Genomic DNA, 57,671 nt, shown 5'->3' with positions numbered 1-57,671 from the left:
CCGCAAAGACTCTCAGATCCCAATCATCGTGGTCAGTGCCAAAACCGCCGATATGGACAAGATCAAGGGCTTGATCACCGGTGCCGACGACTATGTGGCCAAGCCTTTCAATCCCTTGGAAGTCATGGCCCGAGTCAAGTCGCTGCTGCGCCGCAGTGCCGGCCAAGTGACCAATGAGGCGCCCGAAACGTTATCGGTGGGCCCGTTGAACATCAATAAAGATTCCCACGAAGTAACTACCCTGACCGGGAAGACCATTCAATTAACTGCTTTGGAATTCGGTATTCTCTACTTATTAGCCAGTCATCCGAACCGGGTCTTTTCAGCCGATGAGATTTTCGAACGCGTCTGGCAGCAAGAATCCATCGTCAGTGCGAAGACCGTGATGGTCCACGTATCCCACTTGCGGGACAAGATCGAAGCGGCGACCGGCGGCGAAAAGGTGATCCAGACGGTTTGGGGTGTCGGGTATAAGGTTGAGGCTTCATGATTCCAAAAAAAGTAAAACTGACCGGCCGTGAAAAAAGCGAGCTGATCATTGAAGGTATCGTTACCGTCGTGCTCCTGATTTTGCTCAACTTTGCCGTGCTGGTCTTGATCACCCAGGTGCTGAACAGTTCACCCCGGGTCCAGGATGGCATTTGGCTGCTGAAAATTGGCCTGAACCAGAACAACACACTGCAACTCTGGAGCTGGCAATGGCTATTCGTCTTTTTGATGGTCATCGTCGATGTAATCGTCGTCTGGTGGCGGCTGATCCGCCGCTATCACCAAATTCAGATGCGTCATGTGATTCGGGAACTGCATTACATTGCCGAGGGACATTTGGGCCACCGAATTCCTTTCTTAGTGAAAACAGACCTGCAAAAGGTGATTGATTCGATCAATGCCCTGGTGGATTCCACGGTGCAATCCATGGATGAGGAGCGGCAGATTGAGAAATCAAAGGATGAGCTGATTTCTAACGTCAGTCATGACATTCGCACCCCCTTGACGTCGATCATCGGTTATCTCGGTCTGATTGAGGACCGTCAATATCATTCCGAAGAAGAGCTGTTGAAGTACAGCCACACGGCCTACGTGAAGTCTAAGCAGATGAAAGTGCTGGTAGACGACTTGTTTGAATACACCAAAGTCCGGCAGACTGGCACTCATTTGAATACGACCGAATTTTCACTGACTAATTTATTGGCGCAGCTAGCCGCCAGTTTTGAGCTGGAGGCAGAGAAGAAGAAAATCAGTATCGATATTGATACCACGCCTAATCCGCTGGTCATGACGGCGGATCCGGAGAAACTGGTGCGCGTGTTCAATAATCTGCTGGTGAATGGGTTGAAATACGGCAAGGGGGCGACCCACATCTGGTTGACGGCGCAACAAGTCGGCAGTGAGGTGATCATCAAGGTGGCTAACGACGGCGCGGAAATTCCCAATGATTCGCTCAGCCACCTCTTCGACCGGTTCTACCGGGTCGAGGAGTCTCGCTCCCAGGAAACCGGCGGCTCGGGGCTGGGCTTAGCCATTGCCCAGAGCATCGTCGCGCTTCACGGCGGCTACATTTATGCCACCTCCGATGCCAAGATGACCAGTTTTGTCATCTATCTCCCGGCCGCGCCCGGTAAGCCCGTTGCCAAACCAGACGCCATTAAGCAAGTGGAACAAGCACGTCATCAGAAAGTGGGAACTCAAGATCATGCAACTGCGTAAGAAGAATTGGGTCAGCCTCATTGTCCTGTGGCTGACCTTACTGTGTTTGGGCGCTGCCGCGCCAATCGCGCAAGCGGCCGCAGCGCCGGTGAATACCAGTACCATCACTATCGGTGCCAAGGCCGGTGTCGCCTTTGATTTGCAGAGCGGCAAAGTGCTGGCGGCTAAAGATGATTTGACCGCTTATCCGCTGGCCTCGCTGACTAAAATTGTCAGTCTGTACGTGATCCGCGACGCCATCAGTCACGGCCGCCTGCAATGGACCGACACGGTCACGCCCAATGCGGCGGAAATCAAACTCAGCCAGGATACGAATTTATCCAACGTGCCCTTAGCCAATCACGCCTATACTGTGCGAGAGCTTTACGATGCTGGCTGGATCTACTCGGCGAACGTGGCGGTGATGCTGCTGGGCAATAAATTGTCCGGTTCGCAAAAGGCTTTTATTAAAGAAATGCAGGACCATCTCGATGCGTTAGGCATTCAAGACGCCACGATTTATACGACCAGCGGGTTGAACAATAGTTTGATTCCGGATAGTCTGCGGGTGCCGGGCACGCCCAGCGATGGCGAAAATAAGATGAGTGCTGCCGATATCGGTCTGGTTGTGCGCCATTTGCTGCAGACGTATCCCGACGTGCTGAAAGATTCTGCGGTGGTGCATAAAAACTTTGCCGTCACCGATACGCAGACTTACGCGATGACCAACTGGAATGCCTTGCTCACTGGCAACTCCTTGGCGCAAAGCGATCTGCCAGTGGATGGGCTGAAGACCGGGACGTCCGATCTGGCCGGCCAGTGTCTTGTTGCCACCATGCCTTGGCAGGGTCGGCGGCTGGTCAGTGTCGTGCTCCATGCGGATGGGGCCGAAACCGATAATGCCAAGCGCTTCACTGCCACTGCAGCATTGCTGCGCGCAGTAAATCAGCAATGGCGGCCGGTGACGTTAACGCCGAACAATACGAAAATTGCCAAACTGTCAGTAACTGACGGCAAACAGGATGCGGTGGCCGTGGGCCTGGCTAAACCAGTCGTGGCGTGGCAGCACAACGGCCAGTTGGCCACCCCGGTTTTGGCCATGGGTAGGAAAGCGGCGACCAGCGCCCCGGTACAAAAGGGTGATCAAGTGGCCAGCACGTCTTTGGCGGATGATAGTTTGGGCTATTTGCCCCGGGTCAACACCCAGCAAGTCAATTTGATTGCTACCCAGAATGTGGGCAAACTCAATATTTTTGAACGGTTCTTCCGCTGGTTAGGAAATTTGTTCTGAAAGCGGCTCGAAATTTGTCACTATGTTTTTCATTTCAAATAGGTTTTTGATATATTGAGCGTCCTCTCCCCGCGGAGCAGGGCGTTTTTTGCTAGGCCTTTCCATTTCACGTCCGCTTTGCGATTTGTTACACTTGAGGAGAAGAGACAGGTTGCAAACACGTGAACCGCTTATTTTATTGGTACGGACCAAAATTGATAAGCCTTTTCCCACACGCTCACGACCTTTTCTCTGTATAATCGTAATTGGGAACATTTATTTCGGGGTAAGGAAGAAGTTTCTCGGGGCCGTAGCGTTCTGTACCATGTTGAGCATGAAGAAAGGATGGGCGGTGTGCAATCAAATCTGTCGCAATTAGAGAAGCGTGCGTATTTATTTAATACTGGCACGTATTACCAAAGCTATGAGGTGTTAGGCTGTCGCCGGGTCACGCCGGGTCAGCCCACCTTCCGCTTTACGGTGTGGGCGCCCCATGCCCAGGGCGTGGCGATCATGGGGGAATTCACAAATTGGGAACCGACGCTGAAACTAGCCCGGTTGGCCAATACCGGCTGGTGGGTCGGGGAGACGGATCAATGCAAAATCAATGACTTGTACAAGGTCTCTGTCACCCAAGCGGATGGTCAAGAGGCGGTAAAAATTGATCCGTACGCCTTAGGCTATGAACATAAGCCCGGGGATGCGGCCATCGTACTGGATCGGCCGGACTTTGAATGGCACGATGCAGCCTGGCTTAAGCAGCGCAAAGCCAAGCGGCCTTACCATGAACCGATCAATATTTACGAAGTCCATTTCGGCTCCTGGCAGCGTCACGATGATGGGTCGTACCTGACGTATCCAGAGCTGGCGGACCGGATGATTCCCTATCTCCACGAATTAGGCTATACCCATGTGGAATTCATGCCGCTCATGGAACATTTGCTGGATGCCTCCTGGGGCTATCAGTTGATGGGGTATTTTGCGCCGACGAGCCGATTCGGCTCGCTGGTTGAATTCTTAACCATGGTGGACAAGTTTCACCAAGCGAATATCGGCGTGATCATGGATTGGGTGCCTGGCCACTTCATCCGCAACATGGATGCCTTAGCCCAGTATGACGGTACGGCCACGTTTGAATACGCTGATCCCAACCGGGCCGACAATGTTCGCTGGGGGACTTGGAACTTTGATTTGGGCAAAGCCCAGGTCCAGAGTTTCCTGATCTCCAGCGCTCAGTATTGGCTGCATGAATGTCATTTGGACGGTATTCGGGTGGACGCGGTCTCCAACATGTTGTATCTGGATTACGATGAGGGCAAAGAAGGGACCGTCAATAAATACGGGAACAATAGCAATTTGGAAGGCTTGGCATTCATTCGCAAGCTGAACACGGTGGTCTTCCAGTATCATCCGGATATCCTGATGATCGCGGAAGAGGCCAGCGCCTTTCCGCAGGTGACCGGACCGGTCAGCGCGGGCGGGTTAGGTTTTAACTACAAGTGGAACATGGGCTGGATGAACGATACCCTCAAGTTCTTTGAAATGGATCCGTTGTATCGGCGGGACCATATGAACCTGTTAACGTTCAGTTTCATGTACATGGACGACGAACAGTTCATTCTGCCGTTTTCCCATGATGAAGTGGTCCACGGGAAGAAATCCCTGATGCATAAGATGCCTGGGGACCGCTATAACCAATTTGCCAATTTGCGCACGATGTTCGTTTGGCTGATGGCCCATCCGGGGAAGAAACTGCTTTTCATGGGCAGCGAATGGGGCCAGTTCCTGGAATGGCGGTTCTGGAGTGCTCTGGAGTGGCGTGATTTGAATGATCCGATGAACAAAGCCATGCAGCACTTCACCGCCCATTTGAATCATTTGTACCTGGATGATCCCGCATTTTGGCAATTGGATCATGATCCGCAGGGGATGCAGATCACCAACGCGGATGATCCGCAAAGCGGGACGATCACGTTCACCCGCCGGAGTGAAACCACGGACGACTTCTTAGTCTTTGTGTTCAATTTGGAGCCGATTCAAAAATCACCGTACCGAGTACCAGTGCCGTTTGCTGGGGAGTACACGGAGTTGCTGAACACGGAAATGAAGGAATTTGGCGGGACTTGGACCCAGCCCCAGAAGAAGCTGATGACCATCGGCCAGCCCTATAAGAGCGAGCCGGATGCGTTGAATGTGATTCTGCCGGCGATGAGTGCGTTGATCTTGAAACCGGTTAACGTTCACCCAGCGGACCAAGCCGCACCACGGAGTAAAGGAATGAAGGGAGAGAAGGAAGTTTAACTTCCGCAATCAATGAGTACAGAAATGCTTGCTATGATTTTAGCTGGCGGCCAGGGGACTCGGTTAGGCAAACTGACCCGGTTCACGGCGAAGCCGGCTGTACCGTTTGGTGGTCGTTACCGGATCATCGACTTTGCGCTGAGCAACTGTTCTAATTCGGGGGTGAACACCGTCGGGGTCGTGACCCAGTATCAACCGCTGGAACTCAATGCCCATATTCAAAACGGCGCCAGCTGGGGACTGGCAGAGAAGAACGCTGGGGTAACGGTATTGCAGCCCTACGCGTCCAGTGAAGGTGAGAAATGGTTCATGGGGACCGCCCATGCCATTTACCAAAACATCGCTTATATTGACCTGTATTCGCCGAAATACGTATTGATTCTATCTGGGGATCACATTTACAAAATGGATTATGAAGCCATGCTGGCTTACCACAAGGCCCAGCATGCGTCTTTGACCGTTGGTGTATTGCCGGTGTCCATGCAGGAAGCCACCCGGTTCGGCATCATGAACACAGATGAGACCAACCGAATCATCCAATTTGAAGAAAAGCCCAAGCATCCTAAGAGCAATCTGGCCAGCATGGGGATTTACATTTTCAATTGGCAGACATTGAAGAAGTATCTGACCGACAGCTACAGCACAGATGGCCGCATGGAAGACTTCGGTAAAGATGTTATTCCGGCTTACTTGAGCCACAATGAGCCGACTTATGCCTATGCGTTCCATGGCTACTGGAAGGATGTCGGCACGATTCAAAGTTTATGGCAGGCCAACATGGAATTCCTGGAACCTGATAATCCGCTGGATATTGATGATCGCAACTGGCGGATCTATTCTCGGAACGACGCGTTACCGCCAATGTTTGTGACCAGCACCGCCAAGGTCCACCGCTCCATGATCGTGGACGGCTGTTACGTGGCCGGGGAAGTGGACCATTCAATTCTTTCGCAAAACGTCAAGATCGGTACCGGCTCAGTCATTCGCGACAGTATGATCATGCCCAATGCTGTGATTGGCAAGAATGTTTTGATCGACCACGCCATTGTCGGCGAACGGGCGATCATCGGTGACGGCGGCCAAGTCGTGGGCACCCCGGATGATATTGCGGTGGTTGGCTTCCAAGAAGTACTTGGCAGAATGGAGGAGGACGACTAATCATGCGTAAACAAGATATGTGTGCCATTATCGATTTGAATGAACCCAGCGAAGCCTTGGCGCCCTTAACGGACGAACGGCCGGTGGGGACCATGCCGTTTGCTGGCCGATATCGGTTGGTCGATTTTCCGTTATCCGCCATCAGCAACGCCGACATTCGCACCGTCGGCATCTTCCTGCCTAAGTCTTCCCGCAGTGTAGAAGATCATGTTCGTTCCGGTCAAGCCTGGGATATGGACACGATCACCGGCGGGGTCTTTACTTTCCCGTATGTGGCCACCCGGGATTATGATGATCCAACCAATATTCACCGCTACTACGACAATTATTTGACCTTCTTGATCAAATCCAAGAGCGAGTATGTCTTTATTACCGGGGCTCGGCATGTGTCGAACATTGATGTGAGTGCCTTGCTCCAGTTCCACCAAGCATCGCCGAACCCGATCACGGCGGTTTACCGCAGTGTTCCGACCGCGACCGCCAATCCGGAACAAGAAGCCTTTGTTTTGGATGCGGACAATGAAGTGGTTGACTTTGCCCCGAGCAAAGACGTCAAGGAACGGGTATCGAATCACACCAAGCCAATTAGTATGCAGATGTATCTAACGCGGACGGACTATTTGATCGAGCTCCTCAGCCGCGTGCAAAATTCCGGCAAGTTCATTCGTCTGCCCCAATTGATTCACCAAGAGATTACCACCGCGCAAGCCAATGCCTTTGAGTACACCGGGTATTGCGCCACGATTCACGACATTCCCAGTTATTTCCAGGCCAACATGGATATGCTGGATGAAGAGAAGTTCCATTCTCTGCTGTTCAGTCAGCGGGCCATTTACACCAAGAACAAGAACGAAGCACCGACTTACTTCGCGCCGGAAGCGGATGTCCTCAGTTCGCTGCTGGGCACCGGCGGCCGGGTCTACGGCAAGCTGCGGGATAGCGTCCTGTTCCGGAATGTGTACGTGGACCACGACGCCCAAGTCCTGCACAGCATCATCATGCAGGGCTCGCGGATCGGCAATGGCGCCGACGTGGAATATGTCATCATGGATAAGGGCTGTGTCGTCGGTCCGGATGTGAAGCTGATCGGTACGCCGGAAGCACCGATCGTCTTGAAGAAAGGTACCACGATCCTTGACCAAAGCGCGGCGGAAGAGGTGCTGCAATCGTGACTCAGAAACGCAATCAGAAGCAAACCAAGAAACAAGCGCAAAAGCAAATCCAGACCCAGACACCAAAGCAAATTCAGACGCCGACGCCGAAGCGTATCCAGCAGCCAGCACCAGCAGTTCCGCCGGAGCAGCCGCGGGAAAAGGTTCTGTTCGCCGCCAGTGAGGGCGCACCGTTCTTTAAGACCGGCGGTTTGGGCGATGTCGCCTATGCGCTGCCCAAGGCACTGGCGAAGCATGGCGTGGATATTCGCGTTGTGCTGCCGTATTACAGTAAGCTGATGCCGGCTGAATATCAGCGCCAGCTCCAATTTTTGGGCAGTATGACGGTGAAGGTCGGTTGGCAAGATAAGTATTGCGGTATTCTGACAATGAAGCTGGGCGATGTCCAGTACTACTTCATTGACAATCTCCAGTATTTCGGCCGGGATGGCCTTTACGGCTATTGGGATGATGCCGAACGGTTCGGCTTCTTTGATTTAGCGGTGCTGCAAATGCTGCAATTCGTTAAGTTCATTCCCAATGTGCTCCACGTCAACGACTGGCAGACGGCGTTCATTCCCGTCCTGCTCCACGACAAATTCAGCTGGATCGAGCCGCTGCGCAATATTCGCACCGTGCTGACGATCCACAATATTGAATTCCAAGGCCAATACGATGCCGTGATTTTGGATTCCGTTTTTGCCATGGGCCGCCAGTACTTCAATGCCATGGGCTTCAACCAGAATGGCGGAGTGAACATGCTCATGGGCGGTATCAACTTTGCCGACCGGGTGAACACAGTATCGCCTAGCTACGCGGAAGAGATCAAGACGCCCGCTTTTGGTCACGGCTTGGATGGGGTGCTGCGCTGGAATGCCTGGAAGTTGTCCGGTATTCTAAACGGGATCGACACGGAGCTGTATGATCCGGAGACCGATCCGCATTTGGCCGCGCATTACTCCGCTAAGGATTTAGCGGGGAAGAAGAAGGACAAAGCGGCTTTGCAAAAGGAAGTCGGCCTGCCGCAAACGAATGAGCCGCTCTTTGTCATGGTATCCAGACTGACCCGGCAAAAGGGGGCCGATCTGCTGGTAGACGTGGTGGATCGCTTCCAGCTGGAGCATAATTGTCAGTTCATCATCCTGGGGACCGGCGATTATGACCTGGAAGAAGCCTTCAAGCGGGTCGCTTACCGCTATCCGGGTGCCTTTTCCGCCCAAATTCGGTTTGACTCCCATCTGGCGCAAACCATGTATGCTGGCGGCGACTTCTTCCTGATGCCATCCGCCACTGAGCCGTCGGGTCTCGCCCAAATGATGGCGATGCGCTATGGGATGATTCCCATTGTCCACGCCACCGGCGGACTGCGCGATTCCGTTCAGCCGTTTAATGAGTTTACCGGGCAAGGCACCGGTTTCTCGTTCAATGATTATCGGGCTGATGTACTGGAAGATATGATGAAGTACGCCTATGATGTTTACGTCAACAAGCCGAAGAGTTATGCTCAGCTGCAGCAGAATGCCATGGCGGAGAACTTCTCTTGGGCGAATGCGTCCCAGGCTTACATTGATCTGTATACGGGTTTGCTGACACAAAAATGACGATGCAACTGCACGCCGACCACCACCAGTGTGGCCGGCGTGCCCTATATTGGGGGGATATTTTTGGCACAATTAACGGTGAATGAATTTAAAGAGCAGTTCAAGAATATGATTCTGCGGCTGTATGCCGAAGACGTCACTGACTCCGACGCCCATCAGCAGTTTACAGCCTTAGCCATTCTATTGCGGGAGCAGTATGCCCCCAATTTGAAGGAGACCCGTCAGCACTATGAAAATGACCGGGTGAAGGAAGCCTATTACTTCGCCATTGAGTTTCTGCCCGGCCGGATGCTGCAAACGACCATGCTCAACTTGGGCCTGACTGACACGATCACGACCGGTCTGATGGATATGGGTTTGGATGTCGAAAAAATCATCGATGCCGAGCCTGATCCCGGGCTGGGTAATGGCGGCTTGGGCCGGCTCGGTTCGGAATTTCTGGATAGTGCGGCGGCCTTGCACATGGCCCTGAACGGAAATGGGATTCGGTATCAATACGGGCTGTTCCGGCAAATGTTCGACAACGGCTTTCAAGTTGAAATGCCGGACGATTGGCTGCGCAATGGCAATTCCTGGGAAGTTCGGCGGGAAAACCGGGCCTGTTTGGTCCGCTTCGGCGGTAATGTTTGGATGGCGCCGGATGCCTTTGGCCGCTTGGTACCCCATTACGAGAACACCACCGATGTGTTAGCAGTGCCTTATGATACCGGTATTGTTGGGTATTTGAACCACACTGTCAATACTTTCCGGCTGTGGAGCGCGGAATTGCCCACAGATCCGAGCAAGACTTACAACTTGCAGCAAAAGGAAGATGTCAACGAAATCACGGAAATCCTATACCCGGATGATTCTAATTATGCTGGGCGTTTGCTGCGGTTGAAGCAAGAGTACTTCCTGGTATCTGCCGGCGTGCAAAGCATTGTCCGTCATTACCGCAAGCACCACCGCAACCTGAACCACATGGATGCCACGGTGGCGATCCATATCAATGACACCCATCCCGCGATGGCCATTCCAGAATTGATGCGGATTCTCATGGACGAAGAATTCATGAGCTGGGACCAAGCCTGGGCTCTGACCACCAAGGTCATGAGTTACACCAACCACACGTTACTGGCCGAGTCTTTGGAGACGTGGCCGGTGGACATGGTTGCCCAGACCGTGCCCCGGATTTACCAGATCATTCAAGAAATCGATCGGCGTTTCCGCGGGTTGCAGATTCCCGTATACGGCGAAGAGCGGGTCAACCGCTGTGCACCGCTGGGTGACGGCGTCGTGCGCATGGCCTATCTGGCCGTGATCGGCAGCCATTCCGTTAACGGCGTAGCCAAGCTGCATACCGAATTACTGGAAAGCAGTGTCTTGAAGGATCTGTACCGGATCTTCCCAGAGAAGTTCAACAACAAGACCAACGGAGTCACCATGCGCCGCTGGATTCAAATTGCCAATCCGCCGCTGACCAAGCTCTTGGATACCGAAGTGAACGGCGACTGGAAGCACCGGCCGCTGGATATTATCGGGGTCCAATCTTTTGCCAAGGATCCGACGTTCTTGAAGAAGCTGCAGGAAGTTAAAGCCAAGAATAAACGTTCTTTGGCCAAGAAGATTCGCGAGAAGCTGGATATTTCCGTCGATCCGGACCATGCTATCTTTGATGTGCAGATCAAACGGCTGCATGCTTACAAACGGCAATTGCTCCATGCACTGTACATCATCGATGAGTATCAGCAGATCAAGGCCGGGCAAAAGCTAGCGGTGCCCCGCGTGCACATTTTTGGCGCTAAGGCGGCCCCGAGCTATTACTATGCCAAGGAGATCATCAAGATGATCAACGAATTGGCCAAAGTGATCAACCACGACCCGGATGTCGGTGATCAGCTGCGGGTAGTCTTTGTCCCTAACTATGGTGTGTCCGAAGCCGAGGAGATCATTCCAGCAGCGGATGTGTCAGAACAGATTTCTTTAGCCGGTAAGGAAGCTTCTGGGACCAGCAACATGAAGCTGATGGCCAATGGGGCAATTACACTGGCCACCATGGATGGGGCCAACATCGAAATTGCGGATGCCGTGGGCCAAGACAATATTGTCATTTTCGGGATGACCGCGACGGAAGTGGCAGCGTACACCAACTACTCTTCCCAGGCCATTTACGATGGGGACAAGCACTTGCAAAAAGTCGTCAACGCCTTGGTTGATGGGACGATCCCCAATATCGATCGAGAAGGCCGCGACATTTATAATTCCCTGTTGCAGTACAACGATGAGTATTATGTCTTGGCCGATTACGAAAGTTATGCTAAGGCTCAGGACAAGATCACCACGCTGTATCAAGATCCGCAGGCTTGGTATCAAATGGCCGCGATCAATATTGCCAAATCAGGCCAGTTCTCGTCTGACTTGACGATCGCCCGGTATGGCGATGACATTTGGCATCTGACGCGGGACCAGTTCGTTAACTGATCATTAGGACCGCAAAAATACGGACAAGCCGTTGCGCTGAAAAGTGCGACCGCCTGTCCGTATTTTTAGTCTTGGGCCAGAACATCGTCTGGCACTGGATAATCGCGTACTTCACCCTTGCGAATCGCTTGTTGCAGACCGCTGAGTTCGTGGTGCACGTGGCGGCGGCCCAACGGTGATGCAAACCAGTTATCGGCCCGCGTATAAGGATCGCTGGTGCCGTGAAAACTATAAGCAATATGCGCTGGAAAATAACTGCGCATCATGTGGTAGAGGCGGTTCATGTGGTACGCGTTGGTGACCAGAATAATGCGGTGCAGCTGGTCTAGCCCAATGGTGTCCGCCAGTAGGGCTTTAGAATACCGGACGTTGGCTAAGGTATATTGGGATTTATTCTCGGTCAAAATAGCGCTGGCGGGAACGCCCATTTCTTCTGCCGCGGATGCGAGTGCCACGGATTCACCTGCCGGCTGATCTTGCCAACGGCGGCCGCCGGAAATCAGCAACCGGGGGGCGCGCCCGGCCTGGTAAAGCGCCACCGCGGTGGGCAGGCGCAGGGTCCGGGCCATCCGGCTGCCGGCCAGCATGATCACATCCCCGGCTGCCCCATCATCGGGGTAGCGGAACAACAGGGCGGTGCATTGCGCTTCAGTCAAATCGGCCTGGTTCAATTCAGAAAAAAGCATCAGTCAGTTCCTTTCAAATGCTTGCTGCCATCCTTCTCGTAGACGCGCTGTTCGTCAATATGCAGCTTATCCACGATGGCCTGCCCCAGATCCACGTGCAGAATTTCTGCTAAGCCCAATAAATAAATTGCGACGTCGGCTATCTCTTCCTGGATATTGGCCTGGTCATGCTTGAGAATGCCCCGGAACAATTCGTTCAGTTCGCCGTGCATCAGCAGCAGTTCAAAATTGGTGTCCGTGACATTGAAATGGTGATTCACTTTATTTTGGTAAACTTCTTTTTGGAGTGTATTAAGGTCTAACTGCATCCTGTTTATCCTTTCTGTTCTGTCGCGTTAGCCAACCGCTGCCATTTGCGGATTTGGGTCCGAAAGGTGCGGAAGGGGGCAACGGTGTTGATGTGGATCCATTTCCACAGCGGCCACTGGGCCGGTGTTGTTGCCCAGTGCCGCTGGGCGGGTTTAAAGAATTCCTGGTCGGAGAGGTTAGCGATCCAGGCGGTGATTGCCGTGACGTTAGCGGTCAAATGGGCCTGCAAAGCGGCCAAGTCCTCGTCCTGATACGCGTCATAGAAATGTTGATATAAACCACCGAGCGCATTCCAGCGATAGCCGGGGGCCGGCATTTGAACGGTCTGCCCGGCCTGTTCCTGCTTTTCCCAGTCCAGCAGCAGGGCCGTCCAACCAATATTGTAAGCCAGCATTTGGCCGGGTGTCCGGTCGACGCCCGCGATTACCCGATCCCGATCAGCAGGCGTCAGCGCCGCAAACTCGGCAATGAATTTTACGTAGGTCGTATCGATAGTCGTGATCAAGGCTTGCTGGTCAGCATAACTTTGCATGGGCGATTTTCTCCTTTATGGGGGTTCTTCCCTTTCAGTATACCGTGCGGCGTTTGCCTTTGGCGACCGTAAGATTTTCTTAACGGCCAAGCTAAGATTGGTAGTTTGCGCCGGGGCGGCTATAATGACTGAGTATCGTTATTGTATAATAAAGAAACACCACTACCAGTTAACGTAAAGGAGCTCATCATGATTTTTTATAATTCATTCAACCGGGACTGCCGCGACGCAGTCGGGGCGATTGTCGCCGGTCAGACCCTGACCTTGCGGATTCAAGTGACCGATCTGCCTGTACAAAATGTGGCGATCGAAATTTTCCCGGATGGGGAGCAAGCGACCAACACTCAGCGGGTCCGCATGCAGCCCCAGGCCGATAATTGGTACGTCGGCAAGGTGACGCCGCCTAGTGCGGGTCTTTATTTCTACCGCTTCATCGTAGACACGGATCCGGGTCAGCAGGCAATCTATTATGCGCCCAAGGATAAAGTATACGGCGGCACCGGTGAGGCTACCCGGGATAGTAATACCAGCTGTTATCAGTTGACGGTGCTCAGCAAAGAAGAAACCTTGCCTGATTGGTATCGCAACGCAATTTTCTACCACATCTTTGTCGACCGCTTTAACAACGGCAACGCTGATGGGCATGTTAACAATCCGAAACCGAACAGTTTTATCTATGGCACCCACAACGACTTGCCCTACTATGTTAAAGATGCTAACGGCCAAATTGTGCGCTGGGATTTCTATGGCGGTAATCTGCTGGGCATCGAACAAAAATTGCCGTACCTGCAAGAGCTGGGCGTCACAGCGCTGTTTCTGAGTCCGATTTTTGCCGCCCGCAGCAATCATCGCTACGATACGGCCGATTATGAAAAGATCGACAGCATGCTGGGCAGTCTGGCCGACTTTGACCACTTCCTCACGGCGGTCCATGCGGCTGGGATGCACGTGATCCTGGACGGGGTCTTCAACCATGTTGGGGCCGACAGTAAATACTTTGATTTGTACCACAGCTTTGAACCGCGGGAAGGGGCGACGGATTCCCCCAGCAGTCCGTATTATGACTGGTTTACGTTCACCCAATACCCCAACAAGTATGATGCCTGGTGGGGGGTGGGCGATTTGCCGACGGTGAATAAAGATTCCGAGAGCTTTCATCACTATATTGCGGATCCGAAAACCGGCGTCGTGTCCTATTGGACGAAACGCGGCGTTGACGGCTGGCGGCTGGATGTGGCTGATGAACTGCGGGACGGCTTCATTGGTCAGATCAGAACCGCGATGGACCAGTATCCCGATCGGGTATTGATTGGCGAAGTATGGGAAGACGCGTCCAACAAAATCGCGTACGGCAACCGCCACCATTATCTGGAGGGCGGGATGCTCCAGGCCGTGATGAACTATCCGCTGCGCAACCAGCTAGTGGCCTTGGTCAATGGCCAAGAATCCGTGGATGATTGGGTGCAGGCGGCTCTGACGCTGCAGGAGCATTATCCCCGCAGTGTTTTCCAGAACAACTTCAACAATATCGGCACCCATGACACGGAGCGGATCCTCACCGCGCTGGGCGGCGATACCAACAAGCTGGCCCTGCTGGTCAACATCTTCTTTGCGACGCCGGGGGTACCGTGTATCTATTACGGGGATGAAGTCGGTGTGACCGGGGGCAAAGACCCGGACAACCGCCGCTTCTTCCCTTGGGGGCAGGGCAATAAGGCCGTGGAAGCGATCTATACCGATGCGCTGCAGCGCCGCCGCACCGATCCGGCGCTGGCCAACGATGCCAGTTTCATCCCCTTCTACGGCTACCGCTGGGGCGGCATCTGGCGCCACATCGTTGACGCCCAGCAGCACAGCCACGACGCTCTGCTCGTCTTCAACCCCAACGAGATCCCCATCCTCGCTGACATCCGCCAGCTCCACACCGACAACCTCACCCTTGACCAAACCGCTTACCTCCAACAGCACATCCAAACCACACCAATTCCCGCCTACGGCTACCAGTGGCTCCCCGCCGATATGGTATAATTAACAGTGACTTTTCTCATCTAATTTTGGTAATGAAAGAGAAACGGAGATTGGGATAACGTCTCATTCCTGGTGTTCCTAGTGCCAATGCGCAGCGATCGGAGGCTGAGGGGGCTCAGTGGTGGAAACCACACGACGGCTTTGCCGTCGATGTGGTTAGGCGACTTGAAGACCGCGGTTTTCGCGGGCTTCAAGCGCCGTCACCACGTTCCAGCCCCCTCAGCCGGAGATTGCGGAGCATGGCACGGCGTACCAGAAACGGCTTTATCCCAGTCTCCGCGGACAGAATAGGGGCTTTATTCGATGGCTTTATCGTTGAACGCATGTATGTTAATTCTAAAAGAACACCACCTGCTCAAAAGCAGCGCCATCCAAGGCGACATGGATACCGTCATGACCAGCGTGTCCTACGACTCTCGGAAGGTCCAGCCCAACGGCTTATTCTTCTGCAAAGGGGAAAACTTCCGCACCATCTATTTGACCATGGCCAAAGACAAAGGGGCCATCACGTACGTGGCCGAACAACCTTACCCGGAAGGCAAAGGCATGAATGCGTTCATTGTGCGCAACGTGCAAAAAGCCATGGCCCTCTTAGCCGCGGCGTATTATAACTATCCCCAGGATGAATTGTTCATCATCGCCTATACCGGCACGAAGGGCAAGACCACGTCCGCGTACTTCACCAAGTCCATTTTGGACGAAATGACCGACCACAAGACGGCCCTGTTCTCCACGATTGACCGAGTCGTTGGACCCAAACCGGATCAGCGCTTCAAATCGGACCTGACCACGCCGGAGTCGCTGGACCTGTTCCACGATATGCGGTCCGCTGTGGATAATGGGATGACCCACTTGGTCATGGAAGTCTCCTCCCAGGCGTATTTGAAATCCCGGGTGTTCGGGCTGACCTATGATGTTGGTTTCTTCCTGAATATCACGCCGGATCACATTGGCCCCAACGAGCACCCCAATTTCGCTAATTATTTGCACTGCAAACTGCAATTGCTGGTCAATTCCCGGGTCTGTGTGATCAATGCCGAGACCGACCACTTCCCCGAAGTGTACGCGGCCGCGACGACCACGACGGATCCCGACAGCATTTTCCTGTTTGCCAACGCCAACTATCAAGAACCGCATAATATCCCGATCGATTTCCGGATGGAAAGCCACGAAGCCGATTTGTTTGAATCCCGCTTCACCTTTACACCGGTGACGCCCAAGGCAATCAGTTTTGGTGTCCACGGGGATTACCAGTTAAAGCTGGTAGGGGATTATAACGAATCCAACGCCACGGCGGCCATTATCGGCTCGCTGCTGGCTGGGGCAGACACCTATGAGACCCAAGAAGGGTTGAAGAATGTCACTATCCCGGGCCGGATGGAATCGGCACTGGCCCCAGGCCACGGCGCCGTCTACGTGGATTATGCCCATAACTACGGCAGCATGCACGCCTTGCTGTCCTTCCTGATTCGTCAGTACAAGCACCCGCGGATCATCGTGGTGCTGGGTGCGCCGGGGGATAAAGGCGTCTCTCGCCGGGCGGACTTTGCCCGGGTCTTGAATCAATATGCCAGCGATGTGTTCTTGACTACCGACGATCCCGGGTTTGAAGATCCGGCGGACATCGCGGCGGAAATCAATCGGGGCATTGACCACGAGCAAGTCCGGGTCACGACTGAACTGGATCGGCCCAAGGCCATCCACGACGCAATTCTGGATTCCAACCCCGGCGACATCGTTGTTGTGGCCGGTAAGGGCGCTGACCCGTACCAGAAGGTGCGCGGCGTCGATACGCCGTACCCCACCGATATGGTGATCGTGCGCCAAGTGATCGATCAACTGCCCGCGGCGAAAGGAGCAGATAAGTAGATGGAAGATTTCTTCACCGTCATTGGCGGGATGGGCACTCCCGCGACCAACAGCTACATTCGGCTGCTTACCGCGCGCACGCCGGCCCACCAGGATCAAGACTACCTGAACTACATCCTTGTCAATCACGCGACGGTCCCGGACCGCACCAGTTATATTCTGGACCACAGTCAGCCCAGTTTTTATCCGGCGCTGCTGGCAGACATCAAGCAGCAGGCGGCCTTGAAGCCTGACTTCATGGTGATCATCTGTAATACCGCCCATTATTTCTACCGCGAACTGGCGGCCGCTGCCGGGGATATTCCGTTGCTGCACATGCCCCACGTGGCAGTGGGCACATTGGCCAAGCGTTTTCCCCAAGCAAAAAAAATCGGGTTGATCGCCACCGCCGGCACGATGGCCGATCACATTTATGAGCGGGAAATCGAAGATGCCGGCTATGATGTCGTGCTCGGCAACGGGCCGGTCCAAGATCAAGTGACCGAATTGATTTACCGGGATATTAAGGAACAAAACAAGGTCGACGCAACGCTTTACCACACCATTCTTCGGGAAATGATCGACGAAAAGGGCTGCGACTTAGTCGTTTTGGGCTGTACCGAGCTGTCCTTGGCTCAAGAAAAAGCCAGCGACCATGAGTATCCGATCATTGATCCGCAAAGTATCATTGTGGATGAGTCTATTCGTTTGGCCACTGCGATTCGGGCCGGTGAGCCGGTGGACTACACCCCGCTGGTTAAAATTAACGATCCGCTGTCCCACTAAGTTTGTTGTCTGTTTTAATTCATGGTATGCTGTCAAAGGAAGGGTCCAATTGGCCAATTGGAGCGACCTTTGGCAGCATTCTTATTTTGGGGTTAAAGGGCCCATTGAAAGAAGGGCAAAAAATTCATGGCAGATTTAGCGTACCATCGGGTCTATTCAGAACTGACCGCACAGATCAAGCACGGCCAATATTCGGATTATCGCTTACCGGATGAACGAACACTGAGCGAGCAATTCGGTGTTTCCCGGTCGACCATCAAGCGGGCCTTGGGCATCTTGGTGAATCGCGGCATCATTTTTCAGAAGCAGGGATCAGGCACCTTCGTCAATCCCCTCTACTTCAAGAGCCGCCCGCTGTTTAACTATACTGGGGATAATATCGGGATCACCGACAGTCTGGTGAAAGACGGTCAGAAACAATCGATTAAGGTTCTGCATTTCCATGTGCAGAAAGCCAAAGATGAAGTGGCGGAGTCGCTTTTCTTACAGCCTAACGAGTTCGTCTACCGAATCGAACGATTGCGGCTGGTGGATGATCAGCCGTTTATGATTGAAATCGGCTATTTGCCGATCCGGCTCGTGCCGGAACTGAACGAAAGCGTGATTCAGTCGTCACTGTACAATTATTTGCAGGAAGAACAGCACCTGATGGTCACCAAGTCTTTTCTGAACATTTCTGCGGAACCGTCCACCGAGGAAGACCAGAAATTATTGCAGCTCAAACCGACCGAACCGGTGGGCCTGATGGAGGGGATTTTCTTCACCGACAGCGGCACGCCCATTGAGTTCTCGCGGATGCGGATCCATTATCGCTATATGCAGTACAATTCGTTTGTGTCACTTTCGTGAGAGAGGGCGCAGGCCGACGGTTAGAAAGAGCCAAGGGACAGTAAACCCGTACTTAGGTTTACTGTCCCTTGGCTCTTCTGCCTTAGCTTCTGTCGGCCGGAGCCCGTTTACGCCAGGGTGCCGGATGGCCAGTCCTTTTAATCGCTTTTTTCTGACTAACGTTCTATACTGACAGGTAACGACACGAATCTATAGGTGCTTTTTAGGAAATGGTACGTACCAAATAACAAATTGGTTGACTTCTTTCGTTTACCCGGTATAATGGGAGATGAATCAAGGCATGATGTGTTGCCCGGGGTCGGTCGCGGATCGGCGTTGAGCACCACCGACTTAATAGGAGGTTTTGTAATGCTGGATCAAAAGACGAGCACCGATCAATATTCAACCCCTGAATATTTCGATCGCTTGAAGAAGTACTGGCAGGCAGCAAACTATATTTCCGTTGGGCAATTATACCTGAAGGATAACCCGTTGCTGAAGCGCCCGCTGAAGGCTGAAGACGTCAAAGTCCACCCCATTGGTCACTGGGGTACGATTTCTGGGCAGAACTTTATCTATGCTCACTTGGATCGGGTCATCAACAAGTACCATCTGAACATGTTTTACATCGAAGGCCCCGGTCATGGTGGTCAAGTGATGGTTTCCAACTCTTACTTGGACGGTAGTTATTCGGATATTTATCCGCATATTACCCAAAATGAAGAGGGCATGAAGCGGCTGTTCAAACAATTCTCCTGGCCGGGTGGTGTGGCATCCCATGCTGCTGCTGAAACACCGGGTTCCATCCACGAAGGTGGGGAACTGGGCTACTCCATTTCTCACGGTACAGGTGCGATTCTGGACAATCCGGATGTGATCGCTGCCGTTGTTGTTGGTGACGGAGAAGCTGAAACGGGCCCGCTGGCTACGTCTTGGTTCTCCAATGTCTTCATCAACCCGGTCAATGATGGTGCCGTATTACCAATCTTGAACTTGAACGGGTTCAAGATTTCTAACCCGACAATTCTGGCCCGTAAGACTGACGAAGAACTGACCAAGTACTTCGAAGGACTCGGCTGGGAACCGATCTTTGTCGAAGGCGACGATCCCGACAAGCTGAATCCGGAAATGGCTAAGGCTATGGATAAGGCGATTGAAAAGATCAAGAGTATCCAAACCGAGGCCCGTAAGAAGCCGGCGTCTGAAGCCAAGCGTCCGGTATGGCCGATGATCGTTGCCCGTATCCCCAAGGGCTGGACTGGTCCCAAGGAATGGGACGGCGAACCGATCGAAGATTCCTTCCGTGCGCACCAGGTGCCGATTCCTGTCGACCAAGGCGACATGCAGCATGCCGATGCGTTGGTTGCTTGGTTGAAGAGTTACGAACCCGAGAAGCTGTTCGATGAGAACGGCGAATTGCTCCCTGAGCTGCGGGAAATCGCACCTAAGGGTGATGCACGGATGTCCGTTAACCCGATCACCAATGGCGGGATCGATCCGAAGCCGTTGGATCTGCCGGATTGGAAGCAATATGCCGTTGACACCACGACCCCGGGTAAGACTGTTGCCCAGGATATGATTGAAATGGGCAAGTATGCCCGGGACGTCATCAAGGCCAACCCGCATAACTTCCGGATCACTGGACCTGATGAAACGATGTCCAACCGGTTGAACCATGTCTTTGAAGTAACTGACCGGCAATGGATGGAAGAAGTACGCAAGCCGAATGATCAATTCGAAGCACCGGCTGGCCGAGTCCTGGATGCGCAATTGTCTGAGCACCAGGCAGAGGGCTTCCTGGAAGGCTACGTATTGACTGGCCGTCATGGCTTCTTCGCTTCTTACGAGGCATTCCTGCGGGTCGTTGACTCCATGCTCACCCAGCACTTCAAGTGGATCCGCAAGGCGGACGAACTGGCATGGCGCAAGAAGTATCCGTCTTTGAACATCTTGGATGTTTCGACTTCCTTCCAACAAGACCATAACGGTTATACCCACCAAGATCCGGGTATCTTGACCCATATGGCGGAAAAGAAGGACAAGTACATTCGCGAATACCTGCCGGCAGACACCAACACCTTGTTGGCTGTCATGAACAAGGTATTGCGGATGGAACAAACCGTGAACATCGTTGTGGCCTCCAAGCATCCGCGCCCGCAATTCTACAGTGTTGAGGAAGCGCAGCAACTGGTTGATAATGGTCTGAAGATCATTGACTGGGCATCTAACGATGGGCACTCCGAACCGGACGTTGTCTTTGTGGCGTCTGGTACTGAACCGAACCTGGAAGCTTTGGCCGCCATCGACATTCTCCATGATGAATATCCTGATTTGAAGATCCGCTTCATCAACGTCGTTGACTTGCTCAAGCTGCGTCGTCCGGACGTTGACCCGCGGGGCCTGACTGACGAACAATTTGACACCTTCTTCACGAAGGACAAGCCGGTCATCTTCGCCTTCCATGGTTTCGAAGGCTTGATTCGGGATATCTGGTTCGGCCGTCACAACCAGAATCTGCGGATCCATGGCTACCGGGAGAACGGGGACATTACTACACCGTTCGATATCCGGGTCATGAACGAACTGGATCGTTTCCACTTGGCGAAGGATGCCGCTGACGCTGTTTATGGCGCTGCTGCTGGCGACTTCGAGTCCAAGATGGATGACATTCTGCAAAAGCACTACAACTTCATCCGCGACTACGGTACGGATATGCCGTTAGTCAACGACTGGACTTGGAAGAGCATCAAGTAGGCCGTTTGCCTAGAAGTTAACACCGACCAAAAACCAATCATACAAAATTGTAATTGTTCCTAGTTGCCGGGAATGATTACCCAACACACCACGATTATCGACTCAGGGGATGATCGTGGTGTGTTTTTGTACAGTTGACACGTCATACATGCAACGTACCTGTGAGGCTCTTTCTAGAAAAATCTTCATTCTTTTCATGGCTTAGTCATCGGCTATGCCGGCTTGGGTGTGATGCTCATTGGGCTGCTGGCCCAGTTGTGGGCGTATAATTGGCAGTACCAATAGAAGCGTAAAAAGGCGTGTCCGCCGTCATGGGGACACGCCTTTTACTTATTGCTTCGGTTCTTTCTTCGGATGATAGGTGACCATGGCGATGATGAATTGCACGACCACATAAAGTACGATCAGCACCACGATCACTGACATGATCGTGACCAGAATGCGGACCGGCCAGAATAAGTGCATCAGGATCAAAATGATCACGTTGACTAGGATCACTGACAACCAATGGTTTCTTTGTTTATGAGGCATCGGCAGGACTCCTTGGTGAGACTGTTTGCCAGTAGTATACCGCTTTCTTATTTTTGAACAAAAACAGGGTCGTTCCTACTGAAAGGATACGATCCTGTCTATTGCTTGGGCACCTTGCGCTTGAGGCCGCCCAAGAGGGGGAGCACTGCGCGTATACAGGGATTTGATCCGGGTACTAGTCGCAGAATAGCAGAAAGCGATTACTTACGTCAACTTTTTTGCTTAGCGGTTAATTGAAAAGCTGCTCATTCCGCGCCACTTGCAACGCCGCCGCAATCACCTGGTCCATGTTGTAATATCGATACGCTCCCAGCCGGCCGCCAAAAATCACCTTGGGGGCCGCCGTGGCTGCATACTGGCGGTACTGCTGGAACAACGCATCGTTCTCGGGATCATTGATCGGATAGTAGGGCTCCGCCCCCGGCGTCCAGACTGCTGGATATTCCCGGGTGATCACCGTTTGCTGGCGGTTGCCGGCACCGAATTCGAAATGCTTATGTTCGATAATTCGGGTGTAAGGCGTCTCCGCGTCAGTATAATTGATTACCGCGTTGCCCTGGAAGTTCGGCGTATCCAGCAGCTCCGTCGCAAAGCGGAGACTGCGGTAACCCAACGCGCCGAATTGATAATCGAAAAAGGCATCGATCATTCCAGAATAAACGATCCGGTCATAGTCCGCCAGATAAGCCGCTTTCTTGGTCAGAAAATCCGTGTTGAGCTGAACGCTGATCGTGGGCAGTTTCAGCATCTTGGCCACGATCTGCGTGTAGCCGCCCACGGGGATCCCTTGATGGACGTCACTAAAGTAGTTGTTGTCATAGGTAAAGCGGACTGGTAGACGGCGGATGATAAACGCGGGCAGATCAATGGGTGCCCGGCCCCATTGTTTGGCTGTGTATTCCTTGATCAGCGTCTCGTAGATGTCTGTGCCCACCAGGGCGATGGCCTGTTCCTCCAGATTGTGCGGCCGGCGGGTGGCACCAGCTTGCTGCTGCTCGGCAATCTTCGCCTGGGCCTCAGCCGGGGTCGTCACGCCCCACATTTGATGGAAGGTATTCATGTTAAACGGTAAGTTGAATAACCGGTCATGATAGTTGGCGATGACCTGATTCGTGAATCGATTGAAGGTGGCAAATTGCTGGACGTACTGCCACACGCGCTCTGAGTTAGTATGAAAAATATGGGCGCCATAGCGATGGACTTGAATCCCCGCCATGTCTTCTGTATAAATATTGCCGGCGATGTGGTCCCGCTTTTCGATCACCGTGACCTGATCCCCCGCCAGAGCCCGTTCCCGGGCCACGACGGCCCCGAACAGACCGCTCCCCACAACCAATAATTTCATGACTTTCTGCTCCCTAATTAAAGCTGTAGAAACGTTGCAGCATATGGTAGACCGCCAACGACATCCGCCGACCGACCCGGCCGGGCAGGGTTACACCCCAGCCCACCAAGCTGTGCCGGACCTTGCGATATAAGGCCGGATCCGCCCGGGCCATGAACTGCCACAGGGCATGACGCTGAGTCAGACTGGCCATGGAGCCCTCGTTCAGCAAAACAATGGACGAGATTCCCGTCACAATGCCGACGTAGGACTGCATGTAGCGGGCTAGGTGGGGATCGGTCAAGTGCAAGTCAGCATAATAGGTGATCATGGCGCGATTGACTCGCAGCTGCTGTTCGATCCGTTTGACCATCACCTTTTCATTCACCGACTGATCCGCCCGGCCAATGAAGTAATGATATAAATCAACGTCTAGATAGCGCATGGTCCGGACATGGGGCAGGGGTTCAAAAACAAACAGGTTATCCACGTAGAACGTATGCCGGGGCAAGGTTAGATGCATGTCTTGAAGAATGGCGGTGCGGAAAATAACGGAGTGCATCAGGATATATTTGCCCGGCTGCAGCTTAACGTCCTGCCAGGTAAATTGCCGCTTCTGGGGCAGTGCCCGGCGAAACTGCATCACCCGCTTGTGCTTTTTGCCGACTTTGTCATAGACATAATTGAAAATCAGCATGTCGAACGTGTCCGCAGCTAACTCGGCCAAGACTTTTTGCAGGGCCGCCGGGTCCAGCCAATCGTCGCTGTCGACCACTTTGAAATACTTACCCTGAGCGGCTCGCACGCCCGCATTGATTGCCGCTCCATGGCCGCCATTGGGCTGGTGAATGACGCGGATACTTTCCGGGAAGCGGGCCGCATAATCATCAGCGATTGCTCCGGTCCGATCGGTGGACCCGTCATCCACGATGATGATCTCCACCTGCGGTCCGCCGGTTAACAAAGCGTCAATACAGCGATCCATGTAGTCTTCCGAATTATAGCAAGGTACAACGGCACTTAATAAGGTCACGATTTTAAACTCCTCAGCGGGGCCGTGCCCCGGTTAATCAGTGCTAAATGTACTTTCATTCTACCAGAAACTGGCCGCGGACATTGTATTCCCGTTTCCTTTCTGGTAAAAATAGCAGTATCGCAATATTTCTGAAGGGGTGGACCCATGCAAGAATTGAAACTCCGCTGGCTGCTGACGGGATCGCTGCTGAGCAGCATCGGAATGAGTTTTATTTGGCCGTTGACCAGCATTTATTTGCATAATCGGTTGGGCATTTCGCTGACCACTGTGGGCGTCGTGCTCCTGCTGAATTCCTTGGCCAGTGTGGCCGGCAGTTACGTGGCGGGAATGGCCTATGATAAAGCCAATCCTTACTGGCTGCTGCTAGGCGGCGTGGGGACAGCCTTTGTCACCCTGGTCGTACTGGCCTTGCATCACGGCTGGCCGATGTTTGCCGTCTTGCTGTTTGTTCTGGGCATCACCTCCGGCTGGAACCTGACCCTGGTCAACGCCATCGGCACCAGGATTCGCCGGTATGACGGCCGGTATGTGTTCAACATGCTGTATTTTGCCCAAAATCTGGGCGTGGTCGCCGGCACGGCCATTGTCGGTTATGTTTACCACATCAGTGTAACGCTGCTGTTCGCCATTGCTGCTGCCTTGTTTGCCTTCTTTTTCGCCCTGGTATTTTTCACTTATCGGCCAGTGGGTCACCGGGCCGTCCGGGTTCGCCGGGCAGAGAGTGCAGGAGACCCGCAGCCGCTTCGGCTGCCCAAATGGAATCGCATTGTCCTGATCGCCTTCTTTGCAGCGTTATTGATCATTTGGACCATGTATCAGCAATGGGTATCTAACCTGTCCGTTTACATGACCGATCTCGGCATTCCGCTGAGCCGCTACAGTATGTTGTGGACGCTGAATGCCGGCTTAATCGTGGGTATTCAGATTCTGCTGAATACGTTGTCGCACAGTGGCAAGTATTTGATCTATCAAGTTTTTTTCGGTATCACGATGGTCGCTTTATCCTTTGTTGTCTTGATTTTTGCCAAGAGCTATGCCTGGTTCGTCCTGGCGATGACGGTCCTGACCATGGGCGAGGCCACTGCTTTCCCGGCGATCCCCGCTCTGGTCAACGATCTGACACCATTGGATTTGAAAGGACGCTATCAAGGCATGGTGAATGCCTGGGCCTCTGCCGGCCGGGCATTGGGGCCGTTGTTTGGCGGGGCGGTGATCGACGCCACGTCGTACACAACACTGTTTATCGTCGCCACCGCTGCCGTGGGGGTCGTGCTGTTGGCATTAGCGACGCTGTGGCTGCTGGTACATCAGCGGTTGACGGTGTTTAATTATTGAAGAAAAAAGGCCGTACCAGCATCCCTCGCGGGTATGCTGGTACGGCCTTGCTGATTAGCCATTAATCCACAAAAATGATCTGAAATTCCTTCTTCTCCGGATACACATTCACACTGCAGTGCCGGTTCAGATCCAGCGTGATTCGCTGGGCAAACGCGACTTTATCGTCAAACGCTTTGGCGTTGGCCGTGAAGTCGTTTTTCTGATAGTCATAATTTGCCGCGATAAAGGATGCATCGGTGACGAAACGCAGGTTATTCTCATCATGGTGCGCACCGGGTTTCAGCACCGAGTCGATGTAGTGATAAATCTGGCGCGGCGTGAAATGCAGCGGCGTCTGTAATTCCGTGGTGATCTTGAAATTGGTGACGTCATCGATCATCGCGTCATCCACGGTGACCTGGGTCAATGCTTGATAGAGTTTCATAGTAAAAATTTCCTTCCCCAAATACAGTATTAAGCGGGCAATGCCGCGATGGTGCGCAGCGCCTGCTGGAATTCGGTCTGAGCATCCGCGTCAGTTTCTTTGGCCAGGGCAGTGGTGAGAAATGCGCTGATTTCAGCGTTCTGATTTTTCAATAAGTGACCCACCGCCCAAGCCGCCGTGCCCCGGATCACCGGGCGCGGATCCTTGTCGATCACTTCCAGCAGCTTCGGCACCGCGCTGCGATCGCGCATATTGGCCAAAGCAATGATGGCGTTGCGCTGCAGCGATTTCTTGCCCCGCCACGCGCCCGCCAGCGCACCGAATTTCTCTTTGAATTGCTTGTTCGAAATGTCCAGCAGCGGCACAAGTTCCGGACTGACCGCCTCAGGATCGGGTTCCATGTCCGGGTGGAAATGGGTGTCTTTACCCTTATTGAACGGACAGACCAGTTGGCAGATATCGCAGCCGTAGATCACGTTACGGATCATCGGCCGGAACTCGGCCGGCATCATCCCCTTGGTTTGGGTCTGAAAGGATAGGCAGCGCTGGGCGTTGAGATGGCCATCGCCCAGCAGCGCCGAGGGCGGGCAGAAGTCAATACAGCGAGTGCACTCCCCGCATTGGCAAGGAATCGGCGTATCCGGCGGGAAATCGATGTTGGTGATGATCTCGCCCAGATAGACCCAGGAGCCGAATTCTTTGGTGATCAGCAGACCGTTTTTGCCAATGAAACCCAAGCCAGCCCGCTGGGCTACGGCCACATCGACTAACTCGCCGGTGTCCACCATCGGTTTGAAGGCAATGCTGGCATCATCGCCGGCCAATTGCCGAATTTTCTCAATTAACTGGGTCATCTTCGCGCGCAGGATCGTGTGGTAATCAGTGCCCCACGAGGCGCGGGCAAAATAGCCGCGTTTATACTCGCTGCGGGGCGCACGCTGGTGCATCCGAGTGGGATAGGCCAGGGCGATGGCAATGATCGAGCGGGGCTGGTTGAAGATCTTGTCCGGATAGACCCGTTCGTCGATATTTTGGTGTTCAAAGCCGCTGTTATAGCCCTTTTCCCGTTGGGCTACCAGACTGGGCTTCAGGTCGGTGAAGGGCGCGGCGGTGGTGAAACCAATTTTATCGATACCAATTGTTTGACTGGCGGCAATGATTTGCTGTTTTAAGTCGGCGTGCATGGCCCGCGCCTCCTTTCTGCCTTACTTCGTCAGGTATATCCGCTGCAAGTCGCGGATGTCGTCGTCACCCAGGGTCAAGACATCCCGCAGGTAATGCTGCACGTCGCCGCTCATATTCTTGATGGCGTGGCGGGCGGTGGCGAGATAGTCGGTGCTGACGGTGAAGAGCGCCTTAATGTTCGTGACCATCGTTTCATTTCCGCCATTCTTGCGTACCTCGGCCAGTACTTCAGCAACGCGGTTCTTGCTGGTCTCGTTAGTCAATAGGTAGTCCTGGGTGATGATGTCATCAGGGACGCCCAGGGCGCTGAGGAAAAAGAAAGCGCCCATGCCAGTACGGTCCTTGCCGGCCGCACAGTGGAACAGGACGGCTTCGCCGTCTTTTTCGTTATCCAGCAGGGCATCGAAGAAATGCTTGTACGCGTCCTGGGCGTGGGTGGTTTGGACGATGTCCCGGTAAACCTGGAGCATGTGCTGGTAGCCGTTTCCCGGATCCTCACGCATCATCGCCTGCAACTGGGCAGCCGTTTTTGAGTTCTGGGTTTCATCTTCCGCCAAGACGGGGTTGAAATCGTAGCGTACCCCGGCGGGTACTTTATCCGGCTGATTTTTTCTTTCCTCCGTTGAGCGAAAATCCATGTCCAACCGGACACCGTAATCGTAGAGAAATTGCTGATCGTCAGGACTGAGCGTATCCAGCCCAGCTGAGCGGACTAGTTTATTGAATTTCACCTGTTTCCCGTCAATGGCCGGATAGCCCCCCAACTCCCGATAATTGAACCCACTTGTAATTGGCAAGACGCGTTTCTCCATGTCTGCTGACCCACTTTCTAACGTTTTGTTATATCTCCAGTTTAGCATGGATAGCAGTCGTTTTCGCGACAAGGTACAATAGGGATAGTTATTTCTGAGTGGGTGGAATAGGGGGATGTGACGGCAGTGCGAATTATTGTGGCAGCGGATGCGTTTGCCAAGACGATTGACGGGGTGATGACGAGTCAATTGCTGGCGGATGGGGTGCAAACGGCAGCACCATTAGCGGAAGTGGATGTTTGGGCGTTCCCGCCGGCGGGGCGGACATTGCATGCACTGCAGCGAGCCCTGGTCGGTGAATTTCAGGAGACCCCGGTGGTGGATGCGTTTTGGCAGCCCACCCGCTTAACCTATTTAGTAGTGGGGGAAGGCAGTCAGCGGACGGCCTATGTGGAGACGGATTGGTTGTTTCCGGGGCTCAATGAGGGGACGGCCGACGAAGTATATAATGCCACCAGTTTTGGCTTGGGCGAGGCGCTGCTGCATTTGATGATTGCTGGCATGCCGCATATTGTCTTGATTATCGGCAAGCGCATGATTTGCGACGGCGGGATCGGCATGCTGCAGGCGCTGGGGGCCGTGATCGGTGATGATCAGGGCCAAGACGTGGGCAGCGGCCGCAATCCGTTATTGGTGATGCAGGGCATCGACGCCAGCCGGCCAGCGCTTTTGCTGCGCAAAGTGGATCTCACGATCATGACCGACAATTACTTTACGTATACCGGAAAGCAGGGCTTTGTCCGGTTATTGGCGGCGCATCATCATTTCACCGCGGCCCAGCAAAGGGAACTGAATCGGCAATTGGCAGCGGCTCAACAGTTGTTGGCTGATACTTGTCATATCCCCATTCGGGATGTACCGGGAAGCGGTGCAGGCGGCGGGATCGGCGGCGCCCTGCTGGCCGTCGGTGCCCGTCAGCCGGTGGATTTTGCCCCCTGGCTGGGCGAACAGGTCGGCTTTATGCCGGTGCTGGCCCAAGCAGATTTGGTGATCACCGCGGCGCCGGTCTTAACGCCGGTGATGGGCTTGATGAGCGGCGTGGTGCCGCTGGCCCGGGTTGCCCAGGCCCATCAGGTGCCGATCGTGCTGGCCCTGCAGCCCGACCACACGCTGGATCCCGGCCTCAGCGAGCTGTTTGCCGATATCTATTTGACCCAGGTCACCGGCTTGATGGGCAGTGAGCGCAGCGGGGTCTGGCGGCGCGGATTGAAGGTTGCCGGCAGTGAACTCGTGACCCGCTTTGAGCAGCGCCGCCAAATGGCAGAAAAATAAACTGCTTGCGCCCCTTTTACCGGTGTTCTATGCTAAAGTGAAGTTGGAAAGGATGGGAGAAAAATGGCACAAGAATATCACAACATTTTAGTCCCCTTGGACGGTTCTGCAGAGTCCGAGCGGGCGCTCAATAAAGCTGTGGCCGTTGCCCAGCTGAACCATGCCCATGTCGATCTCCTGCACGTACTGGATACGAAGCAATTCGTTGGCAGCTACGGCGGTATGATCACCGAAGATACGATCTATCAATTGTCCGAGGATGCGCAAAATTACTTACAGAATATTGCGGATAAGCTGAAAGAAGAGGACGGGTTCACCGACGTCGCGATCCACGTGCGGTTCGGCAACCCCAAGACGGTCATTGCCAAGGACTTCTTGGAGGATCACCACAATGACCTGATCATGATTGGCGCCACCGGTTTGAACGCCATCGAACGGCTGCTGGTCGGTTCCGTCACGGAATATGTCAATCGTCATGCGTTATGCGACGTCCTGGTCGTCAAGTCCGGCTACGCCAAGGCCCAGGATGAAGCCCGCGCAGCGAAGAAAGAAGCGGCGAGAACGCCGAAGTAATCAGGGAAAATCATGAAGAAAAGTCAATATGGGATTTTATTAGCCGGAGCCGCCGCCATGATGTGGGGTGTTTCCGGCCCGATGTCGCAGTTATTGTTTGCCACGGACCATGTGTCTGTGCACTGGCTCATTGCGTCGAAGATGATTCTGGCTGGCATCATCGTCGTCGCTGGGGGCTTTTTGACCCAGAAAGACAAGATGCTCGGCATTTGGCGCAGCTGGCACACGATTCTCGCTTTGTTGGCTTTCACCGCTGTCGGCATGGTGTCCATGCAGTTTATTTACTACCAGGCCATTGCCGTGTCTGACGCGGCCACCGCGACGATTCTCCAGTTCATGTCGCCTATTCTGGTAGTCGTGTATTTGGCTTTTGCCGAACACAAATTGCCGTCTCGTATTGACATGAGTGCTGTGGTCCTGGCGATTCTGGGGACCTACTTGATCGTCACGCGGGGGCACATCGGCCATTTGGCTGTGACGCCCGTGGGCTTGTTCTGGGGGATTGCCGCCGCCTTCGCGGCAGCGGTGTATACCCTGGGACCGCGGAACTTGATCCGCGAGTTCGGCGCGATTTCCACGGTGGGCTGGTCCATGCTCATTGGCGGCATCGCCATGGCCCCGACCGTGCCGGCTCAGGAATGGATCCCGCATCTCAGCACGCCGGGCTTGCTGGCCTATCTCTTTATCCTGATTTTTGGGACAGTGATTGCCTATGCGATGTACTTGGGCAGTCTGCGTTTTACCAATGCCACGGTGGTCAGTGTCCTGGATTCCTTCGAACCCCTCGGCGCGGCAATCCTTTCCGTGGTGATGTTTAACCGGCACTTCAGCATTGCCGAATTGTTGGGCATTTTACTGATCATCATGACGGTGGTGGGCATGTCGTTTCTGCCCCAGCGCAATGTGCAAATGGCTCAAGCCGCTGCGCGTACCGCGCCAGTCCCGCCGAATCTGCAGCCGGCGGCAGCACCGCTGCACCGGGAACGGCGGATGGCGAAACCATGATCTGAATACAGAAAATAACAGCGCTGGTCTCTGATGAAAATCAGAACCAACGCTGTTTTATACTTGGCTTAGTAAGTGGTACCGTTCAGCAGATTCGGAACCCGCTCGACCCGCTGGTCGGCGGTCAGGGCAACGATGTACCCATTCTTTAAGTGCATCGTGTAGGTGACGTAGGGCTGCAAATTGAGAGGACGGCCGCGATAATCCACGATGGGCAATATTCTATTATTCACAGTTGGCATAGGGACCGCTTCCTTTCCGGTAACATGCCTCGTCATTTCTCTATCCACTTATATTTTATAAGTTACCAGTGATGGAAGCAAGAAGAAAGATTGCAAAATACAGTTGTAAAATATGACGGAATTATGCTGTGGCCCGTGGGCGTAGCGTGGGCCGGATGAAAAAGCTACCCGGATGTAACCAGAATGTAAAATAACGCTAGTTTTCAAGAACGGGATGTAAAGTTCGCTTACACTTTTATCCCGGGGGCAGCAAGGAGTCGGTTGCGGTATAATGGTTTTTAAGAAAGTGTAACGAGGAGTGGATAACGAATGGAAGCAACTGCAATCAGTGAAATGGCTGACTGGCTGGAAGCCCATGTGGACGATATCGTGGGTAAGAACACGGCGCTAGATACAGACAAAATTTACGCGTTATTAGATGCCCTGAAGGTCCTGCCGCGGCCGGTGGCGACTTATTTGGAGATGACCCAGGAAAAGTATTACGAGGACGGCTCCAGCCATGACCTGGATCTGGATGGCGGCAAAGCCTTAGTCGGTGAAGTACACGATCGGCTGATGGTGAACCACGTAGACGGCACCCTGCCGGAGAATCAGATCCGCTTCACCTACAACCACGAGGACGTTTACCAGGATGGTTACGCGCCGCGCCGGGATTGTCAGATCCTGATGTATGCACTGGAAGTACTGGGTGCCGTCGCCGGGGTCCATGGCTTCGATTTGTTCGCGGACAACGTCAAGAGCGACGCCGTTGTTTCCATTGCCCTGTCGGCCAAAACGCTGGCCGATTGGCAGCAGCAGACCGCCACGGTTTAATTATAGAAATGAGAAAGGCCGCCGAGAAAGTCCAACATTGGATTTTCTTGGCGGTCTTTTAGCACGAGCCCATCCGGTTAACGGGAGGTCAATGCCAGCTGGGCATAGTCTGCTTTCAATTCTCTGGTCACTGCATCGATCGTGGCTTGGTCCGCGAAAGCATGGGCCATGGAAATCAGATTGCTGCGCTGGAAATCAGCAGCTTCCAGGCCAAACTCTTGATGGAACAGCATGTATTCCCGGGTCAGGTTGGTGTGCGATACTGTGCGGTTGTCAGTACTGATGTTGAAGGGTACATTCGCTGCCACCAGATCCCGGTAATGGAAATGGGTGATGTCCACTGCCGCTTTGGTTTGCAGGTTCGACGTCAGACAGATCTCGAACAGGGTATTTTGCGCGTGCGCCAGAGCCAGTGCATCGGCGTGACCATGGATCGCCGTGCCGTGGCCAATCCGCTTCGCCCCCAGCTTGATGGCCTCCACGACATTCTCCACACAGCCGCATTCGCCAGCGTGGAAGGTCAGTGGAATCTGATGGGCAGCGGCGTAGTCAATCGCCGGCTGCATCGTCCGCGGCGGGAAATGGGCTTCGTCGCCGGCGAAGTCCACGCCGACTACACCGCGATCCCGCAAGCCATTCGCCGCGGTGAAGGCGGCGATGGCCCGGTCGATCGGCTGCTGGCGCATGCCGCAGACCAGAATGCGGGTGGTGATGCCCAGTTCGGTTTTCGCTCGTTCCAGCCCTTTGGCTACGGCGATGATTGTATCCGCCTCGGTCATGCTCTTGTCGGTGGACAGGGTCGGGGCAAAACGGACCTCCAAGTAACGGACATTTTCCCGGGCTGCTTGGGCAGCCACATCGAAGGCCGCCAAAGTCAGCGCCTCGGGCACTTGGAGCAACGGGCCGATGAAATCGAACCGTTCCAAATACTCGCCCAGGGATTGGACATTAGCCGGCGCAATGACTTTCTCCGCCAGTTCCGCGTCCGTGGCCGGGATTGGAATATGCTGCATGTCCGCAATTTCCCGAATCGTTGGAATCGAAATCGATCCGTCGAGATGACAGTGTAATTCAACTTTTGGTAATTGATGGGCAATGATTTCATTGAAGCCAGACACAGTTGGGACCCCCTTGCATGTTTGTGCACAACTATAACACGCGGCGGGGGATATTTCACGTTTATAGACCGTCAGTAAGCGTGTAAGTTACGTCCGCCGAATACTTTTGGCCGGCCAGGATGCCCGCGGTATTAGGGACATGAAGTACGGCGGTGTAGTTCTGGGTGTCTACCAAGCCTGTGTCGTTGGTCAACTCAGGGAGGACAGTACTGCCACCTTCGCCAATCGCAGGGATGTCGTGGCTGCCTAACCGGAGGATGAACGTGTTGACGGTCGAGGATCCCGCTGCAAACGGAGTCACTTGCACAGTGACTTGGGACTTTGGATTTGGATTGTACACGGTCGTGATCGTGATTGGTTTGGCACCTTCCGAGGACTGTGTCCCAGTGATATCATTGCGCCCATCATTCGGGTAGTCCCCAGCAGCGAGCCGACGGGTGCCGAAGTTGAGGTCCCCCGAGACCGCGATGGCGGTTTGTCCTTTGATCATGGTGGGCATCCACACAGAATAGACGGTATTGTCCTTTTTGTAATTGAAGCGCAAGTAGCCTGCACCAGTGCTGTTTGGCCTGAAGCTCATGTAGTCTTGATATTTGATATTCACCTGACCGGGATTCTGCGAATTGAGCAAGCTAGTCAGGTCGATGTTGGGTTTGCTCTGATCAAAGAACGCGACTTGGGTGCTCGTCGCATCGTTAGGTGTGAATGCAGTAACTGTGCCATCTGCTAAAGTCAATGTACTCAGCTTCGTGCGCAGGTCGATTATATTGGTGCCGTTTTTTGGGCCAGTAATCATGATTGTATTCGGATCGTTTTTATCCATTGTTAAACTGAGTGGGATGTTCGGACCAATCATGTTTCTTTGATCGATTTTTTCGATGGTAGACGGGCCGATGATCAAGGAAGAGAGCTTATTTGGATTGGTGTTGCCGATTACTGGTTCGTTGTTGGAGACGTCCAGCGTTTTTAGCTTCGGAGCAGCTGGCTGACTCAGAAAAGCCGCCAGATCACTGCCCTTTGCGTCACTCATCTGGGCGGGTTCCAGTCCATCCTGGGTAGCCGTAAAGGTTGTCAGCGCGGGCAACGCTGGTAGCGGATTGGGCTTAACCGTTGCTGGAACGCTGGGGATGAATACTTCTTTGGGATAGTTGGACAGGGTCAAGGTGATCAACGTTGTGGCTGGTGTGCCGGTTTGGCCGCGATCAGTGGCGAATGTCGTGATCAGGCGGCGGAAGCCGTCCTTGACCTGCTCGGCGGTGGCGTTGGTACCGGGAGCCGTGAAGCTTTGGAGTTTGGTAGCATACTCTAGGCCGGTCGGGTCTTTAGCAATTGTCCAAGTCTTACCGTCACCCACAAAATTAGTCAGCGTCGGCATCATGGATTTTTGCAGTTTTGTGTAGTCAGTGAGGGCAGGTTGAATCTGGGCCGCCACTAATTTGGCCAAATTATCATTCGGCATCCAGGTACTCAACGGCTCGTACAGATTATAATTTACCACCCAGTAATACGTTTGACCGCTGTCAGTTTTCCCAGTATAGAATACCCCCACACTGACCCAATCGTTGGCAGTCAGTTTTGTGGGGCCGGCATTTTTGAGCTGAATGGAAACTAGTGGCAGCGTTTCGGCCGTTTGCTCCACCTGAGCATCTGTATCGGGCAAGCCGTTGTCTGCTGCGTGCCAGACGGCTCTGGTGATCTGGGTCACGCCCGCCGGCAATCGCAAGTCATCCCGGGTAAGAGTTGCAATGGGTGTACTGCTTCGAGTGGGTATTTTAATCCATACAGTAGCAGGCGTCTGGGTGCCGATGATTTCTATAGATGTTGACATTGTCGGCAACGGGTCGGCCCAGTAACTGGTTTTCACGGGTTTATCAGAATCTTGCATGTACGTATCTTCGACCGACGTTTGAATAGTATCCTTTAGTGCAATTAATGGCGTCATGGTTAGTTGGACCTGCGCACTATTTGGCTGGGCTGACGCGCCAGTACCATAAAGATCGAGCGTGTTAAACGTGACCTGGGTCCGCCCATCGCTCTGCTGGGCCGCTGAGCCATTAATGGGTGTACCGCTGGCAGTACCGTTTTTGGTAGTGACAGTTGCCGTATCGACACGCAGGCCAGCGGGGACCATCGTTTTGATTTTCACCCCCGTCCAAGGATCTGGTGCAGAATTAGGCATTTTTAAGTTGAATGTGTAAGTGACCGGTGTATTTTGATTCGTTGAAAAAGAAAGGCTTTGATCACTGCTCGTCACAGTATTTTTGGCGTCTTTAATCGACCAATCCGTTGTCGGATAGTTGGTGACTTTCTTGTAATGCGCATTCAGTCGTTGGTATGGCGTCGTGTAAGTACCTGGATAGTTATAACTGGTACCATCGGGATTTTCCTTTAATTCGACTTTTACTTTAGTGTTACCTTGCGGGTGATTGTAGGTTTCCAGAGTAGCGTAATCAAATTGATATTTTCCTTGGAGAGGATTGGCAGGGCGCGTCTGAAATTTTGGAATCGTCAAGTTAAAAGGGTGAGAAACGTCTTCGGGACGACCTTGGTTTATCGCGTCGGCAATCGTCGTCCCATTTTCATCCACGAACCGGGTCGTGAATGCGCCGGGTTCGGGTGTGTACTCTGCATAGAGATTCTTCACGGCTTGATTAGCAGTGGACGAGCCGTTAGATCCTGCAATATTCAAGGCAAAGAATGGCTTGTTATCAGTTTTTGCAATCAGGTCGTTGACATTGATTGTCGCTTTCCATGTTCTGTAGATATTGGCCGGGTCATAGGTCGTACCATTATACAAGCTGACGGTCATTGTTCCCATATTGGCGGCGTCGACCGTGTAGTTGATTTCGACACCATGCCAGCTGCCATCAACAAAATTGCTAGAAATCTGCGAGTACGAGTCAATTACTTTCCCCCCAAGCGGAGTGAAGGGCACTTTCGTATCAGGAAGAGCTGCAGTGACTATTCTTCTGAGAAAATAGTGGGGGGTATTGGTTCCCATGACTCGTAAGGTGCCCGCCTCGTTGGTTTCAAGAAACGATCCATAAGGTGCCCCAACCAACCCTTCATCAACGTCACCCCAAACGGCACCAGGAGTGTTGCCAGTGCGCATTGCACCGGCATACTTTCGGGTATCTGTGTAAGGATTGGTACCGCGATTTTCATAATTCGGTGCTATTTTCCATCGAATCCATGAACGAAAATATTCCTGTGTGTCTTCCGGGTAGCTGCTCGTTTCGTTAAAAACCCAGTTGCTTTTTGCATTCGTGTAATTATCCAACTTAAAAGCTAGCGCATTGGGTAGACCGCCAACCCCTAAGTTTCCCCCCCCACATACCGACGGCACCAATCTGTCCTGGGTAGAGTGCAAAGGATATCCCATCCCCAACACCATTGCCCGGCCCTAGGCGCATCTGATACTGTAATTTGAAGTCTTTGCTGAAATTCAACCGGTTGTTCAAAGTGACCGCTCCGGCCTTGTTTTCTGCTGCTGGCGTTAAGACCACTTGCGACCAGTTGCCATCAGCGCCCCGCTGCACGGAGGCGTCACCAAAGGCCGCAAAGAAGTCCTGTGTATGTTCCGGATCGGCCACGACTTGACCATCCACTGCAGCGGTTGCAATCGGTGGTTTAACACTTCCAGGCCAGCCCAAAAAGACCGTAAAAACTAATAACAATGAACTTGAAAAGTGGGAAATATAGTGGGAATTATGGTGGAAAATATGTCCTCCTAACATTTATGTCTTCCTCCCTTGATTTTTTGTGCCTTTAGTATATCACGGAAAGGGCATTCATATTGATGAAATTATTATAACTATATTTATATAACACTCAAAAAATACTAATTAAAGAGTAAATGCCGTTGCCGACCCGTTTTCAAGAACGTACTTTTCTGTGCAAGACGTAATCTTTTCCCACTGCGGAGAGATGATATACTGAAGTCAGCAGAGTTCGATAGAGAAAAGGGGAAAAATCATGCGTATGGTGGACATTATCCAGGCCAAACGGGATGGCTTGGCATTAACGAAGGAGCAGATCGATTTTGTGATCACCGGCTACACCCGGGGGGACATTCCGGACTACCAAATGAGCGCGCTACTCATGGCGATTTACTTCAAAGATATGACGGCCGTGGAGATTGGCTATTTAACGGACGCAATGCTGCATTCCGGGGATGTGCTGGACCTCAGCGCGATTCCGGGAATCAAGGTCGATAAGCACTCCACCGGCGGCGTGGGGGATAAGATTTCTATTCCGTTGGCACCTTTAGTGGCGGCGGCCGGCGCAAAGAATCCGATGATTTCCGGCCGCGGCCTGGGCCACACCGGCGGTACACTGGACAAGCTGGAAGCCATTCCGGGATTTGACGTGGATCTGAGTGAGGCCGACTTCATCAACGAAGTCACCCAGATCGGTACGGCCATCACCAGTGCCACGGGCAACCTGGCGCCGGCGGATAAGAAGATTTATGCACTGCGGGACGTGACCGCGACGGTGGAGGCCATCCCGCTGATCAGCAGTTCCATCATGAGTAAGAAACTGGCTTCCGGCACCGACGGCCTGGTCCTCGACGTGAAGACCGGCAACGGGGCGTTCATGAAGACGGAAGCGCGGGCAGCAGCGTTAGCCCAGGCCTTGGTGCGTATCGGTCATTTGACCGGCATCAAGATCATTGCACTGATCACGGATATGTCTCAGCCGCTGGGTTATGCCATTGGCAATGCGCTGGAAATCGCTGAGTCCATCGATATTTTGAACAATCAAGGGCCGGCGGATGTCCGGGAACTGACCCTGACCCTGGGCAGTTATATGCTCATGCAGGCAGAATTGGCCGATGATTTGAGCGGTGCCCGGCATATCCTGGAAGCCAGATTGGCTGACGGCAGCGCACTCGCCAAATTTAAGGAAATGATCATCGCCCAGCACGGCGACGCCAGTGTGGTGGACGATCCGACTAAGCTGCCCCAGGCCAAGCACGCGATTCAGGTGCTGAGCGGCCAGGCTGGGGTGGTCACCGGGATGGATACCGACCAGCTGGGGATCGCCAGCATGATTCTGGGCGGCGGTCGGCAAAAAAAGGGCGACGTCGTGGATCCGGCGGTCGGCTTGATGCTCCACAAGAAAATTGGCGACTCGGTGGCGAATGGTGAATTATTGGCCACGATTTATGCCGAAGAACCCCAGCGGCAGGATGTTGTGGATATGGTTACCGGCGCAATCCACATCGGGGATACAGCCAGCGCGCCAGAGTTGATCCACCAAGTGATTGAATGATCAGAAATCTCCATTTTCCCAGTCAAAACGTTCGCCACTCGGCGTGAAACCTGTTATGCTGGTATTGGAAGCAGTACCAGATGCTCCCCAAAAAAGTGATAGATAGGGGCGGTTTTATGAGTTTACGTGATGATCTGCAAGCACTTGTGCAAGATGTAGGCGTGCATGGCCCATTTGTTTCACTGTTCATGCCGGTGCATCCAGAAGATGTCACCATGGAGAAGGATCGGGCCCAGTTCAAGAGCTTGGTCTCCCAAGCCCAGACCGAGTTCGGCGAGCGCTTCCCAGATGCCGAATGGCGTCCGTATGGTGAGAAGTTTGCCTTGATCCTGGCTGAGCGCCAGCTCATTAGTGGGACTAATACGAGTATGGCCATCATTGCCGGACCGGATCGCGTGTATCAATACTTCATGCGCCTGCCGTTGAATCCGGAAGTGAAGATCACTGAGAACCTGTACGTTTTACCAATTATTGAGAATGATCAATACAATATTAATTACGACCTGTTGGCTTTGGAGAAAGAAAGTTTCCGTGTATTCTCCGTTCATGGCCACGATGTCACTGAAGTGGATCTGCCAGACAAGGCACCGACCAAGCGGTCTGCCGCTATTGGAACTGAATTGAAGAACAGCAGCGACTTGCAGCGGTCCAGCGGCACCAAAGGCAGTTCCGTCTTCCATGGCCGGGATCCTAAGGAAGAAGCCGATCGGGCCGATGAGGAACGCTACTTCAAGATGGTTGACGACTGGGTTCGGGCCAACATTTCGGTACCGACCCATGCCCGGATTATCTTAATGGCCGTTGATGAAGTCCAAGGCGAATACCGCAAGATTTCCAAGAGCGGGGTCCTGATGGATCAGCCGCGGGTGGCGAAGATGCCGCCTAAGCTGACCAAGGATGTGCTGCATGACATTGCCGTCGACTTGGAACAGGAGTTGCGGACCATGGCCAAGGGCCAGTTGCAAAAGGCTCTGGACGACGCCCGTTCCGGCAACCGTTACAGCTCTGCCACGCCGGACATCGCCCGGGCGGCAGTCGAAGGCCGGATCGACACGCTGGTGGTTAAGCGCGGCGCATCGGCCCACGGTGCCATCGGCTTTGATCACACGGTTGATCGCGAGAGCGAAGAAGCCCGCGCCAATAACCTGCTGAACGACATTGCCGTGGTTGTTCTGGGTTATGGCGGCCACGTCTTCGTCCAAGGCGACGATGGCTTCAAGGACAAGGAAGTCGCCCATGCTATTTTGCGGGGGCGGATTGGGTAACATTTAAATCTATCTTTTTTCAGAAAGCTCTGGCAGAGGCCAGGGCTTTTTTGGTTGACCGTGATAGAATTAAGAAAACGAGGAAGGAGCGTCATGATGGCATTCTTGAACAAAAAGCAGCAGGCGCCAGCCCCTAATTTGGATACGACCCCGCGTGCGTGGGTGGCTAAGGCACTGGTTCCATTCCAAAACCAGTTGAGCCAGCTTACTCGGCCAGGAGAGACAGCAAGCTTGGCCGTGATTACCGACACCCACTACAAAGCCGGCTTCAGCGCCACTCTGTATGGGGTTAACGGTTTGCAGCACACCAAGGAATTCGTCGCGGACGTGGCCAGCCAGCCGGGGGTGGACGCCTATGCCCATCTCGGTGATTTGATTGACGGCAGCGAAGCTCCGGACATGTCCCGTCAGCACCTGCAAGACATTGTTGCCGCCATGGACCAGAACTTGGGCAAGCCGTTCTACATCGCCAAAGGCAACCACGACGATAACGATAAGTTTGACGAGCACCAAGTCGCGCGCCGGGCGAGTTTTCAGCAGACTACTTTTGCGGACATTGTTTTTCGCGCCGATTACCGGCAACCCCAACTCCAGCGCTTCAGTCAGCGCCATGGAGTCGCCTGGCTGGACGTGGGGCCGGTGCGTTTTTTGTTCATCAATACCAGCGACATTCCTTACCGCTTGAATCGTTTTGGCATTAAACAATATGATGTGAAACTCAATCTGGCGGTGCGTGAAGCGCAACTGGCCGAGATCATTCAGATTCTGCAAATGTCTGACGATCGGGCAATCATTGTTTGCGGTCACGGCAATCTGCTGAAAGCCAACCACCAAAATGGCCTGCATTACAACGGGCCGACCGTCCACGAACTGTTCCGGGCGTTCAATCTCCATGCCCAGGGGCACGTCGACAATCACGCCAAGAATCCGGATTTTCAAATCACACTGCCCTTTGACTTCACCCATATCCGCAACGCCCGGATCACCGCCTATGTTTGCGGCCACCGGCATATTCAACAGACTTTCTTGGACCACGATATTCGCTATTTGCTGCTGAATTGTGCGGCCATCAGCGGTCGCGGCCACCAGTTGACCACGGGGTATAATGCCCGCTGGGACCGGCAGTACAGCCAGCCCAGTGAATATGCCGGCTACACGCTGGTCGCCGACCCGGCCAACCGCCAGCTGTCCGTGCTGGGCTATGGCGCGGCTACCCCCTTGCGCCAATTTGCCATGTGGTTTCCTGAGGCTTAAAGTGGGCTGAGAGGGTTCCTGATTGACATCAGACCAAGTGTCCTTATAATTTGTAGGTAGTCGAAAAATTGTTATTGGGATAGTTTAAGAATATATTAAGGAGTTTTGCCAAATGTGCGGAATCGTCGGCTTTGTCGATAAAACCGTCCTTGATAAGAAACCGGTCATCGAGGACATGATGGAAATGATCAAACACCGGGGGCCAAACTCCTCTGGGGAATACATCAACGACCAGATGGCGCTCGGCTTCCGCCGCCTGAGTATCATTGACTTAAAGGGGGGCACCCAGCCGATCTATAACGAAGATCGCAGCCGGGTGATCATCTTCAATGGTGAAATATATAACTACGCCAGCATCCGCAAGGACCTGATCGCGGCTGGCCATATTTTTACCACCCATTCCGATACTGAAGTCCTGCTCCATGGGTATGAAGAATATGGCATGGAAGGGTTATTGAAGAAAATCCGGGGGATGTTTGCTTTCCTGATTTGGGACGACAACAACAAGACCCTTTACGGGGCCCGGGATTTCTTCGGCATCAAACCCATGTACTATTATAAAGACGGCGATACCTTCATGGTCGGCAGCGAAATCAAGGCGTTTTTGAAGCACCCGAATTTCAAGAAGGAATTAAATAAGAAAGCCCTCAAGCCGTATCTGACGTTCCAGTATTCCGGCTTGGATGAAACGTTCTTCAAAAATGTTTACCGCATCCCGGAAGGCCATTATTTCACATACCATGATGGAGACTTGAACATCAAGAAATATTGGGATATGGAATTCAAGGCGAACAGCCTGAGCCTGAATGACACCATTGATGCCATTGACAAGTCCATCCAAGAATCCGTGGAAGCCCATCGGATCTCTGATGTACCGGTTGGTTCACTGCTGTCCAGCGGGGTCGATTCCAGTTACATCACGAGCTTGTTACGGCCGGAGCACACGTATTCCATCGGCTTCGACGACAAGAAATACCATGAAGGGACGGCTGCCAAGGAATTGGCAGACAAGCTGGGTTTGGAGAATACCTCTGACGTGGTGACTGCCCAGGAGGCATTCAACAACTTCCCGCTAATCCAATATCATCTGGATGAGCCCGATGGCAATCCGTCCTGCGTGCCGCTGTACTTCCTGACAAAGCTGGCGTCCAAGGACGTCACTGTCATTTTGTCCGGGGAAGGCGCTGACGAGTTGTTTGCCGGCTATGCTGACTACGGGTTCCACTCCAAGTCCCACATCATCCGGGCCTTCTCCGACGGTTTGCGCCGCCTGCCCAAGGGTGTGAAGACCAAGCTGGCCCATAGCTTGAAGAAAATGCCGAACTTCCACGGCCGCCTGCAATTGTACACAGCGACTGCTCCGGCTGAAGAATTCTTCATCGGCCAAGCTCGGATTTTCAACGAAAATGAGTCCGACAAGCTGCTGCAGCCGGCGTTCCGGCAGAGCGAACCAGTGCATGATGTGGTCATGGATAAGTACAAACGGGTGCGTTCTTACACCGATGACGTGAAGAAGATGCAGTATTTGGACCTGCACCAATTCATGGCCGGCGACATTTTACTTAAGGCCGATAAGCTAAGCATGGCCAACTCGATGGAGCTGCGGGTGCCGTTCCTGGATAAAGAAGTGGCCAAGGTGGCTGCCGGCATCCCCACGAAGTACCTGCTGAACAGCAAGGACTCCAAGTATGCCATGCGCGAAGCCGCTAACCGCCACTTACCCAATGAATGGGCCAGCCGGCCCAAGCTCGGTTTCCCGGTACCCGTTGCCGCTTGGCTGCGGACCGAGAAGTTCTACAAGGAAGTCCGCAATCTCTTTGCTCAGGATTGGGTCAAAGAATTCTTTGATCAAGACGCCATCTTGCAGCTGATCGATGACAACTACCAAGGCAAGATCGACGGCCGCCGCAAGGTATGGGTCATCTATACCTTCCTGGTATGGTATAAGGTCTTCTTCATCGATGACACGATTCCCCAGTTCATTCCAGATCCGGCCAAGAATCAACAGGCCGCTGCGGTCGCTGTTGCGGCAGACTAAGCGTTAAGAAATCTTAAAGGACAGCTCTGAATCAACCGGTTCGGGGCTGTTTTCTTCTCTGTCAAGCCCCAACTAACTTGCGCCGACCCGGCGGCGTTGATAGAATTATAACGTCATGCCTGGGACTTATTGAGTGCATGGGCAAAAAGGGATTGGGACAAGGGTTTGATTTCTGGTGTATGCTTAGTGTCAAGTGCATAGCAAGCGGAGGCAAAATGGGCTCAGCTGTGGGAACCACACAGCGGCTTTGCCGCTGATGTGGTTAGGCGACTTGAAGACCGCGGTTTTTGCGGGCTTCAAGCGCCGTCACAGCGTTCCAGCCCATTTTGCCGCAGCTTGCGGAGCACTTGGCACGGGTGTCTGAGACCATTGTCATCGCCATCCCTGCAAGCAAAACAAGCCGAGGAGAATTCGCATTGAAATCATTCATGAAACGGTTGGGCATCGCCGTCGCGGCCATGGCGGTGTTGGGCGTCGGCTTTCTCGTCATGCTCAAAGCCGGCCGGTTAGTAGCCACCCACAACAGCAGCAGCGCTCGCAACCACATCTATACGACCTTGAAGCAGAAAAACGCCTATCGTTTCCCCACAGGCAACCTCACGGTGCTGACCAGTGACGGCAACGCCCTGTTAAAACCGGACCTGAGCTTCAAAAAGGTGAAGAATAAGAAGCACCCCGCGGTGGGGTACCGCATCTTTGCGGCGACCGTCAATCCGATTTTGTTCACCGGCGACGTCCAAATTCCAGCGAATCTGCGCAGCGGCGATCTGATCAAGATCAAGCTGCCGTTCCCGGCCCGGATGCTGGGCGGCTCCACGAAGATCACCCTGCACACCGCCCAAGCCAATGTGCGCTATACCGGCGATAATTTCGGCATCATCGGCGACAGCCGGACGTCGAAGGAAATCGGCATCATGGTGGATTATGCCTACAAACCCAATAAGAAGAAAACCAAACGCAATGATTACGCCCAGCTGAAGCCGGCGGCCGGAACCACGGTCCCCGTCACAATCAGTACGGAACGGTCTCAGCCCACGCCGGGCATGAAGGCCGCCACGATCCGCGCCGAAGCGGCGGATTCGCTGAATTGGCAAAAGCCCAATTATCGCGCGGGGGAGCGGATCTTGACCTTCCATGTGCTGGCCTACGAAGCTGAACCGACTTTAGCCGAACTGAAACTCACCCAAGCCGGTCAGGACATCAGCAGCAAGGTCCAATACACGCTGGTGCCGGAGAGTACCAACCTGACGGGCTTGCGGCGCTACACCGTGACCCTGACAGCCGTGGCGGCCATCACCGGTGCGCCAGTCACCGGCCAGTTCCAGATCCACGGCGATCTGGCCCTCAGCCGATATTATCCCGGCGGCGGTTTCTCTCAATATGGGTATTAGAAAGGCGGGCGCATTGTCAACTGCTCGCTACTAAAGTAGTGGCTTGTGACTCACACTGCCCGTTGGACAGTAGTAGTGCAAATGCCTTACGGCTCCTACTTCCGTGGTCACGTCTAAGGTCGTATCTCAACGGTCCGGGGGCTGACAGCTCCCGCTGGCGATGCCGGACTTAGCCGGCTTGTTTACGGGTGTAGCGCGGCTTAGCAGTGCCTGCCAGCCACTGGTCACCCAGTTCTTTGATATTCATCGCTGCTGACTGGTCGTCGTTAGCTAGGAACCCGCAGGCACACCGGTACTGGTGGTCCTCCCGATCGCGCTGCTGCTTGTTGATCGTGCCGCATTGCGGGCAGCGCTGGCTGGTGTAATCCGAGGCCACTTTCAAGACCTGACTGCCGACGGCTGCTGCCTTGTAGATCAGGAACTGCTCCAATTGGTAAAACGGCCAGCTGACCTGTTCATAGCGTTGATCCTTGGCGACCTGCTCGGTCACGAAGCGGACCCCAGTCAAGTCTTCGAGCACAAACAAGGTATTCGGTCCGTAATGGTCAACGAGTGTCTTAGCCAAACGATGGTTTTCGTTTGACATCCAGCGGTTCTCTCGCTGATTGATCCGTTTCAGCACACGCTTGGCGGATTTGGTCCCTTTCGCTTGTAACCGAGCACGCAGTTTCTTGTACCGGCGCCTTTTGTTCAGCGCCCTGGTACCGGAAAGGTACATGGTCTTGCTGGTGTCGTCAAAAGCGGCGGCCAAGAAGCGCAGGCCCCGGTCAACGCCCACGACGTGGGTGGTCTGCTCTTGTTCATAGTCGGGAACAGCTTTGGTGGCACCGATATGCAGGTACCACTTGCCGCCGCTGGTCAGTACCTTGGCGGTACCGAGTTTCCAGGTCCCGTCAAAGTAGTTGGCCCAGTGCGCCATAATCGGCCAGACGATGATTCGCTTGGCCAGGGTGTTCAGAGAAAAGGAACCGTCCTTGCGGATGGACCAGTCCCGCCCGCGCACCAGATCCAGTTGCGGTCGATGAAAGCTGATCGGCCGCCATAACCAATTCAGGTCCTTGGTCTGCTTACGCCATTTGCCGGTATCGTCCTGATACCGATAGGGCTTTTGCTTCAACTGAGTTCTAACGGCTTTATACCGAGCTATAACGGTTCGCAGGACTGAAATAGCTATTTGTGCCTTCAAATTAAATTGATCCCGCAAGCCGCTGTATAAAGCAATCTGCAATTTGACGGCGTTCAGCGGAAAACTGTGGTCAAAGACATAGCGGGATGCGTCGTTGCACGCTAGGCGGTAATGTTCCATGGCAGATTTTAACAGGGTTATATCCTCGTCGTTTGCCAACTTGATTTGGAGCTTAACGGTCTTGGTTAGATCCACTTAGGCACCTCCTAGCCAAACTATTGTTCTTACCGGAGCAATTAAATTATATCAGAGAAAGAAGGTGCGGGGCAATTCCTCCCACGATTGAAATCGTAGGCTTCCTTGTCCCATTCATTGTGCACGTACGTAAAATTCTCCATTGGGCGCTCATCGCCTATATTCTGATCCAACCCTTCATGGAAATTATCTATTTCTATCAAGGCCGCTTGGCGACCCTTGGCCCCGTGACGATTCCGACATTTGTGCGGGTGCTCTGGACACTGGCGATGGTGCTGCTCTTCCTTTGGATGGAGCGCAAGGATAAATTTGGCTGGGGGCTCTTTGCCTATGGTGTTCTGGTCGTGGGTTATTTGGGCCTGCACGTGTTCCTCACGCGACATGCTTTAGCTGGCGTCACCGACGGATTCCATTACAGTATCAGCACTGAACTGGGCTACGTGATCCGGGTCCTTTTCCCGATTTTGATCCTGATTATCAGTTATCGGGTGCCGGTCTATGAGAAAACTATGGAATGGATCACCTGGGTCGTGGGCCTGTTGTTCAGCGGCACCATTGTTCTCAGCAATTTGCTGGAAATCGCCGTCGCGTCATACAACAAGGCCGAGTCGATCCAAGGCAACATCTTCGATTGGTTTAACGCGGTCAATCCGCTGGGCTATACCCGGCTGGCCTCGGACGGGTTCTTTCTGTTTGCCAATACCACCTCGGCCATTCTGGCTCTGTTTTCGGTTTTGATGATCTACTATCTGATTAATCAGCCCCGCTGGTGGAAATACTGTTTTGTGGCGGTGCAGTTGCTGGCGTCGTTGATGATTGGGACCCGGACAGCGATTATCGGTTTTCTTGCTTCCCTGATTTTGGTGACCGGTGCCGCCTTGTTCTTCGATAAGCTGCACTTCCGTAAGCAGGATGCCGGGCTGCTGTCCTTTGTGACCATCAGCATGTTAGTCTTCGGCTTCCTCTACCCCTATTCGCCGGCCGTGGCCCGGGGCGGGTCCAACACCGCCGCTGAGACCCGGACGACTACCCAGCGCAAGTCCCAGAATCCGGTGATGAACCAGATCAAACGGGCGATAAAAGATGACCCGCAGGACGCCCAGCGCTTGCAGCACAATTTCGTCGCCACTCAGCTGAACATCGTGACCACGTATGGCAATGTCGTCTCCGCCACCAACCCCTGGGAACATTACCCAGCAGACTGGTTCCAACTAATGAATTGGCCCGGCGGCCAACAGATCAACTACCGGCAAGTGGAGAAATTCAACGTGAACATTATTGCCCGGGAAATGTCCAAGCCGATCCGGCTGCTCTTTGGGATCTCCTATACCCGGATGACTTACTTCATCTTCAATTATGAACGGGACTTCCTGAACCAGTTCTATACCCTAGGCATTCTCGGACTGCTGATCTTCCAACTGCCGTTCATCATCGCTTGTCTATGGCTCGCCTGGCGCTTCTTCCGTACGCCCGGTCAGTTCAACTTCCTGAACTTCAGCTACCTGTTAGGCATGGCGCTATTTTTCGCCAGTGCCTTCATGACCGGTAACGTCATCGACTCCCTTACCGCCGCCAGCCTTGCCGCTTTCTTCCTCGGCCAGCGCCTGCGGGCAGTGGCCTGGAGCCAAGACGTGCCAGAGCAGCAGAATACGATCCCGCGTCAAATTAATTGAAATTGAGAATTGATTGCCAGAGCAATTACCGAAGAGGTAGCTGCTCTGGTATTTTTTTGTCTGGCACCAGCAATGTGGCATGGACTAACGTATTTGATTTTAGTGAGTGTAGTGCCGAAGCCTGCGGAGCACTTGGCACGGCAGACAACGAACAACCTATCAGCTCAGCCCTCACGTAAACGGGCTCAGGCCGACAGAAGCAAGGGCAGGCTCCGCGCAAACGGGCTTCGGCGACCAGAAACTAGAGCATAAGAGACAAAGGACAGAAACCTAAGTGCGGGTTTATGTCCTTTGTCTCTTATGCTGACGCTTCTGAGCGGTCGCCTACGCCCTCTCTCCCTAAAGAAACCCTAAAGCCCTTGGTTGCCCCCGCGCCCCTTTGGTATAATGTTGGCAGATTGTCTTAACGAAGGAGAAAATCATGGCCGCATTCAAACAGAAATTATTCGCATTCTACCTCGGTGTCATGAAGTGGGGGTGCAAACTCATTCCCACCAAACCCAACACCGTCACAATTCTGAACGGCGCCGGTCTCTCCGGCTCCAACGCCATGAGCTTCTACCAGTATTTAAAAACAGAATACCCCGAACTCACCGTCAATTTGATCAGCGGCTTTCCCAGCGCCCATTTGGCCTTCAGCACCTGGCGCCAGATTGCCCAAGCCAAGGTCCTAGTGGGCACCCACTGGCCCTTCAAGATCCATCGCGGCCAGCGCTTCGTCCAGCTGTGGCACGGTATTCCCTTGAAGCGGATGGGGTACTTGGCCCTGAATGAAGACCCGGCGGCGCAGGAAAAAAGCCACCGCTATTGGTGGCGGAATGTCGACTATTTAGCAAGTTCCGGCCCGCTGTACGATACACTAATGAGTGCCTGCCAGGGCTTAGCGGCCCACCAGTTCCTGCACACCGGGTTTCCTCGAAACGATGAATTTCAGCTGCCGGAAGCCACCCTCAAAGAGCGGCGGGCAACCCTGGCGGGGCTGTTCGCGGATGGAGTGGTCACCGACCAAACCAAGATTTTTTTCTATCTGCCCACCTTCCGCATGGAGGACGGCGCGACCGAACTGTCAGTCCAGCTCAAAACCGGCAACATTTTCGGCTTGAGCGACTTTGCTATGGCCGCGTTTGAACAGCAGCTGGCCGACAATAATATCGTCATCCTGGCCAAGCTGCATCCGGTGGAGGAGCGCCAGGTCGATCCGGCCAAATTCGCCACCGCCCAGCGGTTGAAAGTACTGACCAACGACTGGTTCATTGATCAGCACACCGAGCTGTATCAATTCCTTGCGGCCACCGACGGACTGATCACCGATTACTCCAGCGTTTATTTGGATTACCTGTTGCTGGATCGGCCCATCGTTTTCAACGTCCCGGATCTGGCTCATTATGAGCAGACTCGTGGCTTTTTGCTGGCGCCCTATGATGATTACACTCCGGGTCCGAAAACGACCACCACGGCGGAACTGGTCCAGGCGTTGACCCGGGATAGCCAGGCCGATGCGCCGCTCCGGGCTAAATTACGCGGTCAGATGTATCCCCAAGGCTTGAATCCGGCTTGTCCGCAAGTGTATGACCAGATCAAGGGGTGGCTGTAGTGCGAAAACTATTCCGAAATTTCTTTTATAACGCCGTCTACCAGCTCTTTCTGCTACTGGTGCCGGTCATCACCACGCCGTACCTGTCCAATGTGGTCGGCCCGGCTAAATTGGGTATTAACAGTACGGTCAATTTCACGATCCAGTTCGTGATGGTCTTCGGCGCTGCCGCTATGGGCCAGATTGGTACGCGAACGATTGCCAAAGCGTGGGGCAAAAAGGACCACGAGGAACTTCGCGCCGCCTTTTGGGGCTTGTGGTATATCCAGTTCGTCCTGAGCGCGATCACCATCAGTATTTTTCTGTTCATCATGTTGGTGATCAAGCCGCCGTATTGGACCTATTTCCTGCTTCAGCTGCCATTCCTCTTAGGCACGATGTTCGATATTTCCTGGTTCTTCCAGGGAATCGCCGACTTCGGCCGGGTTGTGTTGCGGAATACCATCGTCAAGCTGGTGTCTGTTGCCTTTATTTTCTTACTGGTCAAGAGCCCCGATGACCTGTGGAAGTACATGCTGATCCTGTCCCTGGGCAATCTGCTGGGCAGTTCGGTGTTCTGGTTCACGATTCAAAAATTCGCCGGCCGGCCCAGCCGCGGCGGTTTCTACCACCTGCGCCAGAGTCTGATCACCATCGGGATTCTGATGATTCCCCAGCTGGCCACCCAGGTCTACACCTCATTGGATAAGACGATCCTCAGCCTGTTTCAGCCCGCTGCCCAGGTCAACTTCTACGATTCCTCGCAGCGGATCGCTAACTTGGTCCTGTCGGTGATCACCTCCATTACCGTCGTGATGATGCCGTATATGGCGGCGTCTCGATCGGACGACCAGCAGCGCTATTTGAAGAAATCCTATGAGACCACGTTGGTCGTCGGGCTGTTTTTCATGAGTATCATCATGGCCAACACCCGCCAGTTCGTCCCGTGGTTCTTCGCTGAAAGCTATAAGCCGATGATTCCACTGATGGAATGGATCTCCTTGAGCATCATCTTCATTCCCGTCGGCGGGGTGTTTGCCAACCAGTTTGCCCTGGCCATCAATCGGGATAAACAGTTTGCCATCCCGGTGGTCGTCGGCGCCGTGCTGTCGCTGATCCTGAATTTCACCTTCGACCCGATCCTCGGGGCCCACGGGGCGACGATGGATATTTTGATCGTCGAATTCACCGTTATGGTGCTGCGGGTGTGGATCGTGCATAAGGACTACGACGCCAAGGACGTCTTCCATGACACGCCGAAATATCTGGTCATGGGGGCGATCACGGTGGGCGTCGGCTTCCTGCTGCCGGACTTGATTCCGTCCACATTCTTCAACATGGCCTACAAATCTATTGTGATGTTTATTCTGTACGCAGCCATGTTCGCCCTGGGCCGGTTCGAGCTGTTCGGTGATATTAAGCGGGTCGCGACCCGTATGTTAAGGAGAAAATTGTCATGAGCCGAGTCAATGTATTGGGTATGACCTTCGATAACTACACCATGGCCGAGTTTGTCGACCGCTTGGGCCGGCGCCTGGCCAAGCAGGAGGGCACTTTCATTGTCACCGCCAATCCGGAGATCGTGATGTACGCCCGGGAACATCCGGAGTACCAAAAACTGGTGGATGAAGCGGACTTCGTTACTGCCGATGGCATTGGCGTGGTGAAAGGGGCCGCTATGCTGGGCACGCCCCTGAAAGAACGGGTCACCGGCTATGACTTGATGGAGAAATTACTGGCGCTGGCGGCCACTGAGCACTATCCAGTGTATTTCATCGGGGCCAAGCCGGGCATCGCCGATCAAGCCGCCGCCAAAGCCCGCCAACGTTTTGCCGGGCTGGACATTGTCGGCACCCATGACGGCTATTTCCCGCTGGGGGATGCGGGTGTGACCCAGCAGATGATCGCGGCCAAGCCGGCCCTGGTCTTTGCGGCCATGGGCTATCCCCGTCAGGAGGAGTTCATCGCCGGCATGCGGCGGCATTTGCCGGACGCGCTTTTCATGGGCGTGGGCGGCAGTTTTGACGTACTTTCCGGCACCGTCAAACGGGCGCCGGGCTGGATGCAGCGGGCCCATTTGGAATGGTTCTACCGTCTGCTCAAGGAGCCGACCCGATTCAAACGGATGCTGATCCTGCCCCGTTATTTGGGCGTTGTCCGGCGGGAGGCGAAGAAGCGATGACGAAGGTCCTGCACATCAATGCCGGGTTAGAAAACGGCGGCGGCTTGACCCACATTGTGGCATTGCTCAGTAATTGGGATCACCACGATGTCAGTCTGCTGGTCTTCGCTGAAGGCCCAGTGGCGGCGGCGGCCCGGGCGGCGGGAGTCGATACCCACGTCCTGCATTTTACCAGCCGGTATAATCTCGGTATTCTCAAAGCACTGGCCGACTTCATCAATGCCGGCCAGTACGATATCGTCCATGCCCACGGAGCCCGAGCGGTGCTGTTTCTGCGCTTGATTCGCCGCCGTATCCATTGCCTGAAGGTGGCCACGGTGCACAGCGACCCGACCCTGGACTTCATGGGCCGGGGACTCATCGGTGAGGCGTTTACTAAACTGTATATCAGCTCCTTACGCTTGATGGACCACCTGTACCCGGTGTCCACGCCGTTTTATGACCGGCTGCGGGCGTTCAATATTCCCGCGGACAAGCTGACCCTGATCCTCAATGGGATCACCTTCAGCCCCCAGGCGCCGGTCAAGGAACCGCACCAGACCTTCAATATGATCTACGTGGCGCGCCTGCACCCGGTGAAGGACCACGCGCTGCTGCTCAATGCGCTGGCTCAGGCCAAATTGCCCCAAGCCCGCCTGCTCCTGGTGGGGGATGGGCCAGAAAAGGCGAAGCTCCAGCAGCAGGTCGCTGATTTAAAGCTGACGGCCACCGTGACTTTCACCGGTTTTCAAACGCCCACTCAAATTCAAACGCTTTACCCGCGGATGGACCTGGCCCTGCTGACCTCCATTTCTGAAAGCTTCCCCTTAGTCTTGCTGGAAGCGGCCAACGCTGCCGTACCGGTCCTCAGCAGCCGGGTGGGGGACGTGACCAAACTCGTTGCGCACCCCGACTTGGGTTTCCTGTTCCAGTCCGGGGACCAGGCCGATTTGGTCCGCCAGCTTCGGGCCGCTTACCATGACTGGGAGTTGGGCACGCTGGCGGCCAAGGGCGATGCCCTGCGGACGTATGCCGCCGCGCATTTCTCCCTGCAGCAGCTGCAGGACACGATCTGGGATAGTTATGCCGTCCTATTGAGAAAGGAACTTAACCATGGCTGACCAATTGATTTCCTTGATAATGCCCGTCTACAACGATGCAGACACCGTGCTGGCCACCCTGCGGTCGATTATTACCCAGGACTACCGGCAGTGGGAGCTGATTGTGATCAACGACGGCTCCACCGACCGCACGCCCCAGCTGCTCGGCAAGTTTGTCGCTGATCACCCCACCGCGCCGATCACGATCATTAATCAAGAAAATGCCGATCAGCTCAACGCGATCATCGCCGGTATCAATCTGATCCGCGGCGACTTGGTTTATATCATCCATGGGGACGATCTCCTGGCCGATGATGGGGCCTTGGCCCGAATGAACGCCAGCATGCAGGATCCGGACCTGGACGGGGCGATGGCCGACCTCTTGACCATTGATCACGACGGCCGGGAAGTGGGCCGCCAGACTGTGCAGAAGTACGCTGTGGCGCCCTATATCGTCGGTCAGCAGACACTCTGGCTGGGCCGCAATCTCTTTGTTGACTTTGCGATTTGGCGGACGCGGGTATTCTGCGACAGCGTCCAGGCCAATTACCTGATCTGGAATACCGTCGCCTGGCTGGATTGCCGGGTGGCCCCGCCGCGTCAGCTGCGCATCACTAATGCTCCCCAGCCCTTCATCCGTTACCGGGTGGGGGACGGCCACTACATCGACAACCCCATCGGCATACTGAACGTGATCAACGGCGAACTGCGGACCTTGGTGTCCTTGCTGGCGAGCTATCGGGCCCCCAACTATGCCCAGCAGTACCGCCGCTTCCGGTTAGCCAATAAGTTGCATCTGCTGAACTACTACCGGCCGCGAATCAAACCGGAGCAGACACCGCGCAACGAGGTGGCCGGGATCATCCGGTTGGCCTTGAGCAAATATCCCCAGCTGCCGACTAATCCTTACACCCCTGCCTTGATCGGCTTCTACGCCGCCCGCGGCGAGCGCACGATCCATTTCAGCCTGCCGTCTGATTTCACCGTGTGGTACGGTAAGGACATGCGCGTGTTCAACACGGCCATGCAAAGCGACGAGCTGCCGGACACCTACGGCGAATTATTCACCCAGATGATTCACGGCTTCACCACCATGATCGTGCCGGCGGGCCAAGGCCCGATGATGCAGGACGTTCTGCATTTTCTGAATATCTGGCCTTATGTCACCGTGAAGGAGGAACAAGTTTGATTCCTAAAAAAATTCATTACGTTTGGGTCGGCGGCCATGATAAGCCCGCTGATATCCAGCGCTGCATGGCCACCTGGCGCCAGCATCTGAGCGGGTACGAGATCATTGAATGGAACGAAAAAATTTTCGATCTGACCCAGAATCAGTTTGTGCGAGAAGCCTATGCTGCTAAGAAATGGGCCTTCGTCAGTGACTATATCCGGGCCTCAGTGATCGAACAATACGGCGGGATCTATTTGGACACCGATGTGCTGGTCCTGGATGACTTGACCAGTCTGCTGGGTGACCGGGCCTTTGTCGGTTTTGAAAACGCCCAGTATCCCTTCACCGCCGCCTTTGGTGCCGAAGCCCACCATCCGCTGGCGCAAAAGATGCTGGCGGAGTATGACGACGCGCATTTTTCCTTTGATAAAAACAACCAAATGGCCGGTGTGAACACCAAGTCGGTGTCGGATATTCTGATCAAAGATTTTCATTGCGCCGCCAACAATCAGGAACAACTGCTGACGACCGGTATCCACGTGTATCCTGACACGGTGCTGTGCAATCCCAGCGGTCAATCCCACACGATCCACGTGTTTACCGGCACCTGGATGGAGGGCCAAAAGCCTCTGAAGCGCCGGGTCAACAAGTGGTTCAAACTGCGCCTGACGACGCCGCGACGGGCGGCGTTGTACCAACGTATTTTCCGATAATCGAAATTATTCACATACCGAAATGTGGTATAATCCAATTAGTGTATTGTATCCAGTCAGAAACTTTCAGAAACCGACTTGCCACGGTTAATGAAAGGCAGTGCGGGCGCATTTCTAGCCGGTTGATGGCGCCCGCTGCTGGAACAAATCGTAATTAAGATTAAGGGGCTGTCTAGATGACACCAGAATTTACCCCCATTATTCTGGGGAGTGACATGAACGCATACGGGATGGCCCGGGCCTTCCATGAAGAATACGGCATCAAGGTGCACTGTATTGCTTCCGACCCGCTGGCGCCCACCCGCTATTCCAATATCTTGACGCTGGAATTTCACCACGGCTTCGAAGAAGATCCGGTCTTCATCGATACCATGCACGAAGTGGCCAAGCGTTACGCCGACCATCAGGAGCCGGTGATTTTGATTGCCATGGGCGATGCCTATGCCGAACTGCTGGCCAAGCACAAGGAATTTCTGCAAAAGACCTTCGTCGTGCCGGTGGTGGACTACGCGTTGCTACGGAAGCTGAACAACAAGGAGAGCTTTTACCAGATCGCCGAGGAACACGGCCTGCCGTATCCCAAGACCAAGATCATCACCAAGGCCATGTACGAAAAGAAAGAAAATCTGGACGTGCCTTTTACCTATCCGGTCGCCTTCAAACCGGCGAATTCCGTGGAATGGCTGGATATCCAATTTGAAGGTCGGAAGAAAGCCTTCGTGATCCACTCCGAAACGGAATACTTAGATATTTTAGGTAAAATCTACGACAACGGCTATACCAGCGATATGATCCTCCAGGAGTTCATCCCCGGCGATGACTCCAACATGCGCACGCTGAACGCCTACGTCAGTCAGGACCATCAGGTGAAGCTGCTGTGCTTGGGCCACCCGCTGTTGGAAGACCCGACCCCGGCTGCCATCGGCAACTACGTCACGATCCTGCCGGAATACAACCAGGACGTGTACGACGTGGTGCAGAAATTCTTAGAAGAACTGAACTTCACCGGCTACTGCAACTTCGATATGAAGTTCGATCCCCGGGACAATACCTTCAAGTTCTTCGAAATCAACCTGCGTCAGGGCCGCTCCAGTTTCTTCGTCACCCTGACCGGCTACAATCTGGCCCGGTTCGTTGTGGACGACTACGTTACCGGTACCCTGGCCGACGCCCCAACGGTTTATGCCAATAAGATCCAATCCCAGCACGTGCTGTGGATGGGCGTGCCGGTCAAGCTGTTCAAGGATTACGCGGTGGACAATGAGTTCAAGCAGCAGGCCCTCCAACTGATCGATTCCGGCCGTTACGGCACCACTGTGTTTTACAAGAAGGACATGAATATCCGGCGGTGGGTGCTGATGAAGTACATGTTCCATAATTACATTTCGCGCTATAAGAAGTATTTTGAAGAAAATAAAGGCCGCGATATTGGGCGGTAAAGAAAAAACGGGCCGATGCTGGTCCGCTTTTTTGGTAGGTTCGGTTAGTTGGCGGTGTGCTCCTGAATGAGGGCGTTCATCTCCCGGTTCAATTTGGTTTGGCGTTCTTCGATTGAATTGTCTGGCTCCTGTTTGCCGGTTTTAGGATTATAGCCGTAAGATTTAGGCTGCGGAGTAAGACGGTATTGGCCGTCGGCGTCCTTGAAGAAAATACTATCCTGGCCGTATCCGGCCCAGAATGGCTGAGAATCGCCGTTGGCGCCTTTGGGCATCTTCCCGAGGGCCATGGCCAACTCGTCCCCGACCTTCGGCAGACGATTACCAGCGGCTGTATACGTGATTGTTTCGCCGCCCACGTTGGTGAGATTGCCGCCGCTGAATTGGACACGGATCGTCATTCCGGGCCGGACCGTTTTGCCTGCCAATACCCTAGTAATCAGGACAGTTGCGATGGTGAAAGGGAACTTATTGTATGGCCGCGCAGATAATTGCGTGACGATACCGGTGACAGCAGCGTCGGTCAGCGAGATTAATTCTGAGACATTTTTAGGCTCTGGTCCGGTGCTGATAGTGGCCTCAGAACTAGTTTGAACGGTTTTACTGGCTTGACCGTAGTAGGCTGCATTCTTCTTCGCTGCACCGGCTTTGACCGCCGCCACCCGCTGGGCCAGCGTCGGTGTCTGCCGCTGCTTAGTCCGGGTCACGGGCGCCGGCTGCTCCTGGGCCGGGTGCTGGGCGGCTACGTAGATACCGGCCGCCAGTCCCACAGCTGTGGCGGCGGTAATCGGGATCAGCGGCCACTTCGGCCAGCGTTGCGGCGCCGGTGCCTCATCCACGCCGCGGCGAATCGCCGCCGTCAATTGCTGTTCGGGTATGTCAATTGCGAGCAGGGCGTCTTCAATTTTGTTGGGCATTCATTTTTCCTCCTTCAACGCGTAATTGCGCCAGACCCCGGTTCATCCGGCTTTTTACCGTACCCACCGGAATATGTAATACCGCGCTGATTTCTTTCAGTGTCAACCCGTTGTAATAGAACAGCACGATGGGCAGCCGCCGTTTCTCCGACAATCCCGCCAGTAGCTGCAGCAGGTCTTGCCGTTGGGCCAGATCCGGCTGATAGACCGCCTTGGCGGCAGGCAAGGGGGCCGGCGGTTTCCCCCGGATTTGCTGCTTCGCCACGTTGATCAGAATGCGCAGCAGCCACGTCTTGAAATATTCCGGCTGGCGCAATTTGCGGATGCTCTTCGTTGCTTGCAGCGCTGTTTCTTGGACCACATCCAACGCATCGGCTTCATTGTGGACATACAGATACGCCATTCGATACATCTGCGTCTGGTGAGCGATCAGTAAATCCCCCAATGCCGCCCGGTCGCCGGCCTGGGCCCGTTGAACCAAGCCGTATTCTGTCACTATCATCATCCCCTCCTGATGGAACCACTACCCATTAGTGGGCAAATGGCGGGCAAAAGTTCCCGCAACTGTAAATTCTTTTTCAAAATAAAAATCAGACCAAGTGATGACAGGTATTTTCCATCGTTTCGCCGTATACTGGAATACAGAGAAAGGGAGTAATGTGGATATGGCTCAAAAAGAAATTGAGGACTTCAAGGTCAGCACCCGCCACTTTAATCGCATCATGATCGCCATCGATGATGACGATTTTATTTCGTCTCGGTTCGCCTTTGATTACGCCTGTACCGTAGCGAAGATTTATTCTGTACCGTTGGCGATTGCCTCCGTCATGGAGACGGGCGATCTGAACGTCTTCCAGTCTTTGAATCCGGAAACATTGGCGGAACATCGCGAAGCCATGGCCAATGACTTGAATGCCTACGTGGAGAAAGCCAAACAATTCGGCATTCTCGACGTCGTGCCGCTGATTGGGGAAGGCAAGCCGGGCAAGGTCATCGTGGATGAAATGGTGCCGCAGTTCAAGCCGGACCTGATCGTGGTTGGCAGTGAAACCCACAAGGGCGCTCGCCATCAGACCATCGGCTCCGTCGCCGCCTTCGTTACCCGATACGCGCCGTGCACCGTCATCGTGGTGCGGGATCCCGCTGCTGGCCCGAAGCCGACCGATGAACACAGCGAGAACAAGAAGAAATAATTGTTAAGTAAAGAGCATCCCAAACCGGGGTGCTTTTTAAGTACCGCTTTGCTATATTGG

49 protein-coding genes (1 of these 49 only partly in view) are annotated in these 57,671 nt (G+C 53.8%); 33 read left to right on the top strand and 16 right to left on the bottom strand.

Annotated features, from left to right (window positions below; genetic code table 11):
• The 8 genes from croR to FMM01_RS07835 form a co-directional block, all read left to right on the top strand.
• A protein-coding gene (gene croR, locus FMM01_RS07870; protein ID WP_035441395.1) for a response regulator transcription factor CroR crosses the window boundary here: on the top strand, positions 1-490 show its 3' portion. The gene continues 203 nt to the left of window position 1, outside the view; only the last 490 of its 693 coding nucleotides appear in the window; its start codon lies beyond the left edge, outside the window; it ends in the stop codon at positions 488-490.
• Positions 487-1,707, top strand: a complete 1,221-nt coding sequence (locus FMM01_RS07865; RefSeq protein WP_051225493.1) for a sensor histidine kinase — start codon at positions 487-489, stop codon at positions 1,705-1,707. The genes croR and FMM01_RS07865 overlap by 4 nt, the downstream gene beginning before the upstream one ends.
• On the top strand, positions 1,694-2,977 hold the full coding sequence (locus tag FMM01_RS07860) for a serine hydrolase (RefSeq protein WP_150392146.1): 1,284 nt from the start codon (positions 1,694-1,696) through the stop codon (positions 2,975-2,977). Before FMM01_RS07865 ends, FMM01_RS07860 begins: the two co-directional genes overlap by 14 nt.
• A gap of 324 nt (positions 2,978-3,301) precedes the next feature.
• Positions 3,302-5,257 (top strand): 1,4-alpha-glucan branching protein GlgB, encoded by a 1,956-nt coding sequence (gene glgB, locus FMM01_RS07855; RefSeq protein ID WP_150392145.1) that lies wholly within the window; start codon positions 3,302-3,304, stop codon positions 5,255-5,257.
• Positions 5,258-5,269: 12 nt separating this feature from the next.
• Positions 5,270-6,415, top strand: coding sequence for a glucose-1-phosphate adenylyltransferase (locus tag FMM01_RS07850; RefSeq protein WP_027829639.1), 1,146 nt, complete (start codon positions 5,270-5,272; stop codon positions 6,413-6,415).
• A 2-nt stretch (positions 6,416-6,417) separates the two neighbouring features.
• The gene (gene glgD, locus FMM01_RS07845; protein WP_150392144.1) at positions 6,418-7,587 is read left to right on the top strand and encodes a glucose-1-phosphate adenylyltransferase subunit GlgD; all 1,170 of its coding nucleotides are present in this window, start codon (positions 6,418-6,420) and stop codon (positions 7,585-7,587) included.
• A 95-nt stretch (positions 7,588-7,682) separates the two neighbouring features.
• Entirely contained in the window at positions 7,683-9,167 is a 1,485-nt protein-coding gene (glgA, locus tag FMM01_RS07840) for a glycogen synthase GlgA (protein ID WP_150393255.1), read from the top strand.
• Positions 9,168-9,230: 63 nt separating this feature from the next.
• Positions 9,231-11,627 carry a glycogen/starch/alpha-glucan phosphorylase gene (locus tag FMM01_RS07835; RefSeq protein ID WP_223850021.1) on the top strand — a complete coding sequence of 799 codons (2,397 nt, stop codon included), beginning with the start codon at positions 9,231-9,233 and terminating at the stop codon, positions 11,625-11,627.
• A gap of 65 nt (positions 11,628-11,692) precedes the next feature.
• Here FMM01_RS07835 and FMM01_RS07830 read toward each other — a convergent pair whose 3' ends face one another.
• Genes FMM01_RS07830 through FMM01_RS07820 form a run of 3 tightly spaced genes read right to left on the bottom strand, consistent with a single transcriptional unit; the run spans position 11,693 to position 13,154 of the window.
• The gene (locus FMM01_RS07830) at positions 11,693-12,313 is read right to left on the bottom strand and encodes a YdcF family protein (protein ID WP_150392143.1); all 621 of its coding nucleotides are present in this window, start codon (positions 12,311-12,313) and stop codon (positions 11,693-11,695) included.
• Positions 12,313-12,621, bottom strand: coding sequence for a MazG-like family protein (locus FMM01_RS07825; RefSeq protein WP_027829635.1), 309 nt, complete (start codon positions 12,619-12,621; stop codon positions 12,313-12,315). The genes FMM01_RS07830 and FMM01_RS07825 overlap by 1 nt, the downstream gene beginning before the upstream one ends.
• Positions 12,622-12,626: 5 nt before the next feature.
• On the bottom strand, positions 12,627-13,154 hold the full coding sequence (locus tag FMM01_RS07820) for a ClbS/DfsB family four-helix bundle protein (RefSeq protein ID WP_150392142.1): 528 nt from the start codon (positions 13,152-13,154) through the stop codon (positions 12,627-12,629).
• A 189-nt stretch (positions 13,155-13,343) separates the two neighbouring features.
• Between FMM01_RS07820 and FMM01_RS07815 the strand changes: the two genes are divergently transcribed.
• The 6 genes from FMM01_RS07815 (at position 13,344) to FMM01_RS16765 (ending at position 21,683) form a co-directional block, all read left to right on the top strand.
• Positions 13,344-15,182 (top strand): glycoside hydrolase family 13 protein, encoded by a 1,839-nt coding sequence (locus FMM01_RS07815; protein ID WP_223850020.1) that lies wholly within the window; start codon positions 13,344-13,346, stop codon positions 15,180-15,182.
• 303 nt (positions 15,183-15,485) lie between these two features.
• On the top strand, positions 15,486-17,051 hold the full coding sequence (locus FMM01_RS07810; RefSeq protein ID WP_027829633.1) for a UDP-N-acetylmuramoyl-L-alanyl-D-glutamate--2,6-diaminopimelate ligase: 1,566 nt from the start codon (positions 15,486-15,488) through the stop codon (positions 17,049-17,051).
• Entirely contained in the window at positions 17,052-17,816 is a 765-nt protein-coding gene (locus FMM01_RS07805; protein WP_146995486.1) for an aspartate/glutamate racemase family protein, read from the top strand.
• Between the two features lie 126 nt (positions 17,817-17,942).
• A complete protein-coding gene (locus FMM01_RS07800; protein WP_027829631.1) occupies positions 17,943-18,665 on the top strand; it encodes a GntR family transcriptional regulator in 723 nt (240 codons plus the stop codon).
• A gap of 351 nt (positions 18,666-19,016) precedes the next feature.
• Positions 19,017-21,398 (top strand): phosphoketolase family protein, encoded by a 2,382-nt coding sequence (locus FMM01_RS07795; protein ID WP_375708598.1) that lies wholly within the window; start codon positions 19,017-19,019, stop codon positions 21,396-21,398.
• 207 nt (positions 21,399-21,605) lie between these two features.
• On the top strand, positions 21,606-21,683 hold the full coding sequence (locus tag FMM01_RS16765; RefSeq protein WP_373880569.1) for a DUF6903 family protein: 78 nt from the start codon (positions 21,606-21,608) through the stop codon (positions 21,681-21,683).
• 45 nt (positions 21,684-21,728) lie between these two features.
• Here FMM01_RS16765 and FMM01_RS07790 read toward each other — a convergent pair whose 3' ends face one another.
• From FMM01_RS07790 to FMM01_RS07780, 3 genes are all read right to left on the bottom strand, one after another.
• Positions 21,729-21,929, bottom strand: a complete 201-nt coding sequence (locus FMM01_RS07790) for a hypothetical protein (protein ID WP_027828568.1) — start codon at positions 21,927-21,929, stop codon at positions 21,729-21,731.
• A 229-nt stretch (positions 21,930-22,158) separates the two neighbouring features.
• Positions 22,159-23,274, bottom strand: a complete 1,116-nt coding sequence (glf, locus tag FMM01_RS07785; RefSeq protein ID WP_150392141.1) for a UDP-galactopyranose mutase — start codon at positions 23,272-23,274, stop codon at positions 22,159-22,161.
• 13 nt (positions 23,275-23,287) lie between these two features.
• Positions 23,288-24,289 carry a glycosyltransferase family 2 protein gene (locus tag FMM01_RS07780; RefSeq protein ID WP_263405100.1) on the bottom strand — a complete coding sequence of 334 codons (1,002 nt, stop codon included), beginning with the start codon at positions 24,287-24,289 and terminating at the stop codon, positions 23,288-23,290.
• Between the two features lie 144 nt (positions 24,290-24,433).
• On the opposite strand from FMM01_RS07780, the gene FMM01_RS07775 reads away from it, so the two are divergent.
• Entirely contained in the window at positions 24,434-25,624 is a 1,191-nt protein-coding gene (locus tag FMM01_RS07775) for an MFS transporter (protein ID WP_150392139.1), read from the top strand.
• A 61-nt stretch (positions 25,625-25,685) separates the two neighbouring features.
• Here FMM01_RS07775 and FMM01_RS07770 read toward each other — a convergent pair whose 3' ends face one another.
• The 3 genes from FMM01_RS07770 to FMM01_RS07760 are packed head-to-tail and all read right to left on the bottom strand — an operon-like array spanning position 25,686 to position 28,033.
• On the bottom strand, positions 25,686-26,051 hold the full coding sequence (locus FMM01_RS07770; protein ID WP_027828564.1) for a hypothetical protein: 366 nt from the start codon (positions 26,049-26,051) through the stop codon (positions 25,686-25,688).
• A gap of 29 nt (positions 26,052-26,080) precedes the next feature.
• Positions 26,081-27,235: a tRNA epoxyqueuosine(34) reductase QueG gene (gene queG / locus FMM01_RS07765; RefSeq protein WP_150392138.1), complete on the bottom strand. Its 1,155-nt coding sequence runs from the start codon at positions 27,233-27,235 to the stop codon at positions 26,081-26,083.
• 21 nt (positions 27,236-27,256) lie between these two features.
• On the bottom strand, positions 27,257-28,033 hold the full coding sequence (locus tag FMM01_RS07760) for a tyrosine-protein phosphatase (protein ID WP_223850019.1): 777 nt from the start codon (positions 28,031-28,033) through the stop codon (positions 27,257-27,259).
• A 141-nt stretch (positions 28,034-28,174) separates the two neighbouring features.
• On the opposite strand from FMM01_RS07760, the gene FMM01_RS07755 reads away from it, so the two are divergent.
• The 3 genes from FMM01_RS07755 (at position 28,175) to FMM01_RS07745 (ending at position 30,898) form a co-directional block, all read left to right on the top strand.
• The gene (locus FMM01_RS07755; RefSeq protein WP_150392136.1) at positions 28,175-29,320 is read left to right on the top strand and encodes a glycerate kinase; all 1,146 of its coding nucleotides are present in this window, start codon (positions 28,175-28,177) and stop codon (positions 29,318-29,320) included.
• Positions 29,321-29,383: 63 nt separating this feature from the next.
• Positions 29,384-29,893: a universal stress protein gene (locus FMM01_RS07750; RefSeq protein WP_150392135.1), complete on the top strand. Its 510-nt coding sequence runs from the start codon at positions 29,384-29,386 to the stop codon at positions 29,891-29,893.
• 12 nt (positions 29,894-29,905) lie between these two features.
• Positions 29,906-30,898 (top strand): EamA family transporter, encoded by a 993-nt coding sequence (locus FMM01_RS07745; protein WP_051225292.1) that lies wholly within the window; start codon positions 29,906-29,908, stop codon positions 30,896-30,898.
• Positions 30,899-30,966: 68 nt separating this feature from the next.
• On the opposite strand, the gene FMM01_RS16220 is transcribed toward FMM01_RS07745, so the two are convergent.
• A complete protein-coding gene (locus FMM01_RS16220; protein WP_186810292.1) occupies positions 30,967-31,140 on the bottom strand; it encodes a hypothetical protein in 174 nt (57 codons plus the stop codon).
• Positions 31,141-31,449: 309 nt separating this feature from the next.
• Here FMM01_RS16220 and FMM01_RS07740 point away from each other — a divergent pair, with 309 nt between their 5' ends.
• Positions 31,450-31,953, top strand: a complete 504-nt coding sequence (locus FMM01_RS07740; protein WP_146995400.1) for a hypothetical protein — start codon at positions 31,450-31,452, stop codon at positions 31,951-31,953.
• 77 nt (positions 31,954-32,030) lie between these two features.
• Here the strand turns inward: FMM01_RS07740 and add are convergent, their stop codons facing one another.
• The 3 genes from add to FMM01_RS16840 form a co-directional block, all read right to left on the bottom strand.
• Positions 32,031-33,071 (bottom strand): adenosine deaminase, encoded by a 1,041-nt coding sequence (add, locus tag FMM01_RS07735; protein WP_150392134.1) that lies wholly within the window; start codon positions 33,069-33,071, stop codon positions 32,031-32,033.
• 61 nt (positions 33,072-33,132) lie between these two features.
• Positions 33,133-36,183, bottom strand: coding sequence for a hypothetical protein (locus FMM01_RS07730; RefSeq protein ID WP_150392133.1), 3,051 nt, complete (start codon positions 36,181-36,183; stop codon positions 33,133-33,135).
• A 169-nt stretch (positions 36,184-36,352) separates the two neighbouring features.
• The gene (locus tag FMM01_RS16840) at positions 36,353-36,808 is read right to left on the bottom strand and encodes a lectin-like domain-containing protein (RefSeq protein ID WP_150392132.1); all 456 of its coding nucleotides are present in this window, start codon (positions 36,806-36,808) and stop codon (positions 36,353-36,355) included.
• A gap of 238 nt (positions 36,809-37,046) precedes the next feature.
• Between FMM01_RS16840 and FMM01_RS07720 the strand changes: the two genes are divergently transcribed.
• The 5 genes from FMM01_RS07720 (at position 37,047) to FMM01_RS07700 (ending at position 44,293) form a co-directional block, all read left to right on the top strand.
• Entirely contained in the window at positions 37,047-38,345 is a 1,299-nt protein-coding gene (locus FMM01_RS07720; protein ID WP_150392131.1) for a pyrimidine-nucleoside phosphorylase, read from the top strand.
• A gap of 116 nt (positions 38,346-38,461) precedes the next feature.
• Positions 38,462-39,610 (top strand): baeRF6 domain-containing protein, encoded by a 1,149-nt coding sequence (locus FMM01_RS07715; protein WP_150392130.1) that lies wholly within the window; start codon positions 38,462-38,464, stop codon positions 39,608-39,610.
• A gap of 93 nt (positions 39,611-39,703) precedes the next feature.
• Positions 39,704-40,864: a metallophosphoesterase family protein gene (locus tag FMM01_RS07710; RefSeq protein WP_150392129.1), complete on the top strand. Its 1,161-nt coding sequence runs from the start codon at positions 39,704-39,706 to the stop codon at positions 40,862-40,864.
• 112 nt (positions 40,865-40,976) lie between these two features.
• Entirely contained in the window at positions 40,977-42,902 is a 1,926-nt protein-coding gene (gene asnB, locus FMM01_RS07705; protein WP_150392128.1) for an asparagine synthase (glutamine-hydrolyzing), read from the top strand.
• A gap of 416 nt (positions 42,903-43,318) precedes the next feature.
• Positions 43,319-44,293: a hypothetical protein gene (locus FMM01_RS07700; RefSeq protein ID WP_063515971.1), complete on the top strand. Its 975-nt coding sequence runs from the start codon at positions 43,319-43,321 to the stop codon at positions 44,291-44,293.
• A gap of 169 nt (positions 44,294-44,462) precedes the next feature.
• Here FMM01_RS07700 and FMM01_RS07695 read toward each other — a convergent pair whose 3' ends face one another.
• Positions 44,463-45,674, bottom strand: a complete 1,212-nt coding sequence (locus FMM01_RS07695) for an RNA-guided endonuclease TnpB family protein (RefSeq protein WP_150392127.1) — start codon at positions 45,672-45,674, stop codon at positions 44,463-44,465.
• A gap of 119 nt (positions 45,675-45,793) precedes the next feature.
• Here FMM01_RS07695 and FMM01_RS07690 point away from each other — a divergent pair, with 119 nt between their 5' ends.
• The 8 genes from FMM01_RS07690 (at position 45,794) to FMM01_RS07655 (ending at position 55,504) form a co-directional block, all read left to right on the top strand.
• Positions 45,794-47,347 carry an O-antigen ligase family protein gene (locus FMM01_RS07690; protein ID WP_150392126.1) on the top strand — a complete coding sequence of 518 codons (1,554 nt, stop codon included), beginning with the start codon at positions 45,794-45,796 and terminating at the stop codon, positions 47,345-47,347.
• A gap of 421 nt (positions 47,348-47,768) precedes the next feature.
• Entirely contained in the window at positions 47,769-48,941 is a 1,173-nt protein-coding gene (locus FMM01_RS07685) for a CDP-glycerol glycerophosphotransferase family protein (protein WP_150392125.1), read from the top strand.
• Positions 48,941-50,380 carry an oligosaccharide flippase family protein gene (locus tag FMM01_RS07680; protein ID WP_063515968.1) on the top strand — a complete coding sequence of 480 codons (1,440 nt, stop codon included), beginning with the start codon at positions 48,941-48,943 and terminating at the stop codon, positions 50,378-50,380. Before FMM01_RS07685 ends, FMM01_RS07680 begins: the two co-directional genes overlap by 1 nt.
• Positions 50,377-51,102 carry a WecB/TagA/CpsF family glycosyltransferase gene (locus tag FMM01_RS07675; protein ID WP_027828551.1) on the top strand — a complete coding sequence of 242 codons (726 nt, stop codon included), beginning with the start codon at positions 50,377-50,379 and terminating at the stop codon, positions 51,100-51,102. The genes FMM01_RS07680 and FMM01_RS07675 overlap by 4 nt, the downstream gene beginning before the upstream one ends.
• Positions 51,099-52,202: a glycosyltransferase family 4 protein gene (locus tag FMM01_RS07670; RefSeq protein ID WP_186810190.1), complete on the top strand. Its 1,104-nt coding sequence runs from the start codon at positions 51,099-51,101 to the stop codon at positions 52,200-52,202. The genes FMM01_RS07675 and FMM01_RS07670 overlap by 4 nt, the downstream gene beginning before the upstream one ends.
• A complete protein-coding gene (locus tag FMM01_RS07665) occupies positions 52,195-53,370 on the top strand; it encodes a glycosyltransferase family 2 protein (RefSeq protein WP_150392124.1) in 1,176 nt (391 codons plus the stop codon). Before FMM01_RS07670 ends, FMM01_RS07665 begins: the two co-directional genes overlap by 8 nt.
• Positions 53,367-54,065: a glycosyltransferase family 32 protein gene (locus FMM01_RS07660; RefSeq protein WP_150392123.1), complete on the top strand. Its 699-nt coding sequence runs from the start codon at positions 53,367-53,369 to the stop codon at positions 54,063-54,065. Before FMM01_RS07665 ends, FMM01_RS07660 begins: the two co-directional genes overlap by 4 nt.
• A gap of 176 nt (positions 54,066-54,241) precedes the next feature.
• Positions 54,242-55,504: a carboxylate--amine ligase gene (locus FMM01_RS07655; RefSeq protein WP_150392122.1), complete on the top strand. Its 1,263-nt coding sequence runs from the start codon at positions 54,242-54,244 to the stop codon at positions 55,502-55,504.
• A 44-nt stretch (positions 55,505-55,548) separates the two neighbouring features.
• On the opposite strand, the gene FMM01_RS07650 is transcribed toward FMM01_RS07655, so the two are convergent.
• Complete coding sequence (locus FMM01_RS07650; RefSeq protein ID WP_150392121.1) at positions 55,549-56,418, bottom strand: hypothetical protein; 870 nt, start codon at positions 56,416-56,418, stop codon at positions 55,549-55,551.
• A complete protein-coding gene (locus FMM01_RS07645) occupies positions 56,402-56,923 on the bottom strand; it encodes a sigma-70 family RNA polymerase sigma factor (protein ID WP_150392120.1) in 522 nt (173 codons plus the stop codon). Before FMM01_RS07645 ends, FMM01_RS07650 begins: the two co-directional genes overlap by 17 nt.
• A 160-nt stretch (positions 56,924-57,083) precedes the next feature.
• On the opposite strand from FMM01_RS07645, the gene FMM01_RS07640 reads away from it, so the two are divergent.
• Positions 57,084-57,611: a universal stress protein gene (locus FMM01_RS07640; protein ID WP_150392119.1), complete on the top strand. Its 528-nt coding sequence runs from the start codon at positions 57,084-57,086 to the stop codon at positions 57,609-57,611.
• Positions 57,612-57,671 lie beyond the last annotated feature (60 nt).

The organism is Schleiferilactobacillus harbinensis (assembly GCF_008694105.1).
Taxonomy (GTDB): Bacteria; Bacillota; Bacilli; order Lactobacillales; family Lactobacillaceae; genus Schleiferilactobacillus; species Schleiferilactobacillus harbinensis.
Note: the sequence above shows the minus strand (reverse complement) of the source record. Positions and strands in the feature narration are given on the sequence as shown.

Coding starts and splice junctions, on each gene's coding strand:
- FMM01_RS07805 (WP_146995486.1), top strand. CDS start 17,052: ATGGAAGATTTCTTCACCGTCATTGGCGGGATGGGCACTCCCGCGACC.
- FMM01_RS07655 (WP_150392122.1), top strand. CDS start 54,242: ATGACACCAGAATTTACCCCCATTATTCTGGGGAGTGACATGAACGCA.
- FMM01_RS07650 (WP_150392121.1), bottom strand. CDS start 56,418: ATGCCCAACAAAATTGAAGACGCCCTGCTCGCAATTGACATACCCGAA.
- glgB (WP_150392145.1), top strand. CDS start 3,302: ATGGGCGGTGTGCAATCAAATCTGTCGCAATTAGAGAAGCGTGCGTAT.
- FMM01_RS07825 (WP_027829635.1), bottom strand. CDS start 12,621: ATGCAGTTAGACCTTAATACACTCCAAAAAGAAGTTTACCAAAATAAA.
- FMM01_RS07800 (WP_027829631.1), top strand. CDS start 17,943: ATGGCAGATTTAGCGTACCATCGGGTCTATTCAGAACTGACCGCACAG.
- FMM01_RS07740 (WP_146995400.1), top strand. CDS start 31,450: ATGGAAGCAACTGCAATCAGTGAAATGGCTGACTGGCTGGAAGCCCAT.
- FMM01_RS07750 (WP_150392135.1), top strand. CDS start 29,384: ATGGCACAAGAATATCACAACATTTTAGTCCCCTTGGACGGTTCTGCA.
- FMM01_RS07745 (WP_051225292.1), top strand. CDS start 29,906: ATGAAGAAAAGTCAATATGGGATTTTATTAGCCGGAGCCGCCGCCATG.
- FMM01_RS16220 (WP_186810292.1), bottom strand. CDS start 31,140: ATGCCAACTGTGAATAATAGAATATTGCCCATCGTGGATTATCGCGGC.
- glf (WP_150392141.1), bottom strand. CDS start 23,274: ATGAAATTATTGGTTGTGGGGAGCGGTCTGTTCGGGGCCGTCGTGGCC.
- FMM01_RS07670 (WP_186810190.1), top strand. CDS start 51,099: ATGACGAAGGTCCTGCACATCAATGCCGGGTTAGAAAACGGCGGCGGC.
- FMM01_RS07810 (WP_027829633.1), top strand. CDS start 15,486: ATGGCTTTATCGTTGAACGCATGTATGTTAATTCTAAAAGAACACCAC.
- FMM01_RS07860 (WP_150392146.1), top strand. CDS start 1,694: ATGCAACTGCGTAAGAAGAATTGGGTCAGCCTCATTGTCCTGTGGCTG.
- FMM01_RS07710 (WP_150392129.1), top strand. CDS start 39,704: ATGATGGCATTCTTGAACAAAAAGCAGCAGGCGCCAGCCCCTAATTTG.
- FMM01_RS07850 (WP_027829639.1), top strand. CDS start 5,270: ATGAGTACAGAAATGCTTGCTATGATTTTAGCTGGCGGCCAGGGGACT.
- FMM01_RS07770 (WP_027828564.1), bottom strand. CDS start 26,051: ATGAAACTCTATCAAGCATTGACCCAGGTCACCGTGGATGACGCGATG.
- FMM01_RS07820 (WP_150392142.1), bottom strand. CDS start 13,154: ATGCAAAGTTATGCTGACCAGCAAGCCTTGATCACGACTATCGATACG.
- FMM01_RS07665 (WP_150392124.1), top strand. CDS start 52,195: ATGGCTGACCAATTGATTTCCTTGATAATGCCCGTCTACAACGATGCA.
- glgD (WP_150392144.1), top strand. CDS start 6,418: ATGCGTAAACAAGATATGTGTGCCATTATCGATTTGAATGAACCCAGC.
- FMM01_RS07720 (WP_150392131.1), top strand. CDS start 37,047: ATGCGTATGGTGGACATTATCCAGGCCAAACGGGATGGCTTGGCATTA.
- FMM01_RS07640 (WP_150392119.1), top strand. CDS start 57,084: ATGGCTCAAAAAGAAATTGAGGACTTCAAGGTCAGCACCCGCCACTTT.
- FMM01_RS07685 (WP_150392125.1), top strand. CDS start 47,769: ATGGCCGCATTCAAACAGAAATTATTCGCATTCTACCTCGGTGTCATG.
- asnB (WP_150392128.1), top strand. CDS start 40,977: ATGTGCGGAATCGTCGGCTTTGTCGATAAAACCGTCCTTGATAAGAAA.
- FMM01_RS07715 (WP_150392130.1), top strand. CDS start 38,462: ATGAGTTTACGTGATGATCTGCAAGCACTTGTGCAAGATGTAGGCGTG.
- FMM01_RS07645 (WP_150392120.1), bottom strand. CDS start 56,923: ATGATGATAGTGACAGAATACGGCTTGGTTCAACGGGCCCAGGCCGGC.
- FMM01_RS16840 (WP_150392132.1), bottom strand. CDS start 36,808: ATGTTAGGAGGACATATTTTCCACCATAATTCCCACTATATTTCCCAC.
- FMM01_RS07775 (WP_150392139.1), top strand. CDS start 24,434: ATGCAAGAATTGAAACTCCGCTGGCTGCTGACGGGATCGCTGCTGAGC.
- FMM01_RS07730 (WP_150392133.1), bottom strand. CDS start 36,183: ATGCGCACTGGCAACACTCCTGGTGCCGTTTGGGGTGACGTTGATGAA.
- FMM01_RS07790 (WP_027828568.1), bottom strand. CDS start 21,929: ATGCCTCATAAACAAAGAAACCATTGGTTGTCAGTGATCCTAGTCAAC.
- queG (WP_150392138.1), bottom strand. CDS start 27,235: ATGCACGCCGACTTAAAACAGCAAATCATTGCCGCCAGTCAAACAATT.
- FMM01_RS07830 (WP_150392143.1), bottom strand. CDS start 12,313: ATGCTTTTTTCTGAATTGAACCAGGCCGATTTGACTGAAGCGCAATGC.
- FMM01_RS07675 (WP_027828551.1), top strand. CDS start 50,377: ATGAGCCGAGTCAATGTATTGGGTATGACCTTCGATAACTACACCATG.
- FMM01_RS07815 (WP_223850020.1), top strand. CDS start 13,344: ATGATTTTTTATAATTCATTCAACCGGGACTGCCGCGACGCAGTCGGG.
- FMM01_RS07865 (WP_051225493.1), top strand. CDS start 487: ATGATTCCAAAAAAAGTAAAACTGACCGGCCGTGAAAAAAGCGAGCTG.